The sequence below is a fragment of the Streptomyces sp. NPDC051218 genome, assembly GCF_044455475.1.
Lineage (GTDB): Bacteria > Actinomycetota > Actinomycetes > Streptomycetales > Streptomycetaceae > Streptomyces.
Window position 1 is genome coordinate 1 of record NZ_JBITEU010000012.1, and the last position, 57,671, is coordinate 57,671.

Genomic DNA, 57,671 nt, shown 5'->3' on the forward strand with positions numbered 1-57,671 from the left:
GCTGGCATGACGGCAGGTTGCCACATCCGTCAGGCCCTGATCGAAGGGTAATGGCCGAGGCCACAGGCGCCCGGGCAACCACCTCGCCAGCTCGTTGAGCCAGCCGTTTACGGGACACCCCTTAGGGAGCTCACCACTGCCTGCAGCTTCGAAGGCCCGAGACTGAGTCAAGCACGCCGGGATCCTCCAAACCCCCGCCGCCGCCAATCCCGAACCGCCACCCCCGCCCCGCCAAGCCCCGCCACCACAACCCCCGCGCCCACAGCCACATACGTCGCGATCCGCGCTGTACGCTCCTCCGCTGTCTCACCGAGGTTCAATTCAGCGGGAGTTGGGGCCTTTGCGCGGGTGACGCCTTCCTCGGCCGTGGGGGTCTCAATCGGGTGGTCATCTTCGGTGAGGGCGCGGACCGGGTCCACCACTCCCCAGCCGACCAGGCGGTCGTGGCCTGCTACCGAGCGTTCCGCTGTTTGCTTGATCTGGGCCGTGATCTGGCGCGATGTCCAGTCACTGTGCTTCGACTTGATCAAGGCCGCCACGCCCGCCACGTACGGCGCCGAGAAGCTTGTGCCGTTGTCCGAGCAGTGGCCGCCGAAGGGAACGGTGGAGATCATGTCCACGCCCGGGGCCGCCACGCCCACGAACTCGCCCGACTGGGAGAATGGGGCGCGCTCGTTGTTGCGGTCCGATGCCGCTACCGCCAATACGCCCTCGTAGGAGGCCGGGTAGGTCGGCTTGTCGTTGCCGCCCAGACCGTCGTTGCCGGCAGAGGCCACTATCACCTTCTGGCGCGCGAGTGCCCTGTCCACCGCCTGCTTCAGGATCGGGTCCGGCTTCACGGCGTTGGCCGTGTCCTGGGAGATGTTGATGATGTCCGCGTCGGCGGAGACCGCGTAGTCGATTGCTGCCGCAAGGGTTTCTGCCGTGCCGTGGCCCTCCGCGTCGTTCTGCTGGATGGGGATCAGCGTCGCGTCGGGGGCGAGGCCCACGAAGCCGGTTCCCTTGTCCGGGCGGGCCGCGATGATGCCCGCCACGCGCGTGCCGTGGCCGACCTCGTCAGTCGTGCCGTCCTCCCTGCCGCGCTTGATCTTGTTGCCGTTGTCGTCCTTGAGGTTCTTGCGCAGCAGGTTGCGGCCCTTTGATACGTCCACTGCGCTCTTGAGCTGAGGGTGCTTCACGTCCACCCCTGTGTCGATCACCGCCACCCGTACGCCCTTTCCGGTGGCCTGTCGCCACAACTCGTCCAGGAGGAGGCGTTGCAACGCCCAGGGGCGGCCCGCGTACTTCTTGGTCCCGAACGTGCACTGATCATCGGCCGCAGTCGCGATGGGGGCGGCGAGGATCGTTGTCGTCACGGTCACCATCAGGGTCGCCGCCATAGCTGCTGCAACATGTAGCGGACGCTTTTCGTACGTCATCGTCAGACCCCCTCCGGCCTAGGACCCCTGCGGCTGGCGTGCTGCCGCGGTCGAAAGACGCGGGCCCGTGGGGAGGAACTTCGACCACGCGGCCGGCACCGGAGTCACGTCTGTGTGCGCGTAGCCCAATCGTGTCTGAGCTTGCTGTGCCTCTTGCTGCTGTTGCTTGCGCTGCTCGGCCGAGATGCCGATGCCCTCGTCGTCCGTCTCGCTGTCGCTGTTGGACTGCATCGCATAGCGCAGGCCCGTATCTGTGGCGAGGAAGACACCGCCCGCCTTGGTCTCCGAGCCGGTGAACTGCCGGTAGAGCAGGCCCGAACCCGGCGTCACGTACGCGCTGGACGAACCCGTCGGCAGCGTCGCGGGGAAGTCCGTTCCCGCCCACGTGCTGAGCGTGGTGTCACCGTCATCGCCATCCACCTCGCGCAGGACGTTGCAGACCGTGTTGCGGCTCCCGGGTTTCTCGGAGGCTTCGTTGACGCTTGTCGGTGCTTCGCTCGGCCACTCGTACTCCGTGGCGAACCCCTTGGAATCCGGGGAGAAGGCACCGATGCTCAGATCACGGGCATGGCCGTCCTGGCCTACCTTGACCAACTCGGGGCTGCTCAGCAGCAGTTCCGCGGTGAAGTCGGAGATCGGGGCGACCCGTCCTGGCAGCACCACGTAATGCTGCGTCCCCGCGCCTTCGGAAGTCTTGAGGACCATACCGACCCGGTTTGCCTGCCGGTCCTGGAGGCCCGACACGTCGGCGGCGGCTCCTGGAGTTCCTTCCACCTTCGGAAAGCTGATCGGGTCCCCGTAGTGCAGCGTCTTGAGCCACTCACTGGAGACCCGCTGTGGCGCGATGCCGAGACGCACAATGGTGCGCAGGAGTACGTCGAGTGCGCCCTTTTCGGCGATCCTGTACGCCATGCCCCGTGCGTCGACAACGTAGCGCACCTTGTTGGGGCCGACGACGTACAACAGCTCGCCGCCGCGCAGACGTTCGTGGCCCTCGGTCTTCTTCCGGTCCCGTTCCGCCAGGATGAACGCGGCCTTCTGGATCGCCCTGCCGCCCTCGCCGGGCCGCTCGCACACCGCCCATCGCTTGGCGGAGCCCGCCTCGGACTCCGACGGCAGGCGGTCTGGGGCGTACGGAATGCCGATTGTGGCGCCGTGCGGGATCGTCCCTCTGTCGAGGACCGACTCGTCGACGTTGATGACGTCACCCTTGTCGGCGTCCAGCAGGAGCTTCGCCGAAGCCATGTTGAGGACCGGGTGGAGTTGGCGGTCACCGTCCGTCTTCAGGACCACGTATCGCGTTGTGGACTTGCTCGCGATGATCACGTGCTCGTTCGGCTCGTCCCAGCCGGGTTTGGCCGCCGGTTTGAACATGCCCCAGGCGCCGAAGACGGCAAGGACGATCACTCCGACGATGATGCCGGGGAGCACTCCGCGCAGCGGTCGTGGCGCTCCCTCTTCCGAACCCGAGGGCGACGGTTGGATGAAGGAGGCCAGCGTGCGGCGCTTCGCGAAGGTGTAGGCGTTGAGTTCGTCCCGCCGTGATGCCATGAGTGTCTGCTTCTCCCCCGTGCAGCGCCGGGGGCTCGCGACCCCCACCCTCCGTTGTCAGACCCGGCCTCTACTATGCCTGTTGAGTAATCGTGCGTGTGAGGTGGGTAAGGTTCCCAGGCACTCCTGGGGTGCATGTTCCTTGACCACCAGGGGGATTCGGGAGATTTACGGGGGGTTGGACTGATGGCTTCCGCAGCGCGGACCGGGGCTCGGGGGCCGTCAGGGTCCGGACCTCAGGGGCAGGGAGCGCCTGGTGGGTCCGGCACGTCGCCGACTCGTGGGGCTGTTTCCTTCCATCTCCGCTCCCGTTCAGCGCAGTTCGGGTCGTTTCGCTTGCAACGACTTGTGCTGATCGAGGTCGCTGCAGCCCTTCTGCTGGCCTCGTGGGTGGTGGATCCGCTGGCCGTCGTCCCTACCGCTGTCCTCGCTGCCGTGCTGGTACTGCTCGCTGTCGTACGTCGTCGCGGCCGTGCATGGCCCGAATGGCTAGGTACCGCCCAGGCGTTGAGAGCGCGCAGGCGGAGGGCGGTGAGTGTCCCGCTACCGCCGGGTACGGAGCCTGCGTTCGCCCCGGCCGTCGAGTGCGACCCCGCCTTGCGCACGTATGCCTTCGCAGACCGGGACCGGCGACAGGTCGGGATGGTCGGTGACGGGACGTTCGTGACCGCCGTACTGCAAGTCGAGTCGGACGCAACCGCGTTGCGGGCCGAGCGCGGGCGGCAGCCACTGCCGGTGGGGCTCGTGCGGGACGCCCTGGAGGTGGACGGGATCCGGCTTGAGTCTGCGCAGATCGTGCAGCACACCCAGCCTGCACCCGCGCTGCATCTCCCCCAGCAGTCCGTGGCCGTCAGCAACTACGCGCCCCTTCAGGCTCAGACCGGAGCTCCCGCTGTTCGGATTACGTGGGTTGCCTTGAAGCTTGATCCTGAGCTCTGCCCCGAGGCGGTGGCAGCTCGCGGGGGCGGGCTAGTCGGGGCCCAGAAGTGCGTGGTGCGAGTCATGGACCAGCTGGCGAGTCGGCTGACGGGGGCCGGTTTCCGGGCCACGGCGCTGACCGAGGAGCAGTTGGCCGCCGCCATCGCCACTTCGGCGGGCGCCAATCCACTGATCACGGCTGAGGCCGGGCGGACCGAACTGCCGGAGCGCAGGACTGAGGAATCCGCTCGCGCGTGGCGCTGCGACAATCGGAGGCACACCACTTACTGGGTTCGGCGGTGGCCGCAGTTGGGGAACGCGAGCGGTCCGTCCCTGCCGCAGCTCGTCGCACTGCTCACCGCCGTTCCTACGTTGGCCACTACCTTCAGCCTCACTCTGCGCCAAGGTGCGCGGCAGGAAGTGGCGCTGTGCGGACATGTACGGGTGACTGGCCGCAGCGACGCCGAACTCGACGCGGCCAGGCACGCGTTGGAGCACGGTGCCCGCCAGGCCGGTACGGGTCTGGTCCGACTTGATCGCGAGCAGCTGCCCGCGATGCTCGCCACTCTGCCGCTCGGAGGTGCCCGCTGATGGCCGTCACGAATCCGACCGGTCCGGCCGCGCCGCCGTCCGATCCGGGCGACAGGTTTCGCGTGGCGCTGCGCAGTGGGTTCGGGCTGCTCGGGCCTCGACATCGTCGCCACGCGCTTTCCGTCGAAGAGGTGGACGCGCTGGCATTGCCCATCGGTGACGATGGTGTCGTGATCGGCGTGGACGCACAGGGCCAGCCCTCCGTCCTCGGCATCAACCGGCCCACGGCGTACGACGTGCTGCTGATCGGAGGGCTATGGACTGCGCAGGTCATCGCGCTGCGAGCAGCCGCGACAGGAGCTCGGGTGGCCGTGGAGACCGGTCGGGCCGCGGCCTGGGCCCAGCTCGTGGAAGCCCTCGGTGTCGGTCCGAGCGGGATGTCGGTGCATGACGTGGGGCGGGTTCCCCCGCAGGGAGCGTCGGCAGGGAGCCCGGTTCTCGTGGTGCGGGACTGTGGGATGCGGCCGCCCCGGGGGCGGGTGGTCTCCGGGCCGTGGCAATCGGTCCTGACGCTGCTGCCCTACTTGAGTCCCGTCGCACCTCGGCTGATTCGACAGGCCCGGCTCGTCGGTGTGCAGCGGGTTTCCCCGGACGAGGCGGTTCAGATCGGGAGGTCCGTGGGGTTGCCGCGCGGCGATGTCGAGGCGTTGCCGACCCTTGCCGACGGGGTCACCTTGTGGTGTGCCGATCGTGACCGGCAGTACGTGATGACGCAGGCCACAGATCCTGAGACCGGATTGTTGGGTACGGCGCGGAGGATGGATTAAGCGGAGGGTCGGTGTCGTTTGACCATGCGAAATAGCAAGCATTCGGTGCTTGTTGGTTGATTTGTCCGTCACGGTTTGGGATGCGGGGATCACTCCCGTGGGGAGCGTGACGGAGAGGACAGTATTCGGGGGGTGGGCTGCCCTGCCGTGCTTGTGGTTTTGGTGATTAGGCTGGGACTGGGCGCGACGCCAGAACCCGCGAGTGGGTGGTTCGCGTCCATCACGGGGAGAGCCAAGGCGGATCGGACGACAGGAACGGTCGCCCCCCACCACGGCACGAGGGTGCTCGACCACACCAGGAGGCATTGTGAACAGCGATCGGGACGAGATCCGCGGGGGCTGGGATTCACCCGTCGATGATCAGTCCGACGCGGAGTCCGCTGCCGAGACTACGGGCGAGTTCACCATCGACTACGCCCCTCCTGCCTGGTACACGCAGAACGCGTCCGGCAGTGCGGGGGAGACTCCTTCGGCGTCGCCTGCGCCGTCTTCGTCACCTTCCTCGCCTTCCTTGCCCTCGCCTCCGCCGGTTTCTTCGCCTGCGGCTTCTGCTGAGCCCGAAGCCTCCGAGCCTCCGGCGCCGCTGTCTCCGCCGTCTCCGCCGGTGGGGCCGCCCCCTGTTGTGCCGAAGCTGCCTGTGGGGGGTGGGTTCCAGCCTCGGGCCGATTGGGCTGCGCCGGTTGCTCCTGCGCCCGCTCCGGCTCCCGCTCCGGCTCCGGCTCCGGCTCCGGCTCCGGTTTCCTCGCCTTCGGAGCCTGCTGAGGGTGGGGCGTCTTCGGGGGGTGCTGCTGACTGGAGCGGTGCCGTTGCTGGTGTTGCCTCCTCCGTGCACGTGACTGGTGTTGTTCCCAAGCCTCAGCCTGAGCCGGAGGCTGATGCTCAGGCTGAGGCTGGCGAGCTCGAGGGTCAGGTGCAGGCTGCTTCCGCTCCTTCCCCTGTGGTTGAGCCTGTTGCCGACAGCAGTGGCGATCTGGAGAGTGGCGCCACCATGCGGTTCTCCTCCGCTGCCCTCAAGCGGGAGATCGAGGAGCGGGCTGCCGACTCCGCCTCCCCCTCGGAGGGGTCTTCGGAGTCCTCGGGCTCGGATGAGTCGGATGAGGCTCATGAATCGGATGAGGCTGAGCTTGGCCTTGGGGATGAGCAGCCTGAGTCGTCTCTTCTGGCGGCAGCCGGCCTTTCCTTCGGTGACGATGCGCCGCCTTCTGGTGAGCCTGTCGGAGAGTCCGTGGACGCGGATGAGTCGGACGCGGATGAGTCGGATGAGTCGGATGAGGGTGTTTCCGCCTCCGGTGATTCGGATGATGACGTTGACGTTGCGGACTTCGGCGATTCTGGTGGTGTCGCTGACGAGATCCGGGATGCCGCTCCTCAGGACGCCGTGCCTGCCGCGCCCGTTGACGACGTGCAGGACTCCGTACCGCCGTCCTGGACTCCGCCGCCCGCGCCGAACGGTGGGCTTCCTCCGTTGCCGCCCGCCTTCCAGCCTGCCGCGCCCACCTCTGCTCCGCAGTGGCCCGTGCCCGGCCAGGCGTCGACCCCGCCGCCCGCGGAACCAACGCCGGCGCCGGCTGCCGAGCCTGTGCAGCCGCCGTCCGTACCGCAGCAGGCTCAGCCTGCCCCTGCGCCCGTGCCGCAGCCTGCCCCTCAGGCCGCGCCCCCGGCTTGGCCCTCGCCTACCGGGCCCGTAGCGCCCTCCCCTGTCACGCCTGCGCCGCCGGTTGCCGATGCTCCGGCTCCGCACCACGGTGGGTACGGGTTCCCGCAGGCTGGTGCGCCTGCCCCTGCCCCGGCTCCGTCCCCCACCCCGGCCCCCGAAGCGCCTGCTCCGCCCACCGGGTATGGGTTTCCCCAGCAAGGCGGCGCTCCCGTTCCGCCGAGTGGTTATGGGTTCCCGCAGCACGGTGCGCCCGCTCCTGCTCAGCCCAACTCTCCGGCGCCGCAGAGCAGTTACGGGTTCCCTCAGCCGCCCGCCCCTCAGGCCCAGCAGCAGCCGATGCCGCAGGCGATGCCGCAGGCGATGCCGCAGCCGCAACCCCCTGCTCCCGTGCAGCCGCAGGCTCAGCCGCAACCGCAACCGCAGCCGCAGGCCCCGCAGCCCCATGGTCAGCCTCAGCCGCAGGCGCAGCCCCCGGTTCAGCCTCAGCCGCCGATCGATCCCCGTACCGGGGCTGCGTGGCCGCAGGCCGTGCAGCACGATCAGCGGGAGCGGACCAATCCCGGGGCTCCCCTCGGGTACACCGCTGCCGTCGAGCTTTCCTCCGACCGGCTGCTGCGCAACACCAAGCCGAAGGCCAAGAGCAGCCGGCCCGCCGCCGGTGGTTCTCGCTTCAAGCTCGGCGGCAAGAAGGAAGAGGCCGAGCGGCAGCGGAAGTTGGAGCTGATCCGGACTCCGGTTCTGTCCTGCTATCGGATTGCTGTCATCAGCCTGAAGGGTGGCGTCGGGAAGACCACCACCACTACTGCGCTCGGCTCCACCCTCGCCACCGAGCGGCAGGACAAGATCCTTGCCATCGACGCCAACCCCGACGCCGGTACGCTCGGGCGCCGCGTGCGGCGTGAGACCGGGGCCACGATTCGTGACCTCGTGCAGGCGATCCCGTACCTCAACTCGTACATGGACATCCGGCGCTTCACCTCGCAGGCCGCGTCCGGGCTCGAGATCATCGCCAATGACGTCGATCCGGCCGTGTCCACCACCTTCAATGACGAGGACTACCGGCGTGCGATCGATGTGCTCGGCAAGCAGTACCCGATCATCCTGACCGACTCGGGCACGGGGCTGCTCTACAGCGCCATGCGAGGGGTTCTCGATCTTGCCGATCAGCTGATCATTATTTCTACGCCGTCCGTGGACGGTGCCAGTAGTGCGTCGACGACGCTGGACTGGCTGTCGGCCCATGGGTACGCCGATCTTGTGTCGCGGTCGATCACCGTCATCTCCGGGGTGCGTGAGACCGGGAAGATGATCAAGGTTGACGACATCGTGTCGCACTTCGAGACGCGGTGCCGCGGGGTTGTCGTCATTCCGTTCGACGAGCATCTTGCTGCCGGTGCCGAGGTCGATCTCGACATGATGCGGCCGAAGGTCCGGGAGGCGTACTTCAATCTTTCGGCGATGGTTGCCGAGGACTTTGTGCGGGCTCAGCAGCAGCAGGGGCTGTGGACTTCGGACGGGAATCCGCCGCCGGTCGTGGCTCCGCCCCTGCCGGGGCAGGGGGGTTACCCGGGGCAGCAAGCCCCTGCGCCTGGGCAGCAGCCATATGGGGGGCAGGCGCCGCAGCCTGGGCAGGCGCCCTATCCGGGGCAGGCGCCGCAGCAGCCTTACGCTCCTCAGCAGCCGCAGCCGCAGCCGCAGCCGCCGGCGGTGCAGCCGCCCGCGCCGCAGCCCGGTGGGCAGCCTTATCCGCCGCAGCCGGGGGCTCCGCAGGGGTGGCAGAACGCGGCGCCCCAGGGGCAGCCTCAGCCGGGGCAGGCTCCCCCGCCCGTCCAGCCTGGGCAGCCGTTCCAGCCCGGGGCTCCGTATCAGCCCCCGCAGCCTCCCGCGCCGGAGGCGCCGCCGCAGCAGTAGCCTTCGCCTCCGTCGATCTCAACTGGGCCCGCACCGAACCTTGGTGCGGGCCCAGCCCCGTTACTCCGGCGCCCCGCAGCTCCGCTGACGAACAGACTTTCCCTCCCACCCACCCGATTACCCCGCAGCACGGAAGCGCGCGAGACAGCAGCCCGCAGCCACGTCACCCACATGCCCCGCACCTCCCCCACCTGCCCCTCCCCCCACCATCACCCCCCGACCAGCCGCGCTTCACAGGTCTTGACCAATGCGGATGAAATACGGGTCAACTCGTTATTTCCGCAGGCCACATGGGGTTCACCTGCCGTTGACTGACGCAGACTGGCGCTGGTAGACACACACATCAACCAGCTGGCGTTCCTTGATCAACTAGCCATCTCTGCGCGAGCGATGACGCGAGGTCACCGACCCATGGATACACAAGATCAGCACGGCAGAACACGGACTCACCGGCCTCACCGCACCACCGAGGGCCCACCAAAGGCACCACCACGCCTCCGCCTCCTCCTGGCGGCCGCCACCGGTGCCCTCACCCTCACCGCTGGTCTCGCCACCCCCCTCAACCCGGCGCCCCAACAGGCCGAGGCCAAGGCGGACGGCAAGAAGACCCTGACCGTCGCGGTGGCCCAGAGCGTCGACTCGCTCAGTCCCTTCCTCGCCCAGCGGCTGCTCAGCACCAGCATCCACCGTCTGACGTACGAGTACCTGACGAACTACGACGCCAAGGACAACCACGCCATCCCCGGCTTCGCCACCAAGTGGGAGCCCTCCGCCGACAAGCTGACCTGGACGTACACCATCCGGGACAACTCGAAGTGGTCGGACGGCAAGAAGGCGACCGCCGAGGACGCGTCCTGGACGTTCAACAAGCTGATGTCCAAGGACGGCACCGCGAGCCCCAACTCCAGCTTCGTCGCCAACTTCAAGAAGGTGACCGCACCCAGCCCCACCAAGCTGGTCGTCGAGCTGAAGGAACCGCAGGCCACCATGGCCGCCCTCGACGTGCCGATCGTCCCGAAGCATGTGTGGGAGAAGGTCGGTGACATCAGCAAGTACAACAACGACAAGGACTTTCCCGTCGTCGGCAACGGGCCCTTCGTCCTCACCGACTACAAGACAGACCAGTACGTGAAGCTGAAGGCCAACAAGAACTTCTGGCGCGGCGCGCCCAAGTTCGACGAGCTGGTCTTCAAGACGTACAAGGACCAGGACGCCGCCGTCGCCGCGCTGAAGAAGGGCGAGGTGGCCTTCGTCGCCGGGCAGCCCGCCCTCACCCCCGCGCAGGCCGCCGAGCTCAAGGGCACGGAGAACGTCAAGGTGAACGAGGGGCCGGGCCGGCGCTTCTTCGCGCTCGCGACCAACCCCGGCGCCCAGACCCGCGACCGCAAGAAGTTCGGTGACGGGCACAAGGCGCTCCTGGACAAGAAGGTGCGTCAGGCGCTCTTCCTCTCCGTCGACCGTGAGGCGCTGGTCGACAAGGTCTTCCAGGGGCAGGCCGTCGAGGGCGAGGGATACATCCCGCCTCGCTTCTCCGAGTACGCCTGGAAGCCCTCCGCCGACCAGAAGCTGTCGTACGACCCCAAGAAGGCCGCCCAACTCCTCGACGATGCGGGCTACAAGAAGAACGGTGACGGCAAGCGCGTCGGCAAGGACGGGAAGCCGCTCGACTTCCGCATCCTGTGTCATGCCACCGACCCGAACGACAAGGCCGTGGGGAAGTACTTGAAGGAGTGGTGGGGGGATCTCGGTATTGGGCTCAAGGTCAACTGTCTCGATGACGTGTCCGTGCCCTGGTACGCCGGTGAGTACGATCTCGCGTTCGACGGCTGGTCGGTCAACCCCGATCCGGACTTCGTCCTCGGCATCCACGCCTGCGCCGCGCTCCCGGTGAAGGCCAAGGAGAGCGCCGCGACCGACAACTTCATCTGCGACAAGAAGTACGACGAGCTCTACAACAAGCAGCTGGCCGAGTACGACCCTGCCAAGCGCGCGGAGACCGTCAAGGAGATGCAGTCCTGGCTCTACGACTCCGGGTACATGAACATCCTCGCGTACCCGAACGCCGTCGAGGCCTACCGCACCGACCAGATCAAGTCCATCACCACCATGCCGACGGCCGCGGGCAACATCTACGGCCAGGACGGTTACTGGTCCTGGTGGTCGGCGGAGCCCGCGGATGGGAAGAGTTCCTCCAAGGATGGAAGCTCGACCGGTGTCATCATCGGTATCGCCGCCGCCGCGGTGGTGCTCGTCGGCGGCGGAGTCCTGTTCGCCCTGCGCCGCCGTTCGACCGCAGAGGACCGCGAGTAACGCATGACCGCTGACAGCAATCCCGCACTGCTCGACACCGAGGGCGCCGCGGCGACCGACGATCCGGCGTTCGCCGGGCCGTCGGCCCGCGGCCCCCGGGCCCGCAACACCCGTGCCTACCTGCAGTACGTGGCGGGCAAGCTGGGCGGCGCCGCCGTCTCGCTGTTCGCCGTCCTCGTCACCAGCTTCTTCCTGTTCCGGCTCATCCCGGGCGACCCGGTGAAGCAGATGACGGGCGGCAAGCGCGTATCGGCCGAACAGCTGGACGCGATGCGCAAGGAGTTCGGCCTCGACCAGCCGGTCATGACGCAGTTCCTCGACTACTGCGGCAACGCGCTGACCGGCGACTTCGGCACCTCCTACCAGTTCCACACCCCGGTGATGGAGAAGATCACCGACGCGCTGCCCGCGACGCTCCTGCTCACCGGCACCGCGTTCGTGCTCTACACCCTCATCGGCATCTGGCTCGGCACCCGCACGGCGTGGCGCAACGGCGGGCTCGGCGACCGGGTCCACACCGGCCTCGCGCTCACCCTCTACTCCGTGCCGTCCTTCTGGCTCGGTCTTCTGCTCATCATCACCTTCTCGGTGGGGGTCGGCCCGATTCCCGGGCTGTTCCCGACCGGCGGGCTCGAATCGGGGGGCGAGACGGGTATCGCGTACGTCATCGACGTCGCGCACCACATGGTGCTCCCCGTCATCACCCTGGTGGCGGTGGGGTACGCGCAGACGCTCCTGGTCATGCGCTCGTCGCTGCTCGACGAGATGGGCAGTGACTATCTGACCACCGCACGCGCCAAGGGGCTCCGGGACGATCTCGTACGCCGTCGTCATGCCGTCCCGAACGCGATGCTGCCCACGGTCACGCTGATGTTCGTGAACCTCGGCACGGTGGTTGCGGGCGCGATCCTCGTCGAGACGGTCTTCTCCTGGCCGGGACTCGGCGGGCTCTTCTACGCCGCGCTGAGCGTGCCCGACCTGCCCCTCGTGCAGGGTCTGTTCTTCGTGTTCGCCGCCGCGGTGATCCTGATGAACACCCTGGCCGACGTGATCTATCCGCTGCTCGACCCGAGGGTGGGCCGATGACGACCGAAGCAACAGAGACCGAGAAGACCCAGGTCCCGGTCGCCAGGAGCCCCCGGGCGCTCGCCTGGACCCGCAGGCGGCACTCCGCCGCCCGCTTCTGGCGCGAGTACCGCACACACCGGGCCGGGCTCTTCGGTCTCGGCGCGCTCGTCCTCATCGCGCTCGTCGCCCTCTTCGCCCCGCTCCTTGTCGGCGCGGACGCGCAGAGCGTGACCGACGCGCCGGGCAAGCCGATGGAGTCGCCGAGCGGCGAATTCCCGCTGGGCACCGACCAGTTCGGGCGGGACCTGCTCGGGCTGCTCGTGTGGGGCGCGCGGATCTCGCTGACCATCGGGCTGCTGGCCGCCGTGCTTTCGGTGGCCATCGGCACGGTCGTCGGGGTCACCGCGGGGCACTTCAAGGGCTGGTACTCCACCGTGATCATGCGCATCACGGACTGGTTCCTGGTGATGCCCACGCTGGTGCTCGCCATCGCCCTCGCCACCGTGATGTCCGGAACCATCTGGACGATCATCCTGGCGATCGGCGTGACGACCTGGCCGACGACCGCGCGGCTCGTCCGCGCCCAGACCCTGGCCGTGGAGTCACGCCCGTACATCGAGAGGGCACAGGCGCTCGGTGGCGGGCACAGCCATGTCATGACCCGTCATGTGCTGCCCAACGTCATGCCCCTGGTGCTCGCGCAGACCACCCTGGTCATCTCCAGCGCCATCCTCACCGAGGCGACGCTCGCCTTCCTCGGCCTCGGTGACCCGACGGCCGTCTCCTGGGGCGGACTGCTCCAGGACGCGCGCGAGGCGGGTGCGGTCAGCGCCGGCAACTGGTGGTACCTCGCTCCGCCCGGCATCGCCATCGCCGTAGTGGCCCTCGCGTTCACGCTGTGCGGGCGGGCCGTGGAGTCGGTGCTCAACCCCAGGCTGGGGGTCTCCCGTTGAGCGGTTCGGACAAGGTGACGGAGACCAAGGTGACAGGGGCCAAGGTGACAGAGGCCAAGGCGACGGAACAGCGCCTTCTCGACGTAAGAAATCTCGAAGTGACGTACGCGTCCGGGGCGGCCGCCGTGCGCGGCGTGAACCTCTCGGTCGACGCGGGCCAGAAGCTCGGCGTCGCGGGCGAGTCCGGCTGCGGCAAGTCCACGCTGGCGCTCGCGCTGCTGCGGCTGCTGCCCGCCGGCACGAAGGTGACCGGTGAGGTCCTGCTCGACGGTGAGGACGTCCTCACCATGAAGTGGGGCCAGGTCCGCGCGGTCCGCTGGGCGGGCGCGTCGGTCGTCTTCCAGGGCGCGATGCATTCGCTCAACGCCGTGCACCGCATCGGCGACCAGATCGCCGAGCCGATCCTGCTGCACAAGAAGGCCACGCAGGCGGACGCGAAGAAGAAGGCCGGGGAGCTGCTCGAACAGGTGGGGCTTCCTGCCGTACGCGCGCAGGCGTATCCGCACGAGCTGTCGGGAGGTCAGCGTCAGCGCGTGATGATCGCGATGGCGCTCGCCTGCGATCCGCGCCTGATCATCGCCGATGAGCCGACGACGGCTCTGGACGTGATGATCCAGGCTCAGATCCTGCGCCTGATCGAGCAGTTGGTGGCCGAGCAGGACCTGGGCCTGATCATGATCAGCCACGACCTCGCGGTGCTCTCCGACACCTGCGACCGGCTCGCGGTGATGTACGCGGGCCGTGTCGTCGAGGAGGGCCCGGCCTCCGAGGTCTACGAGAACGCCCAGCACCCGTACGGCAAGGCCCTCTCGGCGGCCTTCCCGCGTATCGGCGACCCGGCGTCGCGCTTCGCGCCGCGCGGCCTGCCCGGCGACCCGCCCGACCCGTCCCTGCTCCCCACGGGCTGTACGTTCCACCCGCGCTGCCCGGTCGCCCTCGACGTCTGCACCACGGAGGACCAGGTTCTGCGGGACGCGGGTCCACGGCACCGCGCGGCGTGCGTGCACGCGGGCTCGCAGCTTCCCGCGCAGCCGACGTCCCCGCCGGCGACGGCGGAGCGGACGCCGTGAGCACCGACAGACCACGCACCGAGGAGCAGCGACGCATGACCACCGACGCCCCCGTTACTTCCGCTGAGCCGCTGCTGTCGGCGGGTGACCTGCACATCACGTTCCCCGGCCGCCGTGGCGCGCCGCCCGCGCGGGCGGTGGACGGCGTCGACCTCGACATCGAGCCGGGCGAGATCGTGGCCCTGGTCGGCGAGTCGGGCTGCGGCAAGACGACCCTGGCCCGTTCCCTGCTCGGCCTCGTGTCGCCCACGTCCGGCAGGGTGACCTTCGGCGGCAAGCCGCTCGACTACTCGGGCCGCGCCCTGAAGGCGTACCGCAAGCGCGTCCAGCTGGTGCTCCAGGACCCGAGCGGCTCCCTGAATCCCCGCCACACGGTGTACGAGGCCGTGGCGGAGGGCCTGCGCATCCACGGGTACGGCGGCGACGAGCAGGCGGCGGTCGCCGACGCCCTCTCCCGGGCCGGGCTCCGGCCGCCCGAGCGGTGCTTCCTGCGCTATCCGCACGAGCTGTCGGGTGGCCAGCGCCAGCGTGTGGTCATCGCGGGCGCGCTGGTCCTTGAGCCCGAGCTGATCGTCGCGGACGAGCCGGTGGCCTCGCTCGACGCGTCCGTGCGGGGCGAGATCCTCGCTCTGCTGCTCAGGCTCCGTGACGAACTGGGTCTGTCGGCGCTCGTGGTCACGCATGACTTGGGCCTTGCGTGGAACATCGCCGACCGTGTCGCGGTCATGTACCTGGGTCGGATCGTCGAGACGGGGACAGTGGAGGAGGTCCTGACGTCACCTCAGCACCCGTACACCCAGGCGTTGTTGTCCGTGCTTCCGGAGGCACCGGGCGACCCCGTGGTCCTCACCGGCGAGCCCCCGGACCCCTCCCGCATCCCGGGCGGCTGCCGCTTCCACGCGCGCTGCCAGGTGCTCGCCTCGGGTGAGGCGGAGCGGGCGGGGGTGGCGGACCGCTGCCGGACGGAGGATCTGCCGGTGCTGTCCGGCGGCGGTGAGACGCAGGTGGCGTGCCACTGGGCTGCGGTCAACGTCGGTGCGCCCGGGGTCTGATCGGTCGAGAGCCGTAGCGGGGGCCACCTTCTGCGGTGACGGATCGTTACCTCTTCCACGTACGAGTGATACGGGGCCTAGCAGGCGCGATCTCTGGGGAGTCACTGAGCGTCGCGGTTCACCTACGTACCGTGACTGCTCAACTCCACCGATTTGAAGGAGATTTCCATGCGCCGTTCCGCCGCCGTCATCCTCGGGGCCGTCGCGCTGCTGGGGGTGCTCGCCGTGCCCGCGAGCGCCATCCCGGACCCCGTAGGGACCGTCGACTGCGTCGCCCAGGCGGCCGGGGACGTCACCTCGCTCGTCGATCCGGCGAGCCTCGGCGTCCCCTCCGAGGTACCGGGCACGGCGTGCCTCGCGCCGTGACGCGGTAACGCCGCCCCGTGAGCTGAACAGGCTTGCGTCGTCACGTACTTGCGCGGCCACCCCGGGTCCCCGCGCAAGTACGGTACGACCACGAGCGGTTCAGCGCGTCAGCCCCACCTGTAGCCGTCTCCGAAGTTGAGGGTGTGCTCGAGCACGTCCTCCAGCGGGTCGTCGATCTGGCCGGTGCTGATCAGCGCGACGGTGGGCGCGTTGTGCGAGTCCTTGTGTGTCTCGTCCGCGTACGCGGTGCCGGAGGCCAGAACGGACGGCACTGCCGCCATCGTCGCGACCAGCGCCCACCGGGACGTTTTCTGCACCCAACTGCGGTTCACTGCAGCCTCCTTGGAACGTACACGTGCGGGCCGCTGATCGCGGCCCGCTCACCGTACGTAACCCGGGAACGACCAAGAAGTCACTGACGATCATACGAAAGGGTCGTCGGACGCCCGGGTCCGCGCGTCCCCCGTGTGGGCCAACCAGGCCCCGTTGACCGGAAGAAAGCAGAGACCACATGCGTCATCTCCGCGTCCGGAACCTCGTCCTGCTCGCAGCCGTCGCGTTGTCCTTCATCGCGCTCGCCACCCCGGCATCGGCGGCCGAGCGGGAGGCGGCCAACCCTCCACCGCTGCCCCACATCGAATCGCTGATCACCGAAGGAGTCAGCGTGGAAGGCCCGCTGATCAACAACATCGGCCTGCCCACCCTCCGCTAGAGGGGAAGTCCCCTACTCGGCGGCCTCGATGAGCTCCCGGGCCTTCTTCACGTCATCCGCGATGGCGACGAGTAGCGAGTCGATCGAGTCGAACTTCGCCTGCCCGCGCACGAAGGCGAGGAAGTCCACCGCCACGTGCAGCCCGTACAGGTCGAGACCGACGCGGTCGATCGCGTACGCCTCGACCGTCCGCTCCGTCCCGTCGAACTGCGGGTTCGTCCCGACGGAGATCGCCGCGGGCATCGCCTCGCCCTGGGCGTGCAGCCACCCCGCGTAGACGCCGTCGGCGGGGATGGCGGTGTGCGGCAGCGTCTCCACGTTGGCGGTGGGGAAGCCCAGTTCACGCCCGCGCTGCGCGCCCCGTACGACGACGCCCTCGACGCGGTGCGGGCGGCCGAGGATCTCCGAGGCGCCCTCCACGTCGCCCTCGGCGACCAGGCGCCGGGTGAGAGTGGAGGAGAAGGGCTCGCCGCCCCCGGCCGAACCGCTCACGAACAGGTCGATGACATCGACCTCGTAGTCGTACGTGGCGCCGAGCTCGGTCAGGAAGGCGACATTGCCCGCGGCCTTGTGGCCGAAGCGGAAGTTGGGGCCCTCGACGACCAGACGCGCGTGCAACTTGTCGACCAGGACCTTCACGACGAAGTCGGCCGGCGAGAGCTTCGAGAACTCCGTGGTGAACGGCAGGATGAGGAGCGCGTCCACGCCGAGTTCCGCCATGAGTTCGGCGCGCCGGTGGTGCGGCGCGAGCAGCGGCGGGTGGCTGCCGGGGCGCACGACCTCGGAGGGGTGCGGGTCGAAGGTGACGACCACGGCGGGCACGCCGAGCTCACGGGCGCGTTCGACCGCGCGGCCGATGATCAGCTGGTGCCCGCGGTGTACGCCGTCGTAGGAACCGATGGTGACGACGCTGCGCCCCCAGTCCTGGGGGATGTCCTCCAAGCCACGCCAGCGCTGCACTGTCTTTGCTCCTCGCCGAACCTGTGTACGTGTGTGTACGTCCCATTGCCGATTGCGCAGGTCTAAGACTGCCATGCCCGCGCTGTCCGGATCGCATCGGAGGGGGTGGCGGGGGTCACGCCGGGACGCTTACTCCCGCGAGGTTCTCGATCATGCGGCGGGAGCTGGGACCGACCAGGGCGGACCAGTCCTGGGGGGCCGCGCAGATCCACCGGGCGACCCGTGCGGAGAAGCCGGGCACGGAGCGGGCCAGCTCGACCAGGCGCCGGTCGAAGCAGGTCGCGCCCTCCGGGGTGCGCACGAGCAGCGCGCCGATGCGGTGCACCAGTTCACGGACCCGTTCCTTGTCGCCGCCGCCCGCCACGGCGCAGAGCGCGGCGTCCAGGACCTCGGGCTCCCGCTCATGGGTGAGCAGCACCTCCAGGAGCTCGGTGCGCAGGGCGCGCGAGGCGTCGCTTCCGGGGGCGGCGACGGCTGTGGCGAGCGCGGCGCGTACCGACGGCGGGCGGCGCAGCAGCAGGTCTGTGACCAGCGGGAAGAGTACGGCGCGTGCGGCGGGCCCCTGCTCCAGCCGCAGGTCGAGGTACGCGGCCACATGCCCCGCCAGGTCCGGGCGCAGCTCCAGCACGTCGCGTACGAGATCGGCCACCCGCCGGGCGAGCACGGGCGCGGTCACGTCGGCCAGGCCTCGCAGCACCTCGCCGGGGGCGGGGCCGGGGCCGTACAGCCGGGTCCGGAAGGCGGCGATGACCTGCTCCGGATGGGTGTCGAGAGCGGCGGCGAGCGCGCTCGGGGGCAGCTGCGGGTCACCGGCGGTGAAGCGCTTCAGGGCGGTCGGCAGGTGACGTGCGCGGGTCTGCGGGTCCCGTACGAGGAGGGCGAGGGCGGCGCCGTGCAGGGAGTCGTCGGCGGTGGCCAGCAGGGCGAGGGCCGTGTACCGCAGGAGCCTGCGGTCGGCGTCCGTGGTGGCGTGCGGGGCGGCGCGCAGGCCGTAGGCGACGGCGGCGACATGGCGCGCGGGGCGGGGATCGTGGACCCAGCGGTCGACGGCCCGGCAGATGGCCGATGGCTCCTCGTCCGCGAGGGCGGCGAGCAGTTCGTCGGCGCGGGGGTGTGCGCAGTCCACCAGGATCTCGATGAGGTCGTCGATGGCGCGGTGCCGGTGGGTGTACAGGAGGGCCTGGGCGGCCGATGCGACGGTGGCGTGCGGGGTGGCTTCGAGGGGGCGCTCGTCGGTGAACCACCGGGTCAGTTGGGGCTGCGTTCGTGCGGGGTCTTCCGCCAGCAGTTCGGCCACCGCGTCCAGGCAGCGGTGCCGCTGCGGGGGGCCGGGCGGGGGGTCGGTGATCACTGCTTCCCGTAGGAGGTCGAAGCGGTCGTCGTCGCTGAGGGGCAGATTGAGCCAGAACGCGGCGGGGTACGTGCCCTGCCGGGCGAGGTCCTTGAGGAGCGCGAGGTAGGGCTTCGCGTCGGGCACCCGGGAGAGGGTCTCCTCCTGGAGGCGCTTGGCCCACCACCGTGCGTCCTCCTGGCCCCTGGCCTCCACCCCGATCTCGCTCGCACCCGACGGTCGGCCCTTTGCCTCGGGCGTGGCTGCGCCCTCACCCGGCGGTCCGCCTTTCGCCGCTTCGCGGCGTGTTTCCCACCCACCCACCCGATTACCCCGCGTCTCATCCGCCGACGCCACCGCATGCGCCGCTTCGCGGCGTGTTTCCCACCCACCCACCCGATTACCCCGCGTCTCCCCCGCCTCACTCAACTCCCCCAACCGCGCCCCCAGTTCCCCCGCTCCCCGCTGCCGCCCCAACAGCAGTAGCGCCTGCACCACCGGGCCGATCCGGTGTCTCGGTACCGGCAGTGACGTGGGCGTCGGGTCGTGCCGGAAGACCAGTGACCACAGCGCTCCGTCCACATCCAGGTGCATCCCCTGGATCCAGTCCGCGAGCTCCTCGTGCGCGAAGCGGTAGCCATCCCCGGCAGGGACGAGCAGGCCCTCCGTGAGGACCGCGGAGGCCCAGCCGGTCCCCCACGGGAACACCTCCTCGAAGGACGCCCGGTCCAGCTCCCCCTGCCCCGGCCCCAGGCACCGCCGAGCAGCCTCGTGCACCTGCCCGGACACCTTCGCCGCGAGGCGTCGTACAGCCGTGCCCCGCAGCCCGTTCGCCGCCGCGAGCCGCACCGCCACCCGTAGGCACAGCACGTCCAGATAGGCCTCGAAGATCTCCTCCCGGTCGGGGCGGCCCGGCGGCGGCTCCTCCGGCAGGGCCGCCCGCACCTCGGCGAGCAGCCGCAGGGCGAGGGGGTGTCGCGCGTCGGCGGCGGCGAGCGCGCCGTCCGGGATGCCGTACCGCGCGCGGGCGATCCGCGCCTGCGGCTCGGGCAGATCCCCCAGGTGCACGCTGCCCTGGAGGAGCTCGGCGGGAAAGCGCTCCCCGGCCTGCTCCCAGTACTCGGCGCGGCAGCCGACGACGAGCCGCGCACCCGTCTCCCGCAGCCACTCGGCCGTCCCCCTGCTCCACTCGGCGAGGCGGTGAGCGAGGACCGGCGGCATCTCCTCGGGGCCGTCGAGCAACAGCAGCAACGCCCGCCCCTCGTCCCGCACGAGCCGCGCGACCCGCCCCGCGGAGATGTCCCCGAGCCCGTCGTCCGCCTCGGCGAGCGATTCCTCCGAGGACTGCGAGGGCTGCGAGGACTGCGAGGCCTGCGAGGCCTCCAGGATCCGCCCGGCCCGCTCAAGAGCCCGCTCCACCGCGTCGCCCACGCCCGTGTCCGTGCCCTGGAGGTCGGCGCCGCGCAGCCACAGCGTGGGGGCCGGTTCGGCGCCTCGCGCGCGGCACGCCGCGAGGGCGGCGAGTTCCGTCGTCCGTCCGGTGCCGGGGTCGCCGACCAGGCCGAGCACCTGCGCGGGCCCCGACACGAACCGGTCCAACTCCCGTGTCGTATCCGGGCGTTCCACCGGTTCCAGGAGGGCGGGGCGCGGGCCGTCGGAGCCCACGGACGTCGCCGCCAGGTGCAGCGCGCCCGCCAGGTTCAGATCGCGGCCGTACGCGGGCACGGTCGCCGCGTTGTGTGCCAGGAGCTCGGCGAGGGGCCCGCCCGGATCGGCGGCGGCAGCGTCCCGCAGCGGCAGCGCGAATCCCGCGGCGCGGTGCTCGCCGTGCAGGGCGGTGCCGAGGACGGCGAGCACGGCCCCGGTCGAGGCGTCGACGACCGGGCCGCCCGCGGCTCCGCCGCCGAGCCGCAGCGCGTCGGCGCCGTCCGTGCCGATCGCCAGTTCCATGGCCGAGTCGATGAGGTGGAAGCGGTCCGTCGCGGTGTACGTCACGGGAGTCGGGCCAAGGACACGCGCCTCACGCCGGCCGCGCGCGACGATACGTACATAGGAGCCGACGGGAACGCTCTCGCGGACCGTGACGGGCAGGGGCCGCAAGTCGAGACCCTCCGTACGGACGAGGGCCAGATCGGCCTCGGGCAGGGCCACCACGGCGTCGGCGCTCACCACGCAGACGCGTTCCCCCGCCGCGTGCAGCACGATCCGCGCCAGGCCGTCGACGGCTTCATGGCTGGTGATGACCGTGCCGTGGTCGTCGGCGGCGAACCCCATTCCCCGTGGGCGCCCGGCCAGATCGCAGACCCGCACGAGGGCGCCGTCGAGCGCCGCCGGGTCGCCCTGTCCCGCCATGCCCGAACCTCCCGCGACGCCCCGTCCTTTCGACGGTAGGTCGGTGGTGATCAGCTGGACAGAACGCGTCGGGAACGCGCCCCCTTCTGCTCCCTCGGTTCACTCCGAGCGCCTGCCCGATGGGGTGAATCAGCAGGGCGCGGTGGATACATCTAGGGGTGGGGGGTTTCGTCGTGGAGCGGCGCGCGGCCATGCGCACGCTGTCCGCCGCTCCACGACGGAGATCCCGAGTACGGGAGCCGGGTCTCAAGCGAAGACGGCCAGGCTCTTGGCCTTGCCCTTCAGCTCCTCGGCCAGGACCAGGAACCGGCCCTCCGGATCGAAGACGGCGACGGCGCCGACCCCGGCGTACTCCCCCGGCATCTCGATCCGCACGCCGTTGAGCAGCAGCTTCGCCCGCTTCTCGTCCACGTCCCAGCGCGGGAACGCCGCATCGGCCGCGTCCGCCACCGGCATCACCGTCAGCTCCTCCTGGAGCTGGTCGATGGTCTTCGCCGCGTCCAGCTTGTACGGCCCGACGCGGGTGCGCCGCAGCGCGGTCAGATGACCGCCGACCCCGAGGTCCGCGCCGAGGTCACGGGCGAGGGCGCGGATGTACGTCCCCGAGGAGCAGACGACGGAGACGACCAGGTCGAGTACGGGGGTGCCGTCGTCGGCGACGGCGTCCCTGACGTCGTAGACGGTGAAGGCGGAGATCTTCACCGGCCGGGCGGGGATCTCGAAGTCCTCGCCCTCGCGCGCTCGCGCGTACGACCGCTTGCCGTCGATCTTGATGGCGCTGACCTTCGACGGCACCTGCATGATGTCGCCGGAGAGCTTGGCGATGCCCGCGTCGATGGCGTCCCGCTTGATCCCCGAGGCATCTGCGGACGAGGTGATCTCGCCCTCGGCGTCGTCCGTGACCGTGTTCTGCCCGAGGCGGATGGTCCCCAGGTACTCCTTCTCCGTCAGCGCGAGATGGCCGAGGAGCTTGGTCGCCCGCTCCACCCCGAGGACGAGGACGCCCGTCGCCATGGGGTCCAGGGTGCCCGCGTGGCCGACGCGGCGGGTCTTGGCGATCCCCCGCATCTTGGCGACCACGTCATGCGAAGTGAAGCCGGACGGCTTGTCGACGATGACAAGTCCGTCCGGCGTCTTGTTGCCGGTGTTGCTCATGCGCGGGCGTCGCCGTCCGTTTCTTCTGCGTCGTCGGCGGACTCGTCCTCCGGCTTGCGGTACGGGTCGGCCCCGCCGGCGAACTCGGCGCCCGCGGACACCTCGCGCACCTTCTCGTCCGACATCCGGGCCTTGTCGAGGAGGTCCTCGATGGCCTTGGCGTTGTCCGGCAGCGCATCCGCCACGAAGGTGAGACTCGGGGTGAACTTCACGCCCGCGGCCGCGCCGACCGCGGAACGGAGGACGCCCTTGGCGCTCTCCAGACCGGCGGCAGCCGCCGCGCGGTCCTCGTCGTCCCCGTAGACCGTGTAGAAGACGGTCGCCTCCCGCAGGTCACCCGTGACCCGGGTGTCCGTGATGGTCACATGCGTACCGAGCCGCGGGTCCTTGATCCCGCGCTGCAGCTTCTGGGCAACCACCTCTCGGATGAGGTCCGCCAGCCTTTTCGCCCGCGCGTTGTCGGCCACTGCTCCGTCTCCTTCTTCGCCTTGCTGTGCAATCAGTCTTCGTCGCCGTGGAGCCTGCGTCGAACGGAGAGCAGCTCCACCTCGGGACGGGCGGCGACCATGCGCTCGCACCGGTCCAGTACGTCGGTGAGGTGCCCCGTCTCCCCGGAGACCAGCGCCAGGCCGATCTCGGCCCTGCGATGGAGGTCCTGGTTTCCGGTCTCCGCCGCGCTCACTCCGTGCTTACGGATGAGTTCGGCGACGATCGGGCGGACGACGGAGCGTTTCTCCTTCAGCGAGTGAACGTCGCCGAGGAGCAGATCGAAGGACAGTGTCCCCACATACATGTGTGTCCGGATGTCCCGCCGGTTCGGGGTCGTGCCCCGCCAACCGCTTGGCAGGGACACAAGAACCGTACACGGAACGGCCGGGGCCGATCGACGGGATTTACCTCCCCTCGACCGGCCCCGGTTCGAGCTGCGTTGATCAGCCGCGAGGCTTCTCGCGCATCTCGTACGTCGCGATGACGTCGTCGATCTTGATGTCGTTGAAGTTGCCGAGGTTGATACCGCCCTCGAACCCTTCGCGGATCTCGGTGACGTCGTCCTTGAAGCGGCGCAGACCGGAGATGTTGAGGCTCTCCGCGATGACCTTGCCGTCGCGGATGAGGCGCGCCTTGGTGTTGCGCTTGACCTCGCCCGACCGGACAAGAACACCGGCGATGTTGCCCAGCTTGGACGAGCGGAAGATCTCGCGGATCTCCGCCGTGCCGAGCTCGACCTCTTCGTACTCCGGCTTGAGCATGCCCTTGAGGGCCGCTTCGATCTCTTCGATCGCCTGGTAGATGACCGAGTAGTACCGGACGTCCACGCCTTCGCGGTCGGCCATCTGCGCGGCACGACCGGCCGCACGGACGTTGAAGCCGATCACGATCGCGTCGGAGCCGGTCGCCAGGTCGATGTCCGACTCGGTGACCGCACCCACGCCGCGGTGCAGGACGCGGATGTCGACCTCTTCGCCGACGTCGAGCTGGAGCAGCGAGGACTCGAGAGCCTCCACCGAACCGGACGCGTCGCCCTTGATGATGAGGTTGAGTTCCTGCACCAGACCGGCCTTGAGGGCCTCGTCCAGGTTCTCCAGGGAGAACCGCACACCCTTGCGGGCGAAGCGGACGTTGCGCTCACGGGCGGCACGCTTCTCGGCGATCTGACGGGCCGTACGGTCCTCGTCGACGACCAGGAAGTTGTCGCCGGCACCCGGGACGTTGGTGAGACCGAGCACGAGGACCGGAGTCGAGGGACCCGCCTCGGTGACGTTCTCGCCCTTGTCGTCGAGCATCGCGCGGACTCGGCCGTACGCGTCGCCGACCACCATCGTGTCACCGACGCGGAGGGTACCGCGCTGGACCAGGACGGTCGCGACGGCGCCGCGGCCCTTGTCCAGGTGGGACTCGATCGCAATACCCTGCGCGTCCTGCTCCGGGTTGGCCCGCAGGTCGAGCGAGGCGTCCGCGGTCAGGACCACGGCCTCCAGGAGGGACTCGATGTTCTCGCCCTGCTTGGCGGAGATGTCGACGAACATCGTGTCGCCGCCGTACTCCTCGGCGACGAGACCGAACTCGGTGAGCTGACCGCGCACCTTGGTCGGGTCGGCACCCTCGACGTCGATCTTGTTGACCGCGACCACGATCGGCACCTCGGCCGCCTTGGCGTGGTTCAGCGCCTCGATCGTCTGCGGCATCACACCGTCGTTCGCCGCGACCACGAGGATCGCGATGTCGGTGGACTTCGCACCACGGGCACGCATGGCGGTGAACGCCTCGTGACCGGGGGTGTCGATGAAGGTGATCTTGCGGTCTTCGCCGTTGACCTCGGAAGAGACCTGGTACGCACCGATGTGCTGCGTGATGCCGCCGGCCTCGCCCGCAATGACGTTCGTCTTGCGGATCGCGTCCAGAAGGCGGGTCTTACCGTGGTCGACGTGACCCATGACGGTCACGACCGGCGGACGCGCGACGAGCATTTCCTCGTCGCCCTCGTCCTCGCCGAACTCGATGTCGAAGGACTCGAGCAGCTCGCGGTCCTCCTCCTCGGGGCTGACGATCTCGAGGACGAAGTTCATCTCGTCCGCGAGCAGCTTCAGCGTCTCGTCCGGCACGGACTGCGTGGCCGTGACCATCTCGCCGAGGTTCATCATCACGCCGACGAGCGACGCCGGGTTGGCGTTGATCTTCTCGGCGAAGTCGGTCAGCGAGGCACCACGGGACAGGCGGACCGCCTGGCCGTTGCCCCTCGGCAGCATGACGCCGCCGACCGACGGAGCCTGCATCGACTCGTACTCCTGGCGCCTCTGCCGCTTCGACTTGCGACCACGACGGGCGGGCCCGCCGGGACGGCCGAAGGCACCCTGCGTGCCACCACGGGCACCGGGACCGCCGGGACGGCCACCGAAGCCGGGACGGCCACCGCCGCCACCGGGACGACCGGCGAAGCCGCCGCCACCGCCACCGGGACCACCGGGACGACCGGCGAAGCCGCCGCCACCGCCACCGGGACCACCGGGACGGCCCGCGAAGCCGCCGCCACCGGGACGACCGCCGCCGCCACCGCCGGGTCGACCGCCACCGCCGGGACCACGGCCACCGCCGGGGCCACCACCGGGACGCGGGCCCGCGGCGGGACGCTGCGGCATCATGCCCGGGTTCGGACGGTTACCGCCGCCACCGGGGGCGCCGCCGGGACGCGGGGCACCACCCTGCGGGCGAGGCATGCCGCCGGGGCTGGGGCGAGCGCCGCCCTGGCCCTGCGGACGAGGAGCACCCTGGCCGCCCTGGCCCTGCGGGCGCGGGGCGCCGCCGGGACCGCCGGGGCCACCCTGGCCGCCGGGACGCGGGGCGCCGCCCGGACGGGGCGCCTGCGGGCGCGCCATGCCGGTGGAGCCACCAGAGGTGAAGGGGTTGTTGCCGGGACGCGGACCCGCCGGACGGCCACCGGGGCGCGGGGCGCCACCCTGGCCGCCGGGACGCGGGGCGCCCTGACGGTTGTCGCCGCGGTCGCCACGACCGCCCTGACCCTGACCCTGGCCACCCTGGCCGGGGGCCGGACGGCCCGCGGGCTTCGGGGCACCCGGGCGAGCGCCCGGACGGGGGCCTGCCGGCGCCGAGGAGGCGGCCGGAGCGGCCGGCGGAGCGGTGAACTCCGGGGCGGCCGGAGCCGGGGACGCCGGTGCGGCGGGCGCGGCCGGGGCAGCCGGAGCTGCCGGCGCCGGCTTGGGCGTCGGCGGCTTCGGACCCGGGCGCGGGCCGGGCGCGGCCGGAGAGGCCGCGGGCTTGTCGGCCGCGGCTTCGGGCTTGGCAGCCGGCGGCTTGGGCGCGGCCGGACCCGGACGGGCGGCCTGCGCGGGAGAGGGTGCCGACGGCGTCGCCGGCTTGGGGGCGGCCTGCTTGCGCGGCGCCCCGGGCTTGGCGGCGGCGGGCTTGCCGTTGCCACCGCCCTGGTTCAATGCGTCAGTCAATTTGCGTACTACGGGCGCCTCGATCGTCGAGGACGCCGAACGTACGAATTCACCGAGTTCTTGGAGCTTGGCCATGACGACCTTGCTCTCTACGCCGAACTCCTTGGCGAGCTCGTATACCCGGACCTTAGCCACTTCGCTCCTTTTAGGTCCGGGTTACGCCGGACCGTCGCTACTTCATGGGCGTACTCATCGCGTGCTCATCGAGTGCTCATCGCAATCTCGACCTACTTCCAACTCGCGGAATACCAGGGCCGCGCGGGGTTCCGCGCGACCTTCCTTACGGTGTTGCCTGCTGGGCAACTGTCTCGACGGCTCGGCGCAAGTCCGCCGTGTCGAGCGGGCCCGGGGCCCGGAAGGCCCTCGGGAACGCTCTGCGTCGGACCGCCAGGTCGAGACAGACCGGGACGGGGTGGATATACGCACCCCGGCCGGGCAGCGTACCGCTTGGATCGGGGGCGCAGGCGCCCTCTTTCGCCACGATGCGCAGCAGATCGCTCTTGGCCGCTCGCTCCCGGCACCCCACACAGGTGCGTTCAGGGCATGCGCGGGCTTGCGTCCGGCCAGACACGATTAAGTCTACCTCCCCGTATCGACCTCACCCCTTTGGGGCAAAAATCGAACGGTTGTTGTCTTGATCAGGACCCGATCAGGACTCCGAGTCGTCCTGCGGCTGCTCGGTGTCCGGACGGATGTCGATGCGCCAGCCCGTGAGCCGCGCGGCGAGGCGGGCGTTCTGGCCCTCCTTGCCGATCGCGAGGGACAGCTGGTAGTCGGGCACGGTCACCCGGGCCGAACGGGCCGCGAGGTCGACGATCTCCACCTTGCTGACCCGCGCCGGGGAGAGCGCGTGGGCGACCATCTCGCCCGGGTCGTCCGACCAGTCGACGATGTCGATCTTCTCGCCGTTGAGCTCAGCCATGACGTTGCGCACACGCTGGCCCATCGGGCCGATGCAGGCGCCCTTGGCGTTCAGGCCCGAGCGGGTCGAGCGCACCGCGATCTTGGTCCGGTGGCCGGCCTCACGGGCGATGGCCGAGATCTCGACCGAGCCGTCGGCGATCTCCGGCACCTCGAGCGCGAAGAGCTTCTTCACGAGGTTCGGGTGCGTGCGGGACAGCGTGACCGAGGGGCCACGGACACCCTTCGCCACCCGGACGACGTACGAACGAAGGCGCAGACCGTGGCTGTACTCCTCGCCAGGGACCTGCTCCTGCACCGGCAGGATGGCCTCGAGCTTGCCGATGTCGACGAGCACGTTCTTCGGGTCGCGGCCCTGCTGGACGACGCCGGTGACGATGTCGCCCTCACGGCCGGCGTACTCGCCGAGGGTGGCGTCGTCCTGGGCGTCGCGCAGGCGCTGCAGGATGACCTGCTTGGCGGTCGTCGCGGCGATCCGGCCGAAGTCGGACGGGGTGTCGTCGAACTCCTTGGCCTCCTGACCTTCTTCGAGGTCGGCCGGGTCCTCGGTCGCCCACACCGTCACATGGCCGCTGTCGCGGTCCAGCTTCACGCGTGCGCGACGGAAGCTTCCGTCGGTCCGGTGGTAGGCGATGAGGAGGGCCGACTCGATCGCCTCGACCAGCAGGTCGAAGGAGATCTCCTTCTCCCGGACCAGCCCCCGCAGGGCACTCATGTCGATGTCCATGGCTACGCCTCCTCTTCCTTCTTGTCCTTGCGGTTGAACTCGACCTCGACGCGCGCCTTGGCGATCGCGTCGAAGGTGAGCCTGCGGGCGGTGGGCTTGCGCCCCTTCACGCCCGGTACTTCGAGATCCACGCCTTCGTCGTCCACGTCGAGGATGCGGGCGATCAGTTCGTCGCCGCCCTCCGTCAGCTGGAACTTCACGAGGCGGCCGACGGCGCGCAGATAGTGGCGGTGCTCCGTCAGCGGGCGCTCGGCGCCCGGGGAGCCGACTTCGAGGGTGTACTCCCCGTCGCCCATCGCGTCGCTCTCGTCGAGCTTCTCGGAGAGTTCGCGGCTGATCTCAGCGATCTGATCCAGGTCCACGCCGTCGTCGGAGTCGATGACGACTCGCAGCACCCGCTTGCGTCCGACCGAGGCCACTTCGATCTCTTCGAGATCCAGTTCCTTCGAGCTGACGAGCGGTTCCAGCAGTTCTCGCAGCCTCTCGCTCTGGGTGGTGCTCATCCGGGTGACTCCTCGGCCGCGTGTGCTGTTGTGGGATCGTCGCGTGACAGGTCAAAGGGTATCCGGTCCCGAGGGGTGTTGCCGCCGCTGTCCGGGCCTTGTCAGGCTCTCGTCCCGCTCCTGTCCGGCCACGGGCGGCCTTGCGTCGAGCCGCTCACGCGTACGAGGGCAGCCCGCAGGTACGGTGATCACCGACTCGCCCATCTTCTGAACTTCTGACTGCCTGCCTTTCTGGCCTTCCTGCCGAGGACGTCTGCCGTGCCGTCGTATCCCACCCCTTCGCACGCCCGCTCGGGACCGCGCCGCAGAAGCCTGCTGACCGGGGCCGTCGGAGCCACCGGGGCCGTGCTGCTCTCGGGCTGCTCCGACTCCGGGTCCACGGACACGGACGAGCGTTCTTCCGACACCGCGCGGCTGCGTGCGCGTGCCGCCCGGGACAGCGGTGAGCTGCTGGGGCGGTACGACGCCGTCCTCGCCGCGCACCCCTCGCTGGCCGGAAGGCTCGATCCGCTGCGGACGGAGGTGAAGCGGCACGAGGCGGTCTTCGCCGAAGGGTCCGCACCCTCGTCTCCCCCGCCCTCCTCCCCTTCCGCCTCCGCGTCGCCCCCTGCGAAGCCCTCCGTCCCCAAGGACGAGAAGGACGCCGTGCGCGCGCTCGCCAAGGCCGAGCGGGAGCTGGCGAAGCGGCGCGGGAGCGAGCTCCTGGACGCGCCGCCGGAGGTCGCCAGGCTGTTCGCCTCGGTGGCGGCCGCGGGCGCCGCGCACGCGTATCTGCTGACGGAGGGCGACAAGTGAGCGATTCCAAGGACGAGTTGCAGGCGGTGCAGGCCGCGCTGGGCGCCGAGCACGCCGCCGTGTACGGCTTCGGGGTCGTCGGCGGCCGGATCGGTGAGGACCGCAGGGCCGAGGCGCGCACGGCATACGACGCGCATCGCGCCCGGCGCGACGAGTTGCAGCGCGCCGTGCGCGACCTGGGCGGCGAGCCGGAGCCGTCAGCGGCCGCCTACGCGCTGCCGTTCGCGGTGCCGGACTCCGCGGCCGCCGTGCGGCTCGCCACGCAGTTGGAGGAGCGGGTCGCGGGGGTCTACTCGGATCTCGTACGTGCCGCCACCGGCGCCCGGCGCGGGAGCGCCGCCGAAGCGCTGCGGGAGGCGGCGGTCCGCGCGGCGCGGTGGCGCGGCGGGAGCGTAACCTTCCCTGGTCTCGCCGAGCGGGCCGCCACTCCTGGCACCTCGGCACCCAAGGCCTGACCCGCTCCGGAAGGGAACACCTCGCGTATGGCTCTCGAACCGCCCCAGCGTCTCGTCACCGCCCTGGGTGAGACGGCGCAGGACGGCGACGACTGGCTGGGGAAGCTGCCCGGGGCAGCTGAACAGGCCGCCGCCCTACGCGAGTTGACCGTCGAGCGGGTCCACGTGCCCGGCGGGCGCAGCAGCCTCGTCGTCCTGGTGCGCCAGGCCGACGGCACGCCCGCGGTCCTGAAGCTGGTGCCGCCGAGGTCGCGGCCCGAGAGCGAGCGGGCCGCGCTGGCGCACTGGAACGGGCTCGGTGCCGTACGGCTGCTCGATCCCTCCGCCGCGGACGGGGCGCTCCTCCTCGAACGGCTGCACCGCGATGTGTCGGTCCGTTCGTTGCCCGAGGCCAAGGCCCTGCTGGAGGCGGCGGGCACGCTGCGGCGGCTGTGGGTGGAGCCGCCCACGGATCACCGTTTCGAGACGGTCGCCGAGCGGACGGGGCGGCAGGCCGAGGCGATGCGGGGGTCCGCCGACGGGGAGGCCGCGCCGCTGGTGGATGCGGCGCTGGCGGCTCGGGACGAGTTGCTCGCGGGGGCGCCGGGTGAGGTGCGGCTGCTGCACGGGACGTTTCGGCAGAGCAAGGTCCTTCAGGGGGACAGGTTGCCGTGGCTGGCCGTGGGGCCCGACCCGGTGGTCGGGGAGCCCGCCTTCGACCTGGCGCGGCTCGTGCGCGACCGCGTGGAGGACCTGATCGCCTCCCCCTCGGGGGCGTCGATCACCCGCCGCCGGGTGAAGAAGCTGGCCGAGTCGCTGGATGTGGATCAGGAGCGGCTGCGGGGGTGGACGTTGTTCCGCGCGGTGGAATCCGGGGTCCGGGCCCGCCGTGTGGGGCGGGAGCAGGATGCGGAGCTGTTGTTGGAGTTCGCGGGGTGGTTGTAGGGGGGCGGGCCCTCGGCGCGGGAGCCCTGCGTGCCGCAATCACCGGCTTCGCCGAGTTCGTCCTCAATCGCCGGACGGGCTGAGAATCTCAGCCCGTCCGGCGATTGAGGACACCTTGTCGGGGGTCCAGGGGGCGGAGCCCCATGGTTTCGGGAAGGGGTGGGATTGGGGAGAGCCCCGCAGGGCCCGCCCGCACCCCAGCCCGAATCAGGCAGTCAGCCGCGCCACAGCCTCCGCCACCGTCAGCTCCTCGCGCTCCCCGGTCCGCCGGTCCTTCAGCTCCACCACGCCCTCGGCGGAGCGACGGCCGGCCACCAGAATCTGCGGCATACCAATCAGCTCCGCGTCAGTGAACTTCACGCCGGGCGAGACGCCCGCACGGTCATCGACCAGGACCCGCACACCCGCGGCGTTCAGCTGCTCGGAGACGTCGAGGGCCAGCTCCGTCTGGAGCGCCTTGCCCGCGGCCACCACGTGGACGTCGGCGGGGGCGATCTCCTTGGGCCAGCACAGGCCCTTGTCGTCCGCCGTCTGCTCGGCGAGCGCCGCCACCGCGCGCGAGACGCCGATGCCGTACGAGCCCATGGTCACGCGGACCGGCTTGCCCTCCTTGCCGAGGACGTCCAGCTGGAAGGCGTCGGCGAACTTGCGGCCCAGCTGGAAGATGTGGCCGATCTCGATGGCGCGGTCCAGCTGCAGGCCGGTGCCGCACTTGGGGCAGGGGTCGCCCTCCTCGACGACCACGACGTCGAGGTAGTCGTCGACCTCGAAGTCACGGCCCGCGACGACGTTCTTCGCGTGCGTGTTGATCTTGTTGGCGCCGGTGATCCAGGCGGTGCCCGCCGCCACCCGCGGGTCGGCGATGTAGCGGACCTTCTCCAGGCCCTGCGGACCGACGTAGCCGCGTACGAGATCGTCGCGGCCCTCGAAATCCTCCGCCGTCACCAGCTCCACGACGGCGGGCGCCAGGTGCTCGCCGAGCTTGCCGAGGTCGACCTCGCGGTCGCCGGGGACGCCCACGGCGACGATCTCGCCGTCGACCTTGATCAGGAGGTTCTTCAGGGTCGCGGAGGCCGGGACGCCGAGGTGGGCCGCGAGCGTCTCGATCGTCGGGGTGTCGGGGGTGTCCAGGTCCTCGACCGGGCCGTGCGCCGAACCGTCCACCTCGGCGGCGACGAAGGACACCGCCTCCGTGTTCGCCGCGTAGTCGCACGCGGGGCAGTCCACGAACGTGTCCTCACCGGCCGGCGCGGGCGCCAGGAACTCCTCGGACGCGGAGCCGCCCATCGCGCCGGAGACGGCGGAGACGATGCGGTGGTCGAGGCCGAGACGCTCGAAGATCTTGATGTACGCGGCGCGGTGCAAGTCGTACGAGGCGGCGAGGCCCTCGTCCGTCGTGTCGAAGGAGTACGAGTCCTTCATCTGGAACTCGCGGCCACGCAGCACACCGGCGCGGGGGCGGGCCTCGTCGCGGTACTTCGTCTGGATCTGGTAGAGGATCACCGGCAGGTCCTTGTAGGACGAGCACTGGTCCTTGACGATCTGGGTGAAGATCTCCTCGTGCGTGGGACCGAGGAGGTAGTCCGCGCCCTTGCGGTCCTTGAGACGGAAGAGCAGGTCGCCGTACTCGTCGTAGCGGCCCGTCGCGTCGTACGACTCCTTGGGCAGGAGCGCGGGCAGGAGCACTTCCTGGGCGCCGATGGCGTCCATCTCCTCGCGCACGACGTGGGTGATGTTCTCCAGGACCTTCTTGCCCAGCGGGAGCCAGGACCAGATGCCGGCGGCGGTGCGGCGGACGTATCCGGCCCGCACGAGCAGCTTGTGGTTGAGCGTCTCGGCGTCCGCCGGGTCGTCGCGCAGTGTCTTGATCATCAATCGGGACATGCGCTGGACCTGGGCCATGGTGAACTCCTGCGTGGAAAGAATGATGTGCAGGAGGTTAGCCGGGGCGCGGGGGCGTGCGGAAATCGGTTAGGTGCCGGGGCGCCTCAGCGGGAGCGGCGCGCCCATCACCGCGTACGGCTTCGGGGCGCTGGGGAACTGGACGTCGCGGGCCAGGTCCGCGTACCCGAGGGAGCGGTAGAGGCCCCGCGCGGGGCTCTCGATGTCGATCGCGGAGAGGATCGAGCGGGGCTGGTCGACGGCGTCCGTGATGGTGGTGATGAGGGTGCGGCCGACCCCGCGGTTCTGGTGGCCGGGCTGCACATGGAGCTCGGTGATCACGAAGGAGTCGTCGAGCCACTCGTCGCTGCCGCCGGCCCGCAGATACGGCTCGACGACCGTGGACCACCAGTGGCCGCGGTCGTTCGGCATGCCGTAGACGAAGCCGACGAGCCGCCCCTCGGGGGTGCTTGCGCCGAGCGCGCGGGCCCCGGGGTAGGTGATGTGCCGCAGCACGATCTGCCGCCGCACGGCCACCTCGTCGTCGCTGAGCCCGAAGGCGTGGGCCTGCACCCGCAGCGCCTCGTCCACGTGCGTGGCGAGGTCCAGCGGACCGATCACGACGTCGTCAGTCATGCGCCGAACCTTAACTCGCGGACAGGGGTACGTGAGGAGTGCGATGTGAGACGCGTAGGACCCGGAAGGGGACTAGAACAGGACACTCATGAACGCCCCGACCTCCTGGAACCCCACCCGCCGGTACGCCGCCCTGGCCGCGGTGTTGAAGTCGTTGACGTAGAGACTGACTACCGGGGCGACGTCCGTCAGGGCGTAGCGCAGGACGGCCGCCATGCCCGGTGCCGCGTAGCCCTGTCCCCGGAACTCGGGGGCCACCCAGACGCCCTGTACCTGGCAGGCCTGTGCCGTGGCCGCGCCGATCTCCGCCTTGAAGATGACCTTGCCGTCGCGGTCGAGGCGTGCGAACGAGCGCCCCGCGCCGACGAGTTCGGCGACCCGCGCCTGGTAGAGGAGGCCGCCGTCGCCCGCCATCGGCGAGATGCCGACTTCCTCGGTGAACATCGCCACGCACGCGGGCATGATCGTCTCCATCTCGTCCTTGCGGACGCGACGGACGTACGGGTCGGGGGTGATGTCGTGCGGGAGACGGTCGGTGACCATCAGGGGCTGCTGGGTGCGGACCTCGCGGGCGGGGCCCCAGGACGGTTCGAGCAGCCGCCACAGCTGGGCGGTGGGTTCGGCGGGGCCGACGATGGAGGAGCAGCGGCGGCCTGCCCTGCGGGCGCGGTCGGCGAAGGCGCGGACCGCTCGCGGGGTCGCGCAGATCGGGACGAGGTTGGCGCCCGCGTAGCAGAGGGACTCCAGCATTCCGTCCTGGTACCAGCCCCACATCTCGCCGCCGAGCCGCCAGGGGTCGAGGCCGGCGACGCGGACTCGTGAGGTCACGAAGGCGTTGGCCACGGGCTCGCGGTCGAGGACGGCGAGCGCGGCGTCCAGGTCACTCGGTTCGAGGACCCTGGTGGTGGTCTGAGTCAACACGTGCGGGGGCCTCACCATACGGTCTGCTGATCTCCGCACTGTACCTGGCGGGGGCGCCTTGTGCGGGGGGTGCCTTTTGTCCCGTGGGGTTCCCTTGTCGTGAGGCGGGGCCGACCGGTGGGGCCGGCGCCATTTCGCCGCTTCGCGGCGGGTCTCCCGCCCACCCACCCGATTGCCCCGCATCCCCCCGTGCCGTGAGCCAGCTGAGCCTGGCCCCGACGCAGCAGGTTCCCGCCCGCTCGATCGCTCGGGGGTGATCGGGTGGGTGGGCGGGAAACATCCGCCGCGGAGCGGCGGTTCAGGCCGGCGGCGGCCCGCACGTCAGCCGGCAGGCTCAGCCCCAAAACAACCGGCAACCGCAGCCGCCACGTACCCAGCAGACGCACCTGGGCCCCGCCACCAGATACGCCGGTGGCGGGGCCCACGTACACGAGAGAATCAGCCCGCGACCGCCACCGACGGCTCCCCGGAGGGAACCCCGTCCTTCTCCATCTGTTCGGCGATCTTCATGGCCTCTTCGATGAGGGTCTCCACGATCTTCGACTCGGGGACGGTCTTGATGACCTCGCCCTTCACGAAGATCTGGCCCTTGCCGTTGCCGGACGCGACGCCGAGGTCCGCCTCGCGGGCCTCGCCGGGGCCGTTCACGACGCAGCCCATGACGGCGACGCGCAGGGGGACCTCCATGCCGTCAAGGCCGGCGGTGACCTCTTCGGCCAGCTTGTAGACGTCGACCTGGGCGCGGCCGCAGGACGGGCAGGAGACGATCTCCAGGCGGCGCGGCTTGAGGTTCAGGGACTCCAGGATCTGGATGCCGACCTTGATCTCCTCGACCGGCGGAGCCGAGAGCGAGACGCGGATCGTGTCGCCGATGCCCTCGGAGAGCAGCGCGCCGAAGGCGACCGCCGACTTGATCGTGCCCTGGAAGGCCGGGCCCGCCTCCGTCACGCCGAGGTGCAGGGGGTAGTCACTGGCCGCGGCGAGCTGGCGGTAGGCGTTGACCATGACCACCGGGTCGTTGTGCTTGACCGAGATCTTGATGTCCCGGAAGCCGTGCTCCTCGAAGAGCGACGCCTCCCAGAGGGCCGACTCGACCAGGGCCTCCGGGGTGGCCTTGCCATACTTCTTGAGGAGGCGCGCGTCCAGCGAGCCCGCGTTCACGCCGATGCGGATCGGGGTGCCGGCGTCCTTCGCGGCGCGCGCGATCTCCTTGACCTTGTCGTCGAACTGCTTGATGTTGCCCGGGTTCACACGGACGGCGGCGCAACCGGCGTCGATCGCCGCGAAGACGTACTTCGGCTGGAAGTGGATGTCGGCGATCACCGGGATCTGCGACTTCCGCGCGATCGTCGCGAGTGCGTCCGCGTCGTCCTGTGTCGGACACGCCACCCGCACGATCTGGCAGCCGGACGCCGTCAGTTCGGCGATCTGCTGCAGCGTCGCCCCGATGTCGGACGTACGCGTCGTCGTCATCGACTGCACCGACACCGGTGCGTCCCCGCCGACGGCGACCGTACCGACCTGGATCTTGCGGCTGACGCGGCGGTCGGCGAGCTTGGTCGGTACGGACGGAATTCCGAGAGAAACGGCAGTCATCTGGCGTGCATCCCCAAGGTGTGGATCAAGGTCCCGAGTTCGGCGGGCTCCAGACTTCGAGATTACGGCACCCCACAGGGCCCGAGCACATCACGTCCGTAAGTCCACCCAAAGGTGGGCGGCCGGACACAGAGAGTGCCCGGCCGCCCCAAACTTCGCCTTATCAGGAGATTCTCACCGGGTTAACAACGTCCGCGATCAGGACGAGGATCGTGAAGCAGATGAAGATCCCGGCCACCACGTAGGCGACGGGCATCAGCTTCGCGACGTCGAAGGGGCCCGGGTCGGGCCGCTTCAGGAGCTTGGCCGCCTTGCGGCGGACCGACTCCCACAGCGCCCCGGCGATGTGACCGCCGTCCAGCGGCAGCAGCGGCAGCATGTTGAACAGGAACAGCGAGAGGTTGAAGCCCGCCACCAGGAACAGCATCATCGCGATCTGGTTCTCCGGCGGGATGTCCAGCGTGAAGACCTCGCCGCCCACGCGGGCCGCGCCGACGACGCCCATCGGGGAGTCCTGCTTGCGGTCGCCGTCCCCGAAGGCCGCGTCCCACAGGTCGGGGATCTTGGAGGGCAGCGCGATGAGCGACTCGACGCCGTTCTCCATCATGTCGCCCATGCGGCTCACGGAGTCGCCGAAGCCCTGCTGGACGACGCCGGTGGCGGGGGTGAAGCCGAGGAAGCCCGCGGAGACGTACTTGCCCTCCACATAGCCGCCCTCACCGTCGGTCTTGCTGACCTGGTTCTTGATGAGGTTGGCCTGCAGGTCGACCTGCTTGCCGTCGCGCTCGACCGTGATGGTGGCCGGGCCGATCGTCTCGCGGATCTTGCCCTGGAGCGCGGACCAGTCGTCGATGGGCTGCCCCTGGAAGCCGACGATCTTGTCGCCGAGCTTCAGGCCCGCCGCCTTGGCGGGCGCGACCGTGTCGCCCTTCTCGCACTTCGTGCGGTTCTCGCTCTGCTGGATGACGCAGTCGGACACCTTGCCGACCGTCGTCGTCTGCGTGCTGATGCCGAAGGTCATCATCACGCCGAGGAAGATCGCCACGGCCAGGATCAGGTTCATGAACGGGCCCGCGAACATCACGATCACGCGCTTCCACGGCTTGCGCGTGTAGAAGAGCCGCGTCTCGTCGCCGGGCTTGAGCTCCTCGAAGGCGGCCGACCGCGCGTCCTCGATCATGCCGCGCCAGGGGGAGGTGGACCGTGCCTCAAGGCGTCCGTCAGGGCCCGGCGGGAACATGCCGATCATGCGGATGTACCCGCCGAGGGGGATGGCCTTGATGCCGTACTCGGTGTCGCCCTTCTTGCGCGAGAAGATCGTCGGGCCGAAACCGACCATGTACTGCGGCACGCGGATGCCGAACAGCTTGGCGGTCGACAGGTGACCCAGCTCGTGCCAGGCGATCGAGAACAGCAGCCCGACCGCGAAGACGACTATGCCGAGGATCATCATCAAGGTCGTCATGCGCGGGCCTCCGCGGTCGCCTTCGCCGTCAGTTCACGGGCCCGGGCGCGCGCCCAGGTCTCCGCTTCGAGGACGTCCGCGACGGTCAGGGAAGTTCCCGCGGACGGTGTGCCGTGTTCGGCGACGATCTCCGTGACGGTCTCCATGATCCCGTTGAAGGGCAGGGCGCCGTTCAAGAACGCGTCCACGCACTCCTCGTTTGCGGCATTGAACACTGCCGGGGCCGTACCCGCGAGCTTCCCCACGTGCCGGGCGAGCCCGACCGACGGGAAAGCGTCGTTGTCCAGGGGGAAGAACTCCCAGCTGGAGGCCTTCGTCCAGTCGAAGGCGGGCGCCGCGTCCGGCACCCGCTCGGGCCAGCCGATGCCGATGGCGATCGGGCCGCCCATGTCCGGCGGCGTGGCCTGGGCCAGCGTCGATCCGTCGGTGAACTCGACCATGGAGTGCACGTAGGACTGAGGGTGGACGACGACCTCGATGCGCTCGAAGGGGATGTCGTAGAGGAGGTGTGCCTCGATCACCTCCAGGCCCTTGTTGACGAGTGTCGCGGAGTTCACCGTGATGACCGGGCCCATGGCCCAGGTGGGGTGCGCGAGCGCGTCGTCCGGCGTGACATTCGCCAGATCGGCCTTCGTACGTCCCCGGAACGGGCCACCGGAGGCGGTGACGACCAGCTTGCGCACGTCGGCGCGGGTGCCCGCCGCGAGCGCCTGGAAGAGCGCGGCGTGCTCGGAGTCGACGGGGATGATCTGCCCCGGCTTGGCGAGCGCCTTCACCAGGGGCCCGCCGACGATCAGCGACTCCTTGTTGGCGAGCGCGAGGGTGCGGCCCGCTTCGAGCGCGGCGAGCGTGGGCGCGAGCCCGATGGAGCCAGTGATGCCGTTCAGGACGGTGTGGCAGTCGGACGCGGCGACCTGCGTGGCCGCGTCGGGCCCGGCGAGGATCTCGGGCAGCGGCTCGTCGCCGTACTGCCCCTTCAGCGCCTCGCGCAGCGCCGGTACGACGTCCTCGCGGGCCACGGCCACGGTCCGCACCCGCAGCTGCCTCGCCTGCTCGGCGAGCAGTCCGACGCGGCCACCGGCGGCGGAGAGCGCGGTGACGCGGAAGCGACGGGGGTTGCGCAGGACGAGGTCGATGGCCTGGGTGCCGATCGAACCGGTCGAGCCGAGGATGACGATGTCCCGCGGACCGTCCGTCGCGACGGGGTCGAAGACGAGATGCGGGTCGGCGAGGGGGGCTGGGCTGTCGCTCATCCCCCCATTCTGGCCTGGGCGGAGGTGTGAGGAGACACTGCGCCCCGATCCGGTCGGCCGAAATCGTGTTCCGGGGCGTTCCCGCGGCAGGGAACGCCCCGGAAAGCCGTCAGCGGATCGGCCGGTGGACGTTCTCCCGTGTGCTCGGGCCCGGTGTGGCGTCCGCGATCCAGGGGCCTTCGCCGCTGGGGTCGACGACGCCCGACTCCAGCCAGGTGTACATGCCGTTCAGGACGCCCTTGACCACCTTGCGGTCCACGTCGTCCGTGTTCTTCCACAGCCGGTCGAAGAGCTCGTCGACGCGGATGCGGGACTGGCGGCAGAACGTGTCGGCCAGCTGATAGGCCTCGCGGCCGTGGTCCTCCGTCGTCCGCAGCAGCTCGGCCCGTACGCACGCCGCGCTCATCGCGAAGAGTTCGGCGCCGATGTCGACCACCCGGCCCAGGAAGCCCTGCTTGGTCTCCATCTTTCCCTGCCAGCGCGACATCGCGTAGAAGGTCGAGCGGGCCAGCTTGCGGGCATTGCGTTCCACGTAGCGCAGGTGCGGGGAGAGGTCCGCGTGGCCGCTGGGGTGGAACTCGGCGTACGAGCTCGGGAGTTGGCCGGGACCCGCGACCAGTTTCGGCAGCCAGCGGGCGTAGAAGCCGCCTGCCTTCGCGCCCGCCTTCGCCTTGTCGGTCAGGGACTTGTCCGGGTCGATCAGGTCGCCCGCCACCTTCAGGTGCGCGTCCACCGCCTCGCGGGCGATCAGCAGGTGCATGATCTCCGTCGAACCCTCGAAGATGCGGTTGATGCGCAGGTCGCGCAGGACCTGTTCCGCCGGGACGGCGCGTTCGCCGCGGGCCGCGAGGGACTCGGCGGTCTCGAAGCCCCGGCCGCCGCGGATCTGCACCAGTTCGTCGGCCATCAGACAGCCCATCTCGGAGCCGTACAGCTTGGCGAGCGCCGCCTCGATGCGGATGTCGTTGCGGTCCTCGTCGGCCATCTGCGAGGAGAGATCGAGTACGGCTTCCAGGGCGAAGGTCGTCGCCGCGATGAAGGAGATCTTCGCGCCGACCGCCTCGTGGAGCGCGACCGGCTTGCCCCACTGCTCGCGCGCGCCCGACCACTCGCGGGCGATCTTCAGGCACCACTTGCCGGCGCCGACGCACATCGCGGGCAGCGAGAGGCGGCCGGTGTTGAGGGTCGTCAGGGCGATCTTCAGGCCCGCGCCCTCAGGGCCGATGCGGTGCGCGGCGGGGACGCGGACCTGGTGGAATCGGGTCACGCCGTTCTCCAGGCCGCGCAGGCCCATGAAGGCGTTGCGGTTCTCGACGGTGATGCCGTCCGCCGACGCCTCCACCACGAAGGCCGTGATGCCGCCCTTGTGGCCGTCCGACTTCGGTACCCGTGCCATGACGACCAGGAGGTCGGCGACGACGCCGTTCGTGGTCCACAGCTTCACGCCGTCCAGGACGTAGTCGTCGCCGTCGGGCACCGCCATGGTGGCCAGGCGGGCCGGGTCCGAGCCGACGTCGGGCTCGGTCAGGAGGAACGCGCTGATGTCCGTGCGGGCGCAGCGCGGCAGGAACTCGTCCTTCTGCTCCTGGGTGCCGAACTGCTTGAGCGGCTGCGGTACGCCGATCGACTGGTGGGCGGAGAGCAGGGCGCCGATCGCGGGGTTCGCGGAGCCGACGAGGGCCAGCGCCTTGTTGTAGTACACCTGCGTGAGGCCGAGGCCGCCGTACTTGGTGTCGATCTTCATGCCGAGCGCGCCGAGCTCCTTGAGCCCGTTGATCACCTCGTCGGGGATCTGCGCGTCGCGCTCGATGCGGGCCGAGTCGATCTTCGTCTCGCAGAAGTCGCGGAGTTCGGCGAGGAACTCCTCGCCGCGCCTGGCGTCCTCGTCGGCGGGCATGGGATGCGGGTGGATCAGGTCGAGCCGGAAGCGCCCGAGGAAGAGTTCCTTGGCGAAACTGGGCTTGCGCCAGTCCTGTTCACGGGCGGCCTCGGCTACCTGCCGTGCCTCGCGTTCGCTGACGGACGCCCCGGAAGGGGGTGTGGGTTGAGCGGGCATTGAGGAGCTCACCTCGCCGCGAAGGGGGGCCGATCGGCTCCGTATGACCCGATCTTGACCCGGTCGGTTACTGACTGGTGCTACTCGATCGTATGGATCGTATGTACCCGATTCGTTCTCAGCCCACCAGTCTTCGCGCAGCGTTCGGCGCAGTGCGGCCCGCCCGGCGCCCTCACGCACGAGAACGGCCGGAGCCCCCGCACAGTGGGCTCCGGCCGTCCGGATCGTGGCCTTGCGATGCCTGCCTTACAGGGCGTGCCTGCCTTACAGGGCGATGCCCGTCAGGACCATGACGCGCTCGTAGGTGTAGTCGTCCATCGCGAAGCGGACGCCCTCGCGGCCCACACCGGACTGCTTGACGCCGCCGTACGGCATCTGGTCGGCGCGGTAGGAGGGGGCGTCGCCGATGACCACGCCGCCCACCTCCAGGTCGCGGTGCGCGCGGAAGGCGGTCTGCAGGTCGTGCGTGAAGACGCCCGCCTGGAGGCCGTACTTGGAGTCGTTGACGGCGGCGAACGCCTCCGCCTCGCCGTTCACCTTCTTGATCGTGAGGACGGGTCCGAAGACCTCCTCGCAGGCGATGGTGGCGTCGGCCGGTACGTCGGCGAGCACGGTCGGCGCGTACGAGGCACCGTCACGCTTGCCGCCCGCGAGCAGCTGGGCGCCCGCCTGCACGGCCTCGTCGACCCAGGACTCGACGCGCTTGGCGGCGTCCTCGTTGACGAGCGGGCCGACGTCCGTCTTCGGGTCGGACGGGTCGCCGGTGACCTGGCCCTCGATGGCCTTGAGCACGCGCGGCACGAGCCGGTCGTACACGGAGGCGTCGGCGATGACGCGCTGCACCGAGATGCAGGACTGGCCGCCCTGGTAGTTGGAGAAGGTCGCGATGCGCGCGGCGGCCCAGTCGAGGTCCTCGTCGGAGGAGTAGTCGGACAGGACGACGGCGGCGCCGTTCCCGCCGAGCTCCAGGGTGCAGTGCTTGCGCGGCACCGAGTCCATGATCGCGTAGCCGACCTTCTCGGAGCCCGTGAAGGAGATCACGGGAAGGCGCTCGTCCTGCACGAGGGCGGGCATCTTCTCGTTCGCGACCGGCAGGACCGACCAGGACCCGGCGGGCAGCTCGGTCTCGGCGAGCAGCTCGCCGATGAGGAGACCGGAGAGCGGGGTCGCGGGCGCCGGCTTGAGGATGATCGGCGTGCCGGACGCGATGGCCGGGGCGATCTTGTGGGCGCAGAGGTTCAGCGGGAAGTTGAACGGCGCGATGCCGAGGACGGCACCCTTCGAGTAGCGGCGCGTGAAGGCGAGGCGCCCCTGGCCGCCGAGGTCGGTGTCGAGGCGCTGGGCCTCGCCGCCGTTGAACCGGCGGGCTTCCTCCGCGGCGAACCGGAAGACGGAGACGGCGCGGCCGACCTCGCCGCGGGCCCACTTGATCGGCTTGCCGTTCTCCGCGGAGATGAGCTGGGCGATCTCTTCCGTGCGCTCGACGAGCCTGCGGCTCACGTGGTCGAGTGCGGCGGCCCGCACGTGTGCCGGGGTCGCGGCGAACTCGTCGCGCACGGCGTACGCGGCGGCGACGGCCTCCTCGACCTGGGCGTCGGTCGGGACGGCAGCCTTGCCGACGATCCGCCCGTCCCAGGGCGATGTGACGTCGAGAGTGGTCTCACCGGTGGTCTGGCGACCGGCGAGCCAGAAGGCGTGGATGGAAGTCATGTCGATTCCCGGCCCTTCCGCGAAGGTGTGTCTTGGGGGGTACGTTCCCCACCGTAGGGGCGGTGTGGGTGCGGGACGTTTGTCCGACTCGGAGTACTGCCCTCCGGGGGCACGCCTCTTTGGCAGGGGAGTTGTCCGGGAGTATCCCCTTGCGGCTACTCCGTACCGCTGGACGTCGCCTTCAGCGAGAGCCACAGCTCCATCCGGACGTCCGGGTCGTCCAGGGAGCGGCCCAGGATCTCCTCGACCCTGCGCATGCGATAGCGCAGGGTGTGGCGGTGGACGCCGAGGTCGGCCGCCGCCGCGTCCCACTGGCCGTGGCGCGAGAGCCACGCGCGCAGGGAGGCGATCAGGTCGCCGCGGCCGGTGGCGTCGTGTTCGTACAGGGCGCGCAGCAGTCCGTCGGCGAAGGCCCGCACCGCGTCGTCGGCGAGCAGCGGCAGGACCGAGCCCGCCGCGAGGTCCTCGTGCTCGACCATCGCGCGGCCCCGGCGCCTGGCGATGGAGAGCGCCTGGTCGGCCTGCTTGTACGCGGTGGCCGCCGCGATCGGGCCCGCGGGCGCGGAGAGGCCGAGGAGGAGAGCGGTCCCGTCGCCCGCGCCGGCCTCGGGCGCCTCGGACTGCGCCGCTTCCAACGTCTGCGCGTACGCGACGCAGGCCGCCGCGCCCGCGCCGCCGTCCACGACGAGCAGCACGAGGCGCTCGCCGTAGGGGACGACGAGGAGTGCCTCGCCGGCGCGCGCGGCGGCCGACTCCACGGCGTCGGTGAGCCCGGCGAAGGGGTCGCCGTCCTCCGGGGCGGCGGAGGCCGGGACTTCCGCCACCACCAGGCGGAACGGGGCGTCGAGCAGGCTGCCGTACAACTCCCCCGCCACCGTGCGGGCGTGGTCCGGTTCCCCGGCGAGCAGCATCCGGAGCACCGCGGAGCCGACGCGGGCCTCGGCGGCCTGGAGCGAGCGGTTGCGCTCCGTGGTGAGGGTGAGCAGCGCTATGGCGGAGTGCAGTGCGTACCGCTCGGCGGTGCCGAGGGTGGATGCCGTGCCGACGGCGAGCGCGGCGCGGGGCCGGCGTCCCGTACCGATCGAGTGCAGCTCCACCCGGTCCTCCGCGCCCGCGACGACCGCGCTCGCGGGGGCTGCCCGATCGCGCAGCCGCTCCACGTCGGAGGTGAGGCGGGCGGCTCTGCGGGAGGCCCACTCGGGCGCCGTGGCGACGACGGCGCCGGACGCGTCGTACAGCGCGGCCCAGCCGTCCACCTGCGCGGCGAGCGCGCCGAGCAGCCCCTCCGGGCCGTCGCTCAGCGCCTGCTTCGTCAGCTCGCGCTGGGCCGCGAAGCCGGCCGTGACGGCGCGGTACTGGTCGGCGGCGATGGCGGCGGAGACGGCCTTGCTGATGGCGAGGAAGGGGGTGCGGCGCGGCACTTCGAGGAGCGGGAGGCCCTCTTCGGCCGCGGCTTCGACCAGCGCCTCCGGGATGTCCTTGTAATGCACCCCGACCGCGAACCCGAGCCCGACGACACCCGCCGCCGCGAGCCGCTTCACGTACCGGGTCATCGCTTCCGGATCCTCCGCGTCCAGCTTGAGCGCGGTGATCAGGAGGAGTTCGCCGCCCTCCATGTAGGGCACGGGATCGGTGAGCTCACTGGCATGCGCCCAGCGCACGGGCGCGTCCAGATGTTCCTCACCCGCGCGCACGGTGAGCTTGAGTGCGGAGTGGTGGACGAGGGAGGCGAGCGTGGGCGGCATGGGGCCTTCAGGTGTGGTCAGCAGGTCAGGGCGGCAGGTCTGGCAGCGGCGGTCGAGCGCGCGTCCCGGTCGGCCATTGAATCCCGGACGAGATGTGGATCTTTTGGCCGGTACGTATGAACGACCTGTGCCGATTCTGCCTCACCGTACGGTACGTACGGGACCGAATTGCCCGTACGTACATTCGTGCCCCTGCCCCCGCGCCTACCCCCGAAGATCCACCAGCAGGGGTGGCGCGTGCTCGCCCCGCACATCCGTGAGGGACAGCACCGCGTGCCCGGCCGGCACCCCGTGCGCGAGCTCGGACGCGGACCACCGCTCGCGCTCGACCTGGCGGACGGTGACGGCGTCCCTTGTGACGGCCTTGCCCGTGACGAATTTTCGAAAGGCGTGCAGGGCGCGCGTCAGCGGCTGATCGGCGAAGACCGCGTGCTGGGCAACCTCGCGGGTCTCGATCCACGACGTGCCCCACGCCTCCGCGAAGCGTCTGCCGTCCCAGGTGGTAACCCCGGAAAACGCCATACGGCAGCCGACAGTCGCGTACAACGGCCCCTGCAACGCCTCAGGTACGTCACTCACGGTACGTAGGGCCAGCACGACCCCGGCGTTCACGGACCGGAGGCGCTGGATGCCTTGGACCGTCTCCTGGGTCACTGTGCGCGTGGCGTCGTCGAGTACCAGGCAGACAAAGTGCTCGCGATCACTGCGGGAGTGCACCACCGAGTTGAACTGGGCCAGGACGAGACGCGCGATCAACCGCGAAGCCTCCCCGTGCCCACGTTCGGGCAGATCGATGCGCACGCGCATGGGGTGATGCACCACGGCGCGCAGGGAGAACGGGCTCTCACTGCCCGAGCCGAAGAACTCGGCGAAGGCAGGGCGGTCGAGCAGGGCGAGTCTGTCGGCGAGCGCCGGACCCGGATCGGCGGCACTGCCCTGCTGCCGGACCCGCGCGTCAAGTTCGCGCCGCATAACGGCGTGGTCGTCCAACCGCAGGGCATCGCGCAGGGCCGATAGTGCCGAGGGAACCCCTTCCAGGAGCTCGCGCAGAGCGGGTACCGAGGGGAAGCGGCCGTAGGCCGTCCAATAGGGGCCGAGCACCTGGGCCAACGTCGTTGCCGCGCGGCGGCTATCGACAGCATCGAGGTCCCCGACGAGCCCTTCGGCCAGGAAGGACGCGGCCTCGTCAGGATCCGAAGTACCCGCGTACAGATCGAAATCGTGCACCGACGCAGGATCGCCGATCTTGACGACGACGTCGTACCCGTCGTCACTGCCAAGGGATGTACCAAAGGCACAGACAGCGACGACCGCGCACTGGCCGGTGAGCGCCTGCAGGGAGAGGGACTCCACGATCGGGCGGACCAGCCGCTCCGTCTTGCCCACCCCGGACGGACCGACCGCCAGCAGCGACGTGCCGAGGGCAGCGGGCTCCAGGGCGATGCCCGCGCCGCGGCTACCAGCAGGGTTGCGGTCCTCGGACACGCATCGTCCGATGCGAACCTGACCGACCAGCAGGTCGTGGGTCGCCGTGCGGGAGGGAAGGTCGCGCGATCCGGAGGGGTGGATCCAGGCTGCCCCGCCTTGCCGCAGCACCGTGTCGTCGAACGCGTCGCGCAGCGCGGGGTTCTCACCCGCCGTGCTCCACGCCCGGCGCACCCGCACACAGTCGACGTCGTTCATCTGGCCGCTCAGCACGGCGGCGGACAGCACATCAGCCACCTTGTCCCTGCCCGCCCCCCTGAGCTCCGGCCACTGTGCCCGCGACGCCACGGGCGCGGGGCTGTTGGGGGGCGATGGCGCGAGGGCGGTCCTGCTCCGCCGTGGCCGAGCGAGCCACGTACGCAGGAAGCCCAGCCAGTCACCCAGTTTCGCGAACGGCCAGAGCACCGCCGCAGTGATCAGCACATACAGGCCGTACGTGACGATCTCGTTCTCGAAGATCTCGTAGCCTCCCGAGAACAGGGCGGTCAGCGACATCACTCCGGTAGCAATCGGCAGAGGCTCCCAGGTGACCCCGGGGAAGGCCTCCGGCCAGACGAACAGCAGCACGATCAGCGCGCCCGCCGCCGCTCGGAGTGCACGGCTGGGCTGCTCCCTCCGGCCGATGAGATGCCGGAGCGCCTCGGCCCAGTTCCCGAGGCGGCCGACTCCGTAGACCAGCAACGCGAGGAACACCCCGCTGGCAGCCGTCAGGGCTTCGGGGCCCTGCCACATGTTCTCCCTCGGACTGAGAGTCCCCGGGTAGAACCACTCCCCCTGGACAAAAAGCCTGATGACCGGCCCCTGGTAGGGAATGGCGGCCTCACGCCACAACGACCAGAGGAACAGCCCGATCACCAGGGAGATCACGACCCCCGTCACCAGGGCGCCATCCATCCGTCGCTTGCCGTCACCCGCCGGCGGCGGAACATGACGGAACCTCCAGATGCCGAGCCCTGCCTTGGGCCGTGGCGCCGACAGCCAGTCGCCGACAGCCGACAGCGCACCTGGCGGCCTCCGCGGCACTGGAGGCAGCCCGGCAGGAGGCACCGGCGGCGGGGCGTGCGCCGGACGCGGCACGGGGGTGGCATGAGCGCCGTACGCGTCCTGCGTGCCGTCGGAATCCATGATTCTTGCCCCCTGGACTGCGGTTCTTCTGCTTCGCGGCTCAATCTAGTGCCCCCGCAGGGGTAGTTCATCGAATACGCGCCTGAGCCCGCGACAGCAGTGCGTTGCGGGCCTCGGCGAACTGGGCGGGACACAACGATCCGGCTACCGTCATCCGATGCCCGAACCCAAGAACGCCGATGCGACCGTCGGCGAAGGGGAACGTGAACCCCTCGCCGAGCCTCAGCCGTTGACTCTCCGGCCGCCCGGGACCCCCGTCGCCTGGGACGCCCCCTCGACCCGCCGGGCCTGGCGTCGGCACACGGTCAGGGCCAGGCTTGCCCTCGTCGCGTGGATCGCGGGGTGGTTCGTGTTGCTGGGCATCACACGGGACGTCTACGCCCTGGCGTCCGTGGTGTTCATCCCGTACACCTTCTGCGCTCCCTACCCCGTCCTCATGCTGCTGATCGCGGAGCTCCCCGACACGGTCCGGATGCGCCGCACGCTTCGCCGCCATCCTTGGCAGCTGATCGAAGGCGCCGAGCACGGCCTTGCGGCCCATCCGGCGGCGGCGAGGGACGCCCCGTGGTTCGCCGTCCCGGACCCCGAGGCCCCGGACGACCCCGACGCACGGCTCCCTCTCCTCCTCTCGGGCCCCCGCACCCGCTGGTGGACCCGGCGCATGCGTGCCGGAGCCACCGCCGAACAGCGGGCGGAGATCGGCGTGTTGTGGTGCTGCGGCGATCCACGTGCCGACGTGGTCATCGCCGCGTCCTCGCACTCGGGAGCGGGGAAGACACCTCGCCGCCTCGTCCATCTCCAGCAGCGCCACGCCCTCGTCGCCGGCCGCCGCCACCGTCGCCCGACGGACCCCGCGCCCGCGGACCCGGTCCTTCCCGAGGACCCGCGTCCGGCTCTCACCCATCCGCCCACGGCCCGCACGATGCGAAGCCGGATGCGCCGCCGCCTTCTCCTCTTCCTCGTGTGGCCCGCGCTGCTCGCCGCCCAGGTCACGATCGTCGCCACCGACGACTACGACAGGATCGGCGTCCTCATGTGCATCGTGCTGCTCCAGCTGACGGCGCTGCCGATGCACATCTACGTACTCGTCAGCACCCGCCGCATGACCCGGCTCCTGGCCGCCCACGCTTGGCGCCCCGTCGACTGCACGGTCCGTATGCGGGGCAAGGCCCAGCTGATCACGGTCGACGGGCGGGTCCTGACCCCCAACCCGTGGCGCACCCACGTCGACGAGGCCGCCACCCGGCTGTGGATCGCGGGTGATCTCGGCTCGCGCTGCATGGCCTCCGCGCCCGGCGGCGCCCGCCCCGTCAGCCTCGCGCCCGCCCCTTGATCCGCCGGGGCCCGCCGCTATGTCCACCAAGGACAAACCGCCACACCCAACAACTCCCCCATGGAGCATGCCCGCCCCCGCCCTTCGCCCCTAACCTGCGAAAGAAAGCAGCAACGAAAGCAAGCAGACAAGCACCGAGCGTCCGCCTCGCCCCACCCCCAGGAGCACCACATGACCGCACTTCCGCAGGAGCGCCGCGTCGTCACCGCCATTCCCGGGCCGAAGTCCCAGGAGCTGCAGGCCCGCCGGACCGCCACGGTCGCCGGTGGCGTGGGTTCCGTGCTGCCTGTCTTCGCGGCGCGCGCGGGTGGCGGCATCATCGAGGACGTCGACGGCAACCGCTTCATCGACTTCGGCTCCGGCATCGCCGTGACGTCCGTCGGTGCCAGCGCCGAGGCCGTCGTACGCCGTGCGACCGCGCAGCTCGCCGACTTCACCCACACCTGTTTCATGGTCACGCCGTACGAGGGGTACGTCGCCGTCGCCGAGCAGCTCGCGGAGCTGACGCCCGGTGACCACGCGAAGAAGTCCGCGCTCTTCAACTCCGGCGCCGAGGCCGTCGAGAACGCCGTCAAGATCGCCCGTGCGCACACCAAGCGCCAGGCCGTCGTCGTCTTCGACCACGGTTACCACGGTCGGACCAACCTGACCATGGCTCTGACCAGCAAGAACATGCCGTACAAGAACGGCTTCGGGCCGTTCGCGCCCGAGGTCTACCGCGTCCCGGTCGCGTACGGCTACCGCTGGCCGACGGGCGAGGAGAACGCCGGACCCGAGGCCGCGAAGCAGGCCATCGACCAGATCAGCAAGCAGGTCGGCGCCGAGAACGTGGCCGCGATCATCATCGAGCCGGTGCTCGGCGAGGGCGGCTTCATCGAGCCCGCGAAGGGCTTCCTGCCGGAGATCGTGAAGTTCGCCAACGACAACGGCATCGTCTTCGTCGCCGACGAGATCCAGTCCGGCTTCTGCCGCACCGGCCAGTGGTTCGCGTGCGAGGACGAGGGCATCGTCCCCGACCTGATCACGACGGCCAAGGGCATCGCGGGCGGCCTGCCGCTCGCCGCGGTCACGGGCCGCGCCGAGATCATGGACGCCGCGCACTCCGGCGGCCTCGGCGGCACCTACGGCGGCAACCCGGTGGCCTGCGCCGGTGCGCTCGGTGCCATCGAGACGATGAAGGAGCTCGACCTCAACGGCAAGGCGAAGGCCATCGAGGCGACGATGAAGGCCCGTCTGAAGGCCATCGCGGAGAAGTACGACATCGTCGGCGACGTCCGCGGCCGTGGCGCGATGATCGCCATCGAGCTGGTCAAGGACCGCGCCACGAAGGAGCCGAACCCCGAGGCGACGGCCGCGCTGGCCAAGGCCTGCCACGCGGAGGGCCTGCTCGTCCTCACCTGTGGCACGTACGGCAACGTCCTGCGCTTCCTGCCGCCGCTGGTCATCGGCGACGACCTCCTGAACGAGGGCCTGGACATCATCGAGGCGGCCTTCGCGGGCGTCTGAGACGGGTACGGCGCACAGCGTCCGGCGGAGCCGGGATCACCCCAAAGGGGGGAAGATCCCGGCTCCGTATGTATCCGCACATGCCCTGACGTGTGTGTACAGCGCGCGGTGCCGCAGCCGTGACCTGGGGTGACCGTCAGGGCGTGTGAAGAAGGTGTGCGGGACCCATGCCGGGTTGCCGTTCCGCCTGTCGGCCCGACACCACCTGACGTACGGTTTCTGCAGATGAGAGAAACACCCCGCCCACAGGGGACTGTGGGCGACACCGGGACGGAGCCTCCCCAGCCCCGTCCTGGTCGTGCCCTCGCGCACACACCCGGAGTCACCGGCTCTGGAACTCCTCACCGATCGGATGGCCGCCCGCCCCAAACCCCCCGGGGCGTGCGGCACACCGGTCAGGACGGCCGCCTCGGAACTACCCCCCCTGTTCCGGGGCGGCCGACCATTTTCCTCTTCTGCCTCTGTGCGCTGTTCTTCGCGCTCATCACCTGGCAAGTGCTCGCCGACGGCCCCCTCCGCGACGCGGACGAGCGGCTCGGCCCCTGGATCACCGGAAGCCGGCTGCCGGACGGCGCCGCCGAACTCCTCGCCGATCTGGGCGGCGTCGCTGTCGCCGTGCCGTTCCTCGCCGCCGCCATCGGCTACGCGGGGTGGCGCGGCCACCGGGCCGGTACGTTCCGCTGGTGGCTGGCCCCGGCCGCCATCGCCGTGGCCATGGCCGCGGTCCCGGTGCTCGTGATCCCGCTCAAGGAGCTCATCGGGCGCACCGGACCGCCCGGCATGGACGGCAGCGGCTACTACCCCTCGGGGCACACCGCCACCGCCATGGTCGCCTACGGCGGGGCGGCGCTGCTCCTGCTGCCGTATCTGCGCGGCACGTACGCACGGCGTGAACTGGTCATCGCCTGCGCCCTGTTGAACTTCGGGGTCGGGCTCGGGCTCGTGCGGCGCGGGTATCACTGGCCGCTGGATGTGGTGGCCAGCTGGTGTCTGTTCGGGATGGTGCTCGTGGGGGTGGTGCTGGTCGTCGCTCGGTACGGCCGCCGCCCCGCTGCTTTCGCAGCGGACGCGGATCAGCCGAAGTAACCGTCGAAGTTCTTCGAGAACTCCCCGTTGTCGTACCGGTCCCAGTTGATCGACCAGGTCATCAGGCCGCGCAGGCCGGGCCAGGTGCCGTGTGTCTTGTACGAGCCGCAGTTGGTGCTCTTCGTCAGGCAGTCCAGGGCCTTGTTGACCTCGCTCGTGGGGACGTGGCCGTTGCCCGCGTTCACCGATGCGGGCATGCCGATGGCCACCTTCTCCGGGGGCAGCGCGGGGAAGACGTTGTTCGTGTCGCCCGCCACCGGGAAGCCGGTGAGCAGCATGTCGGTCATCGCGATGTGGAAGTCCGCGCCGCCCATCGAGTGGTACTGGTTGTCGAGGCCCATGATCGGGCCCGAGTTGTAGTCCTGGACGTGCAGCAGCGTGAGGTCGTCGCGCAGGGCGTGGATGACCGGCAGGTAGGCGCCGGCGCGGGGGTCCTGGCCGCCCCACTTGCCGGTTCCGTAGAACTGGTAGCCGAGCTGCACGAAGAAGGTCTCGGGGGCCATCGTCAGCGTGAAGCCGCTGCCGTACTTGGCCTTGAGGGTCTTGACCGCGGAGATGAGGTTGACGATCGACGGGGTCTTCGGGTTCTTGAAGTCGGTGTCGTCGGCGTTCAGGGACAGGGAGTGGCCCTCGAAGTCGATGTCCAGGCCGTCGAGTCCGTACTCGTCGATGATCGCGGAGACGGACCGTACGAAGGTGTCGCGGGCCTGCGTCGTCGTCAGCTGGACCTGGCCGTTCTGGCCGCCGATGGAGTCAGGACCTTCTTGCCCGCCGCCTGCTTGGCCTTGACCGCGGCCTTGAACTCGTCCTTCGTCTCGACGCCGGGGCACTCGGACTGCGGACAGAGGCTGAAGCGGATGTCGCCCGACGTGGCGGAGGTCGGTTCGCCGAAGGCGAGGTCGATGATGTCCCAGCTGTCGGGGACGTCCGCGAGCCGGGTGTACCCCGACCCGTTGGCGAAGCTCGTGTGCAGATAGCCGACCAGGGCGTGATCGGCGGCCGCCTTCGGCGCGGGCCCGGTCGAAGGGCCCGCCGAGGCCTCGGTGGCGAGCAGGCCGGACGCGGCCAGTGCGCAGGCCGTGACCACGGCCACGGGAAGACGTCTCAGGTAACGCGGCACGGAACGATCCACGACTGCCTCCGGGCATGGGGGATGGAGGGTGGGCCGCTCAATTTGGTCCAGACCAATTGACTTGTCAAGGCCCCGTCAAGAATCGGGTGAGTCGCGTGACTCTCCGTCCCGCGGAGCCAGCTGCGCCGCCGCCTCGTGCATCGCGAGTTCGAGAAGCGCGGGATCCGTCAGCGTTCCCGACCCGTCGGGCGGGACCAGCCAGCGGACCCCGCCCGTGGAACGCCCCGGGTAGGGGACCACGATCCATGTGCCGCTCCCCGCGCCCCGTACGCCCGTGCCGATCCAGCGGGCCACCGTGCCCGCCGGGACGAAGAACCCCATGCGGGAGTCGCCGAAGTCCGCGAGCACCGGACCGGGACGGTCGACGCAACGGGTCAGGACGTCGAGCGTGGGGTAGCCGAGATCGCCGGGAAGGATGAGGACGTCCCAGAGCCTGCCCGCGGGAAGGAGCGCGACCCCCAGGGGGTTGCGCTCCCACTCCCAACGGCAGGCCTCCGGATCCGGTGCCACCGACACCAGCCATTCGACCGCAGACCTCGCTCCCGAGCCCGAGCCAGCCATGGCGGGACCTCCCTCTCTCCTGTGTTGCGGCTGTGCCTGTCACAGGAGAGAGGGCGTTCGGTCCCGAGCGTTACGCGGGTTCAGGGAACTTGTTGACGAATCGTCGACAGGGGCCCGTTCGAGCCCCGGAGCTGGTCAGCTGTCGAAGCCCAGGCCCAGCTTGTCCATGGTCTTCAGCCACAGATTGCGCCGGCCGCCGTTCTCGTCCGCGCGGGCCAGGGACCACTTGGTCAGTGCCACGCCCGTCCACGCGAACGGCTCGGGCGGGAACGGCAGCGGCTTCGTGCGCACCATCTCCAGGGACGTGCGCTCGGTGCGCTCGCCGGAGAGCAGGTCCAGCATGACGTCGGCGCCGAAGCGCGTCGCCCCGACCCCGAGGCCGGTGTAGCCCGCCGCGTACGCGACGCGTCCCGCGTGAGCCGTCCCGAAGAACGCCGAGAAGCGCGAGCACGTGTCGATCGCGCCGCCCCACGCGTGCGAGAACCGGACGCCCTCCAACTGCGGGAAGCAGGTGAAGAAGTGGCCCGCGAGCTTCGCGTACGTCTCGGGACGGTCGTCGTGCTCGGCGCGCAGCTTGCCGCCGAAGGGATAGATGGCGTCGTAACCGCCCCACAGGATGCGGTTGTCGGCGGAGAGCCGGAAGTAGTGGAACTGGTTGGCGCTGTCGCCGAGGCCCTGGCGGTTCTTCCAGCCGATGGACTCCAGTTGCTCCTCGGTCAGCGGCTCCGTCATCAGCGCGTAGTCGTAGACCGGGACGGTGTAGGAGCGGATGCGCTTGACCAGCGACGGGAAGATGTTCGTGGCGAGCGCGACCTGGCGGGCACGGATGCGGCCGTACGGGGTGCGCGCCGCCATCCCGGCGCCGGACGAGACGAGTTCGAGCGCGGGTGTGTGCTCGTAGACGCGCACGCCCTTGTCCATGCAGGCACGCTTGAGACCCCAGGCGAGCTTCGCCGGGTGGAGCATGGCGACGCCCTCGCGGTCCCAGAGACCGCCGAGGAAGGTCGGGGAGTCGACGTGCGCGCGCAGGGCGTCCGCGTCGAGCAGTTCGGAGCCGCCCGCGAGGCCGTGCTCCGCCATCTCCTCGTACATCTCGTGCAGTTCGGCGAGCTGGTGCGGCTGGGTCGCCACGTCGATCTCGCCGGTGCGCTCGAAGTCGCAGTCGATGGAGTAGCGCTTGACGGCCGCCTCGATCTCGTCGAGGTTGCGGGCGCCGAGCTCCTCCAGCTTGCCGATCTCGTCGGGCCAGCGGGACAGGCCGTTCGAGATGCCGTGCGTGAGGGACGCGGCGCAGAAGCCGCCGTTGCGGCCGGAGGCGGCCCAGCCCGCCTCCCGGCCCTCGACCAGGACCACGTCGCGGTCCGGGTCGCGTTCCTTGGCGATCAGCGCGGTCCACAGGCCGCTGTAGCCGCCGCCGACCACCAGCAAGTCGCACTGCTCGTCGGCGGTGAGGGCGGGCTCGGCGCGTGGCTTGCCGGGGTCGTCCAGCCAGTACGAGACCGGCTGGGCGTCGGAGAGAGACGTGGTCCAACGGGTCATGGCGCTCGGGGCCATGATTTCCACTCCTTCAGAAACGTAAAGGCGTTATTACGCCTGCTTGTTGCGGCGCTTGGAGACGATCATGCCGCCAAGCACCAGGAGAACGGCGACCAGGAACATCGCCGTACCGATCACATTGATCTGAACGGGCGTACCGCGCTGTGCCGATCCCCAGACGAACATGGGGAAGGTCACGGTGGAGCCCGCGTTGAAATTCGTGATGATGAAGTCGTCGAAGGAGAGCGCGAAGGCGAGCAGCGCGCCCGCCGCGATACCGGGAGCGGCGATCGGCAGCGTGACCCGGAGGAAGGTCTGCACGGGGCCCGCGTAGAGGTCCTGTGCGGCCTGTTCCAGGCGCGGGTCCATGGACATCACGCGCGCCTTGACGGCGGTCACCACGAAGCTGAGGCAGAACATGATGTGGGCGATGAGAATCGTCCAGAATCCCAGCTGAGCGCCCATGTTGAGGAACAGCGTGAGCAGCGAGGCGGCCATGACGACCTCGGGCATCGCCATCGGCAGGAAGATCAGCGAGCTGACCGCGCCACGCGCCCGGAAGCGGTAGCGCACGAGCGCGAAGGCGATCATCGTGCCGAGCACGGTCGCGCCGATCGTCGCCCAGGCCGCGATCTGCAGGCTCAGGCTGAGCGAGCCGCACATGTCGGCGACCCCGCAGGGGTCCTTCCACGCGTCGAGCGAGAAGTCCTGCCAGGCGTAATTGAAGCGGCCCTTCGGCTTGTTGAAGGAGAACACCGTCACGACGACATTGGGAAGCAGCAAATACGCGAGCGTCAGCAGACCCGCGATCACCACGAATTTGCCGCGGAGCCAGCGGAAGAAGGCAGCCATCAGACGAGATCCTCCGTCCCGGACTTACGGATGTAGACGGTGACCATGACGAGGATCGCCGCCATGAGGATGAAGGAAAGGGCCGCGGCCGTCGGGTAATCCAGAATGCGCAGGAACTGCGTCTGGATGACATTTCCGACCATGCGGGTGTCGGTGGAACCGAGCAGATCCGCGTTCACGTAGTCGCCCGCCGCCGGAATGAACGTGAGCAGCGTTCCGGAGACGACGCCCGGCATGGAGAGCGGGAACGTCACCTTGCGGAAGGTCGTGGACGGCTTCGCGTAGAGATCGCCGGCCGCTTCGTGGAGCCGGCCGTCGATCCGCTCGAGGGAGGTGTAGAGCGGCAGGATCATGAACGGCAGGAAGTTGTACGTGAGTCCGCAGATCACCGCCAGCGGTGTGGCGAGGACCCGGTCGCCCTCCGTCCAGCCGAGCCAGCTGGTGACGTCCAGGACGTGCAGCGAGTTCAGGGCGCCCACCAGGGGCCCGCCGTCCGCGAGGATCGTCTTCCACGCCAGCGTACGGATGAGGAAGCTGGTGAAGAACGGCGCGATGACCAGGACGAGGATGAGATTGCGCCAGCGGCCCGCCCGGAACGCGATCAGATACGCGAGCGGATAGCCGAGCAGCAGGCACAGGATCGTGGCGGCGCCCGCGTACAGGACCGAGCGCAGGAACTGCGGGTAGTAGTCGCCGAGCGCGTCCCAGTAGGTGGCGAAGTGCCAGGTGACCTTGAAGCCGTCTTCGAGGGAGCCCGTCTGGACGGACGTCGACGCCTGGTAGACCAGCGGAAGGGCGAAGAAGACGACGAGCCACAGGATGCCGGGGAGCAGCAGCCAGTAGGGGACGAGACGGCCGCGCTTGCGGACCTTGCGGGGCGGTGCGTCCGGCTCTTTCGTCGGCGGCGCGTCGGTGAGGGTGGTGGTCATGCGGAGGCGTCCTCCTCGACCTTCTCGACGCCCGCGTCTATGTCCTGGGCGGGGTCCAGGCCGAAGGTGTGCGCGGGGTTCCAGTGCAGGACGACGTCGACGCCGGGGACCAGGCGGGTGTCGCGCTCGATGTTCTGGGCGTAGACCTCGAACTCTTCGCAGATCGGGCTGTTGACGACGTACTGCGTCGACACCCCGATGAAGCTGCTGTCGGCGATGCGGCCCGTGATGCGGTTGCGGCCCTCGGGGATCTGCCCCGCGTCGTCGGCGTGCGTGAGGGAGATCTTCTCGGGGCGTACGCCGAGGATGACCTTGCCGCCGGTGGTGGTGGGCGCCGTACATCGCGCGGCGGGCAGCGTGAGCTTGCCGTCGCCCGCCTTGAGGGTGAGGTCGTCGCCGCTGCGGCCCGCGATCTCGGCCTCGATGAAGTTCGACGTGCCGAGGAAGTTGGCGACGAAGGTGGTGCGGGGGTTCTCGTAGAGGTCGGCGGGGGCGCCGAGCTGTTCGACCTGGCCCGCGTTCATCACGGCGACCTGGTCGGCCATCGTCATGGCCTCCTCCTGGTCGTGCGTGACGTGGATGAAGGTGATGCCCACCTCGGTCTGGATGCGCTTGAGTTCGAGCTGCATCTGGCGGCGCAGCTTGAGGTCGAGTGCGCCGAGCGGCTCGTCGAGGAGCAGCACCTTGGGGTGGTTGATCAGGGCGCGCGCGACGGCGACGCGCTGCTGCTGGCCGCCGGAGAGCTGGTGCGGCTTCTTGCGGGCCTGCTCGCCGAGCTGGACGAGGTCGAGCATGTCGCCGACCTTGCCCTTCACGGACTTGATGCCGCGGCGGCGCAGGCCGAAGGCGACGTTCTCGAAGATGTCGAGGTGCGGGAAGAGCGCGTACGACTGGAAGACCGTGTTGACGGGTCGCTTGTACGGCGGCAGCGCCGTGACGTCCTGCTCGCCCAGGTGCACGGTGCCCGTGCTGGGCTCCTCGAGGCCGGCGATCATGCGCAGGGTGGTCGTCTTGCCACAGCCGGACGCGCCGAGCAGCGCGAAGAAGGAGCCCTGCGGCACGGTCAGGTCGAGGGGGCGGACGGCCTTGAAGGAGCCGTACGTCTTGCTGATCCCGGTGAGGCGGACGTCGCCGCCGTGTTCTGTAGCAGTCGTCATGGTGCGTCCAGGGGGTCGAGGGGAGACATGGGGACTACGAAGGGGCGTGGGAGCGCCGCCTAGGAACCGGTCAGCTTGGCGAACTTCTCCTCGTACGCCGTCTCTTCCTTCGGCGTCAGCGAGCGGAACCCGCGGGACTTCGCGGCCATCTCCTTGTCCGGCAGGATCAACGGGTTGTTCGCGGCGTCCTTGTCGAGCTTGGCGAGCTCGGGGCGTACACCGTCCACGGGGCACACGTAGTTGATGTACGCGGCGAGGCGCGCGGCCGGCTCGGGCTCGTAGTAGTAGTCGATGAGCCGTTCGGCGTTGCGCTTGTGGCGTGCCTTGTTCGGGACGAGCAGGTTGTCCGTGGACGTGATGTAGCCCTGGTCCGGGATGTGGAAGGCGATGTCGGGGTTGTCGGCCTGGAGCTGCACGATGTCTCCCGCCCAGCCGAGGCAGGCGGCGAGGTCGCCCTTGTCGAGGTCGGAGGTGTAGTCGTTGCCCGTGAAGCGGCGGATCTGCTTCTTGTCGACGGCCTTCTGGAGGCGGGCGATGGCCGCGTCGAAGTCGTCGTCCGAGAATTTCGACGGGTCCTTGCCCATGTCGAGAAGCGTCATGCCGACGCTGTCGCGCATCTCGGAGAGGAAACCGACGCGCCCCTTGAGCTTGGGGTTGTCCAGGAGCTGCGACACCGAGGTGATGTCCTCGCCGTCGGTCGCCTTCTTGTTGTACGCGATGACCGTGGAGATACCGGTCCAGGGGTACGAGTAGGCCCGCCCCGGGTCCCAGTCCGGGTCGCGGAACTGGGCGGACAGGTTGGTGTACGCGTGCGGCAGGTTGGCCGGGTCCAGCTTCTGGACCCAGCCGAAGCGGATGAGCCTGGCGGCGAGCCAGTCGGTGACGCAGATGAGGTCACGCCCGGTGTCCTGGCCCGCCGCGAGCTGCGGCTTGAGCTTCCCGAAGAACTCGACGTTGTCGTTGATGTCCTCGGTGTACTTGACCGTGATCCCGGTGCGCTTGGTGAAGGCGTCCAGGGTGGGGCGACGCTCGTCGTCGTCGACGTCCATGTACTCGGTCCAGTTGGAGAAGGTGATCCGCTTCTCCTTGTCCGAGTGGTCGTCGGACGACACGTCGCCCTGCCCCTTGCTCGCTGCCGGGATGCCGCAGGCACTGAGGGCGCCGAGACCGCCGACGGCGAACGCACCGCTCGCGGAGGCGCGCAGCAGCGAACGGCGGGTGAGGGAGGCCCTGCCGTTCCTGAGGCTGCGGTGCATGGCGGCCAGTTGGGCCGGGGACTGG

General features: G+C 70.0%; 44 protein-coding genes and 1 pseudogene (1 of these 45 running past the window's edge). 16 read left to right on the forward strand and 29 right to left on the reverse strand.

The features are described 5' to 3' along the window. Positions 1-167 precede the first annotated feature (167 nt). Both mycP and eccB read right to left on the reverse strand, forming a co-directional pair. Positions 168-1,418, reverse strand: coding sequence for a type VII secretion-associated serine protease mycosin (mycP, locus tag ACIBCK_RS32125; RefSeq protein WP_399395977.1), 1,251 nt, complete (start codon positions 1,416-1,418; stop codon positions 168-170). 18 nt (positions 1,419-1,436) lie between these two features. Next, complete coding sequence (gene eccB / locus ACIBCK_RS32130; protein WP_399395979.1) at positions 1,437-2,969, reverse strand: type VII secretion protein EccB; 1,533 nt, start codon at positions 2,967-2,969, stop codon at positions 1,437-1,439. A gap of 186 nt (positions 2,970-3,155) precedes the next feature. Between eccB and eccE the strand changes: the two genes are divergently transcribed. The 9 genes from eccE to ACIBCK_RS32175 all read left to right on the forward strand — a co-directional run bounded on the left by eccE (position 3,156) and on the right by ACIBCK_RS32175 (position 15,632). Beyond that, positions 3,156-4,478: a type VII secretion protein EccE gene (gene eccE, locus ACIBCK_RS32135; RefSeq protein WP_399395981.1), complete on the forward strand. Its 1,323-nt coding sequence runs from the start codon at positions 3,156-3,158 to the stop codon at positions 4,476-4,478. Further along, positions 4,478-5,245 (forward strand): hypothetical protein, encoded by a 768-nt coding sequence (locus tag ACIBCK_RS32140; RefSeq protein WP_399395983.1) that lies wholly within the window; start codon positions 4,478-4,480, stop codon positions 5,243-5,245. Before eccE ends, ACIBCK_RS32140 begins: the two co-directional genes overlap by 1 nt. A 307-nt stretch (positions 5,246-5,552) precedes the next feature. Then, complete coding sequence (locus ACIBCK_RS32145; protein ID WP_399395985.1) at positions 5,553-8,813, forward strand: SCO5717 family growth-regulating ATPase; 3,261 nt, start codon at positions 5,553-5,555, stop codon at positions 8,811-8,813. A gap of 411 nt (positions 8,814-9,224) precedes the next feature. Continuing rightward, positions 9,225-11,123 (forward strand): ABC transporter substrate-binding protein, encoded by a 1,899-nt coding sequence (locus ACIBCK_RS32150; protein ID WP_399395987.1) that lies wholly within the window; start codon positions 9,225-9,227, stop codon positions 11,121-11,123. Between the two features lie 3 nt (positions 11,124-11,126). Then, positions 11,127-12,209, forward strand: coding sequence for an ABC transporter permease (locus ACIBCK_RS32155; RefSeq protein ID WP_367045279.1), 1,083 nt, complete (start codon positions 11,127-11,129; stop codon positions 12,207-12,209). Beyond that, a complete protein-coding gene (locus ACIBCK_RS32160; RefSeq protein WP_399395990.1) occupies positions 12,206-13,144 on the forward strand; it encodes an ABC transporter permease in 939 nt (312 codons plus the stop codon). The genes ACIBCK_RS32155 and ACIBCK_RS32160 overlap by 4 nt, the downstream gene beginning before the upstream one ends. Before the next feature lie 44 nt (positions 13,145-13,188). After that, positions 13,189-14,214 carry an ABC transporter ATP-binding protein gene (locus tag ACIBCK_RS32165; RefSeq protein WP_399396326.1) on the forward strand — a complete coding sequence of 342 codons (1,026 nt, stop codon included), beginning with the start codon at positions 13,189-13,191 and terminating at the stop codon, positions 14,212-14,214. A gap of 35 nt (positions 14,215-14,249) precedes the next feature. After that, positions 14,250-15,266 (forward strand): oligopeptide/dipeptide ABC transporter ATP-binding protein, encoded by a 1,017-nt coding sequence (locus ACIBCK_RS32170; protein WP_399395991.1) that lies wholly within the window; start codon positions 14,250-14,252, stop codon positions 15,264-15,266. A gap of 168 nt (positions 15,267-15,434) precedes the next feature. Further along, positions 15,435-15,632: a hypothetical protein gene (locus tag ACIBCK_RS32175; protein WP_367045276.1), complete on the forward strand. Its 198-nt coding sequence runs from the start codon at positions 15,435-15,437 to the stop codon at positions 15,630-15,632. 107 nt (positions 15,633-15,739) lie between these two features. Here ACIBCK_RS32175 and ACIBCK_RS32180 read toward each other — a convergent pair whose 3' ends face one another. Then, positions 15,740-15,964, reverse strand: a complete 225-nt coding sequence (locus ACIBCK_RS32180) for a hypothetical protein (RefSeq protein WP_367049495.1) — start codon at positions 15,962-15,964, stop codon at positions 15,740-15,742. A gap of 179 nt (positions 15,965-16,143) precedes the next feature. Between ACIBCK_RS32180 and ACIBCK_RS32185 the strand changes: the two genes are divergently transcribed. Further along, positions 16,144-16,344 (forward strand): hypothetical protein, encoded by a 201-nt coding sequence (locus tag ACIBCK_RS32185; RefSeq protein WP_399395993.1) that lies wholly within the window; start codon positions 16,144-16,146, stop codon positions 16,342-16,344. 12 nt (positions 16,345-16,356) lie between these two features. On the opposite strand, the gene ACIBCK_RS32190 is transcribed toward ACIBCK_RS32185, so the two are convergent. From ACIBCK_RS32190 to rimP, 9 genes are all read right to left on the reverse strand, one after another. Beyond that, complete coding sequence (locus ACIBCK_RS32190; protein ID WP_399395995.1) at positions 16,357-17,304, reverse strand: bifunctional riboflavin kinase/FAD synthetase; 948 nt, start codon at positions 17,302-17,304, stop codon at positions 16,357-16,359. A 115-nt stretch (positions 17,305-17,419) separates the two neighbouring features. After that, complete coding sequence (locus tag ACIBCK_RS32195; RefSeq protein ID WP_399395996.1) at positions 17,420-20,986, reverse strand: trypsin-like peptidase domain-containing protein; 3,567 nt, start codon at positions 20,984-20,986, stop codon at positions 17,420-17,422. A gap of 246 nt (positions 20,987-21,232) precedes the next feature. Then, entirely contained in the window at positions 21,233-22,141 is a 909-nt protein-coding gene (truB, locus tag ACIBCK_RS32200; RefSeq protein ID WP_399395998.1) for a tRNA pseudouridine(55) synthase TruB, read from the reverse strand. After that, positions 22,138-22,608, reverse strand: a complete 471-nt coding sequence (rbfA, locus tag ACIBCK_RS32205; protein ID WP_399396000.1) for a 30S ribosome-binding factor RbfA — start codon at positions 22,606-22,608, stop codon at positions 22,138-22,140. The genes truB and rbfA overlap by 4 nt, the downstream gene beginning before the upstream one ends. Positions 22,609-22,640: 32 nt before the next feature. Beyond that, complete coding sequence (locus ACIBCK_RS32210) at positions 22,641-22,934, reverse strand: DUF503 domain-containing protein (protein WP_367045270.1); 294 nt, start codon at positions 22,932-22,934, stop codon at positions 22,641-22,643. Between the two features lie 139 nt (positions 22,935-23,073). Further along, positions 23,074-26,235: a translation initiation factor IF-2 gene (infB, locus tag ACIBCK_RS32215; protein ID WP_399396001.1), complete on the reverse strand. Its 3,162-nt coding sequence runs from the start codon at positions 26,233-26,235 to the stop codon at positions 23,074-23,076. Between the two features lie 145 nt (positions 26,236-26,380). Next, positions 26,381-26,671 carry a YlxR family protein gene (locus ACIBCK_RS32220; RefSeq protein ID WP_160507520.1) on the reverse strand — a complete coding sequence of 97 codons (291 nt, stop codon included), beginning with the start codon at positions 26,669-26,671 and terminating at the stop codon, positions 26,381-26,383. A gap of 78 nt (positions 26,672-26,749) precedes the next feature. Next, positions 26,750-27,748 carry a transcription termination factor NusA gene (gene nusA / locus ACIBCK_RS32225; protein ID WP_399396003.1) on the reverse strand — a complete coding sequence of 333 codons (999 nt, stop codon included), beginning with the start codon at positions 27,746-27,748 and terminating at the stop codon, positions 26,750-26,752. A 2-nt stretch (positions 27,749-27,750) separates the two neighbouring features. Beyond that, the gene (rimP, locus tag ACIBCK_RS32230; protein ID WP_399396004.1) at positions 27,751-28,251 is read right to left on the reverse strand and encodes a ribosome maturation factor RimP; all 501 of its coding nucleotides are present in this window, start codon (positions 28,249-28,251) and stop codon (positions 27,751-27,753) included. Positions 28,252-28,509: 258 nt separating this feature from the next. On the opposite strand from rimP, the gene ACIBCK_RS32235 reads away from it, so the two are divergent. Genes ACIBCK_RS32235 through ACIBCK_RS32245 form a run of 3 tightly spaced genes read left to right on the forward strand, consistent with a single transcriptional unit; the run spans position 28,510 to position 30,425 of the window. Continuing rightward, positions 28,510-29,046, forward strand: a complete 537-nt coding sequence (locus ACIBCK_RS32235) for a hypothetical protein (protein WP_399396006.1) — start codon at positions 28,510-28,512, stop codon at positions 29,044-29,046. Further along, positions 29,043-29,501, forward strand: a complete 459-nt coding sequence (locus ACIBCK_RS32240; protein ID WP_399396008.1) for a ferritin-like domain-containing protein — start codon at positions 29,043-29,045, stop codon at positions 29,499-29,501. The genes ACIBCK_RS32235 and ACIBCK_RS32240 overlap by 4 nt, the downstream gene beginning before the upstream one ends. Before the next feature lie 27 nt (positions 29,502-29,528). Further along, the gene (locus tag ACIBCK_RS32245; protein ID WP_399396010.1) at positions 29,529-30,425 is read left to right on the forward strand and encodes an aminoglycoside phosphotransferase family protein; all 897 of its coding nucleotides are present in this window, start codon (positions 29,529-29,531) and stop codon (positions 30,423-30,425) included. 207 nt (positions 30,426-30,632) lie between these two features. On the opposite strand, the gene ACIBCK_RS32250 is transcribed toward ACIBCK_RS32245, so the two are convergent. The 10 genes from ACIBCK_RS32250 to ACIBCK_RS32295 form a co-directional block, all read right to left on the reverse strand. After that, the gene (locus ACIBCK_RS32250) at positions 30,633-32,327 is read right to left on the reverse strand and encodes a proline--tRNA ligase (protein ID WP_399396011.1); all 1,695 of its coding nucleotides are present in this window, start codon (positions 32,325-32,327) and stop codon (positions 30,633-30,635) included. A 69-nt stretch (positions 32,328-32,396) separates the two neighbouring features. Beyond that, a complete protein-coding gene (locus tag ACIBCK_RS32255) occupies positions 32,397-32,942 on the reverse strand; it encodes a GNAT family N-acetyltransferase (protein WP_399396013.1) in 546 nt (181 codons plus the stop codon). A 72-nt stretch (positions 32,943-33,014) separates the two neighbouring features. Continuing rightward, positions 33,015-33,863 (reverse strand): GNAT family N-acetyltransferase, encoded by an 849-nt coding sequence (locus tag ACIBCK_RS32260; RefSeq protein WP_399396015.1) that lies wholly within the window; start codon positions 33,861-33,863, stop codon positions 33,015-33,017. A 438-nt stretch (positions 33,864-34,301) separates the two neighbouring features. Further along, positions 34,302-35,459 (reverse strand): flavodoxin-dependent (E)-4-hydroxy-3-methylbut-2-enyl-diphosphate synthase, encoded by a 1,158-nt coding sequence (gene ispG / locus ACIBCK_RS32265; protein WP_399396017.1) that lies wholly within the window; start codon positions 35,457-35,459, stop codon positions 34,302-34,304. Positions 35,460-35,622: 163 nt separating this feature from the next. Continuing rightward, entirely contained in the window at positions 35,623-36,924 is a 1,302-nt protein-coding gene (locus ACIBCK_RS32270; RefSeq protein WP_399396019.1) for a M50 family metallopeptidase, read from the reverse strand. After that, positions 36,921-38,177, reverse strand: a complete 1,257-nt coding sequence (dxr, locus tag ACIBCK_RS32275; RefSeq protein WP_399396021.1) for a 1-deoxy-D-xylulose-5-phosphate reductoisomerase — start codon at positions 38,175-38,177, stop codon at positions 36,921-36,923. The genes ACIBCK_RS32270 and dxr overlap by 4 nt, the downstream gene beginning before the upstream one ends. A gap of 109 nt (positions 38,178-38,286) precedes the next feature. After that, the gene (locus ACIBCK_RS32280) at positions 38,287-40,233 is read right to left on the reverse strand and encodes an acyl-CoA dehydrogenase family protein (protein WP_399396023.1); all 1,947 of its coding nucleotides are present in this window, start codon (positions 40,231-40,233) and stop codon (positions 38,287-38,289) included. Between the two features lie 264 nt (positions 40,234-40,497). Next, a complete protein-coding gene (locus ACIBCK_RS32285) occupies positions 40,498-41,943 on the reverse strand; it encodes an aldehyde dehydrogenase family protein (RefSeq protein WP_399396025.1) in 1,446 nt (481 codons plus the stop codon). Between the two features lie 155 nt (positions 41,944-42,098). Continuing rightward, positions 42,099-43,688 (reverse strand): PucR family transcriptional regulator, encoded by a 1,590-nt coding sequence (locus tag ACIBCK_RS32290; protein ID WP_399396026.1) that lies wholly within the window; start codon positions 43,686-43,688, stop codon positions 42,099-42,101. Positions 43,689-43,892: 204 nt separating this feature from the next. Further along, a complete protein-coding gene (locus tag ACIBCK_RS32295) occupies positions 43,893-46,298 on the reverse strand; it encodes an ATP/GTP-binding protein (protein ID WP_399396028.1) in 2,406 nt (801 codons plus the stop codon). A gap of 157 nt (positions 46,299-46,455) precedes the next feature. Between ACIBCK_RS32295 and ACIBCK_RS32300 the strand changes: the two genes are divergently transcribed. The 3 genes from ACIBCK_RS32300 (at position 46,456) to ACIBCK_RS32310 (ending at position 50,223) form a co-directional block, all read left to right on the forward strand. After that, on the forward strand, positions 46,456-47,631 hold the full coding sequence (locus ACIBCK_RS32300) for a hypothetical protein (RefSeq protein WP_399396030.1): 1,176 nt from the start codon (positions 46,456-46,458) through the stop codon (positions 47,629-47,631). A gap of 171 nt (positions 47,632-47,802) precedes the next feature. Continuing rightward, complete coding sequence (gabT, locus tag ACIBCK_RS32305; protein ID WP_399396032.1) at positions 47,803-49,137, forward strand: 4-aminobutyrate--2-oxoglutarate transaminase; 1,335 nt, start codon at positions 47,803-47,805, stop codon at positions 49,135-49,137. Positions 49,138-49,518: 381 nt separating this feature from the next. Then, positions 49,519-50,223 carry a phosphatase PAP2 family protein gene (locus ACIBCK_RS32310; protein WP_399396033.1) on the forward strand — a complete coding sequence of 235 codons (705 nt, stop codon included), beginning with the start codon at positions 49,519-49,521 and terminating at the stop codon, positions 50,221-50,223. On the opposite strand, the pseudogene ACIBCK_RS32315 reads toward ACIBCK_RS32310, so the two are convergent. The 7 genes and pseudogenes from ACIBCK_RS32315 to ACIBCK_RS32345 form a co-directional block, all read right to left on the reverse strand. After that, a pseudogene (locus ACIBCK_RS32315) lies at positions 50,211-51,217 on the reverse strand (chitinase); the annotation flags it as partial. The gene ACIBCK_RS32310 and the pseudogene ACIBCK_RS32315 sit on opposite strands and share 13 nt — an antisense overlap. A 213-nt stretch (positions 51,218-51,430) precedes the next feature. Next, on the reverse strand, positions 51,431-51,916 hold the full coding sequence (locus ACIBCK_RS32320; protein ID WP_399396035.1) for a hypothetical protein: 486 nt from the start codon (positions 51,914-51,916) through the stop codon (positions 51,431-51,433). 135 nt (positions 51,917-52,051) lie between these two features. Further along, a complete protein-coding gene (locus tag ACIBCK_RS32325) occupies positions 52,052-53,470 on the reverse strand; it encodes an NAD(P)/FAD-dependent oxidoreductase (RefSeq protein WP_399396036.1) in 1,419 nt (472 codons plus the stop codon). Between the two features lie 33 nt (positions 53,471-53,503). Continuing rightward, the gene (locus ACIBCK_RS32330; protein WP_399396038.1) at positions 53,504-54,304 is read right to left on the reverse strand and encodes an ABC transporter permease; all 801 of its coding nucleotides are present in this window, start codon (positions 54,302-54,304) and stop codon (positions 53,504-53,506) included. Next, entirely contained in the window at positions 54,304-55,233 is a 930-nt protein-coding gene (locus ACIBCK_RS32335) for an ABC transporter permease (protein ID WP_399396040.1), read from the reverse strand. Before ACIBCK_RS32335 ends, ACIBCK_RS32330 begins: the two co-directional genes overlap by 1 nt. After that, the gene (locus ACIBCK_RS32340; RefSeq protein WP_399396041.1) at positions 55,230-56,390 is read right to left on the reverse strand and encodes an ABC transporter ATP-binding protein; all 1,161 of its coding nucleotides are present in this window, start codon (positions 56,388-56,390) and stop codon (positions 55,230-55,232) included. The genes ACIBCK_RS32335 and ACIBCK_RS32340 overlap by 4 nt, the downstream gene beginning before the upstream one ends. Before the next feature lie 59 nt (positions 56,391-56,449). Further along, on the reverse strand, positions 56,450-57,671 hold the 3' portion of the coding sequence (locus tag ACIBCK_RS32345) for a PotD/PotF family extracellular solute-binding protein (RefSeq protein ID WP_399396043.1). Its footprint extends 62 nt past the window's final position; only the last 1,222 of its 1,284 coding nucleotides appear in the window; the start codon falls outside the window, past its right edge — the gene reads right to left on this strand; its stop codon occupies positions 56,450-56,452.

Bases quoted from the DNA above. Each gene is read 5' to 3' on its own strand.
- mycP (WP_399395977.1), bottom strand. From the start codon at position 1,418: ATGACGTACGAAAAGCGTCCGCTACATGTTGCAGCAGCTATGGCGGCG.
- eccB (WP_399395979.1), bottom strand. From the start codon at position 2,969: ATGGCATCACGGCGGGACGAACTCAACGCCTACACCTTCGCGAAGCGC.
- eccE (WP_399395981.1), top strand. From the start codon at position 3,156: ATGGCTTCCGCAGCGCGGACCGGGGCTCGGGGGCCGTCAGGGTCCGGA.
- ACIBCK_RS32140 (WP_399395983.1), top strand. From the start codon at position 4,478: ATGGCCGTCACGAATCCGACCGGTCCGGCCGCGCCGCCGTCCGATCCG.
- ACIBCK_RS32150 (WP_399395987.1), top strand. From the start codon at position 9,225: ATGGATACACAAGATCAGCACGGCAGAACACGGACTCACCGGCCTCAC.
- ACIBCK_RS32155 (WP_367045279.1), top strand. From the start codon at position 11,127: ATGACCGCTGACAGCAATCCCGCACTGCTCGACACCGAGGGCGCCGCG.
- ACIBCK_RS32160 (WP_399395990.1), top strand. From the start codon at position 12,206: ATGACGACCGAAGCAACAGAGACCGAGAAGACCCAGGTCCCGGTCGCC.
- ACIBCK_RS32170 (WP_399395991.1), top strand. From the start codon at position 14,250: ATGACCACCGACGCCCCCGTTACTTCCGCTGAGCCGCTGCTGTCGGCG.
- ACIBCK_RS32175 (WP_367045276.1), top strand. From the start codon at position 15,435: ATGCGCCGTTCCGCCGCCGTCATCCTCGGGGCCGTCGCGCTGCTGGGG.
- ACIBCK_RS32185 (WP_399395993.1), top strand. From the start codon at position 16,144: ATGCGTCATCTCCGCGTCCGGAACCTCGTCCTGCTCGCAGCCGTCGCG.
- ACIBCK_RS32195 (WP_399395996.1), bottom strand. From the start codon at position 20,986: ATGGCGGGACAGGGCGACCCGGCGGCGCTCGACGGCGCCCTCGTGCGG.
- truB (WP_399395998.1), bottom strand. From the start codon at position 22,141: ATGAGCAACACCGGCAACAAGACGCCGGACGGACTTGTCATCGTCGAC.
- ACIBCK_RS32210 (WP_367045270.1), bottom strand. From the start codon at position 22,934: ATGTATGTGGGGACACTGTCCTTCGATCTGCTCCTCGGCGACGTTCAC.
- nusA (WP_399396003.1), bottom strand. From the start codon at position 27,748: ATGGACATCGACATGAGTGCCCTGCGGGGGCTGGTCCGGGAGAAGGAG.
- rimP (WP_399396004.1), bottom strand. From the start codon at position 28,251: ATGAGCACCACCCAGAGCGAGAGGCTGCGAGAACTGCTGGAACCGCTC.
- ACIBCK_RS32245 (WP_399396010.1), top strand. From the start codon at position 29,529: ATGGCTCTCGAACCGCCCCAGCGTCTCGTCACCGCCCTGGGTGAGACG.
- ACIBCK_RS32250 (WP_399396011.1), bottom strand. From the start codon at position 32,327: ATGGCCCAGGTCCAGCGCATGTCCCGATTGATGATCAAGACACTGCGC.
- ACIBCK_RS32255 (WP_399396013.1), bottom strand. From the start codon at position 32,942: ATGACTGACGACGTCGTGATCGGTCCGCTGGACCTCGCCACGCACGTG.
- ispG (WP_399396017.1), bottom strand. From the start codon at position 35,459: ATGACTGCCGTTTCTCTCGGAATTCCGTCCGTACCGACCAAGCTCGCC.
- ACIBCK_RS32270 (WP_399396019.1), bottom strand. From the start codon at position 36,924: ATGACGACCTTGATGATGATCCTCGGCATAGTCGTCTTCGCGGTCGGG.
- dxr (WP_399396021.1), bottom strand. From the start codon at position 38,177: ATGAGCGACAGCCCAGCCCCCCTCGCCGACCCGCATCTCGTCTTCGAC.
- ACIBCK_RS32280 (WP_399396023.1), bottom strand. From the start codon at position 40,233: ATGCCCGCTCAACCCACACCCCCTTCCGGGGCGTCCGTCAGCGAACGC.
- ACIBCK_RS32285 (WP_399396025.1), bottom strand. From the start codon at position 41,943: ATGACTTCCATCCACGCCTTCTGGCTCGCCGGTCGCCAGACCACCGGT.
- ACIBCK_RS32290 (WP_399396026.1), bottom strand. From the start codon at position 43,688: ATGCCGCCCACGCTCGCCTCCCTCGTCCACCACTCCGCACTCAAGCTC.
- ACIBCK_RS32295 (WP_399396028.1), bottom strand. From the start codon at position 46,298: ATGGATTCCGACGGCACGCAGGACGCGTACGGCGCTCATGCCACCCCC.
- ACIBCK_RS32300 (WP_399396030.1), top strand. From the start codon at position 46,456: ATGCCCGAACCCAAGAACGCCGATGCGACCGTCGGCGAAGGGGAACGT.
- gabT (WP_399396032.1), top strand. From the start codon at position 47,803: ATGACCGCACTTCCGCAGGAGCGCCGCGTCGTCACCGCCATTCCCGGG.
- ACIBCK_RS32320 (WP_399396035.1), bottom strand. From the start codon at position 51,916: ATGGCTGGCTCGGGCTCGGGAGCGAGGTCTGCGGTCGAATGGCTGGTG.
- ACIBCK_RS32325 (WP_399396036.1), bottom strand. From the start codon at position 53,470: ATGGCCCCGAGCGCCATGACCCGTTGGACCACGTCTCTCTCCGACGCC.
- ACIBCK_RS32330 (WP_399396038.1), bottom strand. From the start codon at position 54,304: ATGGCTGCCTTCTTCCGCTGGCTCCGCGGCAAATTCGTGGTGATCGCG.
- ACIBCK_RS32335 (WP_399396040.1), bottom strand. From the start codon at position 55,233: ATGACCACCACCCTCACCGACGCGCCGCCGACGAAAGAGCCGGACGCA.
- ACIBCK_RS32340 (WP_399396041.1), bottom strand. From the start codon at position 56,390: ATGACGACTGCTACAGAACACGGCGGCGACGTCCGCCTCACCGGGATC.